Annotated in this window: 55 protein-coding genes and 1 pseudogene (2 of these 56 only partly in view); 38 read left to right on the top strand and 18 right to left on the bottom strand. The window is 65.5% G+C overall.

The genetic code is table 11. From position 1 onward, the window contains the following. A protein-coding gene (gene moaCB, locus CH295_RS24790; RefSeq protein ID WP_094742231.1) for a bifunctional molybdenum cofactor biosynthesis protein MoaC/MoaB crosses the window boundary here: on the bottom strand, window positions 1–520 show its 5' portion. Its footprint begins 491 nt before the window's first position; the window shows 520 of its 1,011 coding nt (coding positions 1–520); it begins with the start codon at window positions 518–520; the stop codon falls past the left edge of the window. Next, a complete protein-coding gene (locus CH295_RS24785; protein WP_094742118.1) occupies window positions 517–1,707 on the bottom strand; it encodes a molybdopterin molybdotransferase MoeA in 1,191 nt (396 codons plus the stop codon). Before CH295_RS24785 ends, moaCB begins: the two co-directional genes overlap by 4 nt. Before the next feature lie 147 nt (window positions 1,708–1,854). On the opposite strand from CH295_RS24785, the gene moaA reads away from it, so the two are divergent. Together moaA and CH295_RS24775 are read left to right on the top strand one after the other, a co-directional pair. Next, window positions 1,855–2,943, top strand: coding sequence for a GTP 3',8-cyclase MoaA (gene moaA / locus CH295_RS24780; RefSeq protein ID WP_502694534.1), 1,089 nt, complete (start codon window positions 1,855–1,857; stop codon window positions 2,941–2,943). After that, on the top strand, window positions 2,936–3,190 hold the full coding sequence (locus CH295_RS24775; protein ID WP_037189809.1) for a MoaD/ThiS family protein: 255 nt from the start codon (window positions 2,936–2,938) through the stop codon (window positions 3,188–3,190). Before moaA ends, CH295_RS24775 begins: the two co-directional genes overlap by 8 nt. A gap of 42 nt (window positions 3,191–3,232) precedes the next feature. Here the strand turns inward: CH295_RS24775 and nadE are convergent, their stop codons facing one another. Further along, window positions 3,233–4,078: an NAD(+) synthase gene (gene nadE, locus CH295_RS24770; protein ID WP_037189807.1), complete on the bottom strand. Its 846-nt coding sequence runs from the start codon at window positions 4,076–4,078 to the stop codon at window positions 3,233–3,235. 55 nt (window positions 4,079–4,133) lie between these two features. On the opposite strand from nadE, the gene CH295_RS24765 reads away from it, so the two are divergent. Beyond that, window positions 4,134–4,922, top strand: coding sequence for a fructosamine kinase family protein (locus tag CH295_RS24765; protein ID WP_094742229.1), 789 nt, complete (start codon window positions 4,134–4,136; stop codon window positions 4,920–4,922). A gap of 35 nt (window positions 4,923–4,957) precedes the next feature. Here the strand turns inward: CH295_RS24765 and CH295_RS24760 are convergent, their stop codons facing one another. Next, a complete protein-coding gene (locus CH295_RS24760) occupies window positions 4,958–5,557 on the bottom strand; it encodes a TetR/AcrR family transcriptional regulator (RefSeq protein WP_037189803.1) in 600 nt (199 codons plus the stop codon). A gap of 104 nt (window positions 5,558–5,661) precedes the next feature. Between CH295_RS24760 and CH295_RS24755 the strand changes: the two genes are divergently transcribed. The 7 genes from CH295_RS24755 (at window position 5,662) to nrdF (ending at window position 12,305) form a co-directional block, all read left to right on the top strand. Then, window positions 5,662–6,228 (top strand): NAD(P)H-dependent oxidoreductase, encoded by a 567-nt coding sequence (locus CH295_RS24755; protein ID WP_037189802.1) that lies wholly within the window; start codon window positions 5,662–5,664, stop codon window positions 6,226–6,228. 43 nt (window positions 6,229–6,271) lie between these two features. Beyond that, a complete protein-coding gene (ykgO, locus tag CH295_RS24750) occupies window positions 6,272–6,394 on the top strand; it encodes a type B 50S ribosomal protein L36 (protein ID WP_037189801.1) in 123 nt (40 codons plus the stop codon). 400 nt (window positions 6,395–6,794) lie between these two features. Continuing rightward, window positions 6,795–7,028, top strand: coding sequence for a redoxin NrdH (locus CH295_RS24745; protein ID WP_032398330.1), 234 nt, complete (start codon window positions 6,795–6,797; stop codon window positions 7,026–7,028). A 24-nt stretch (window positions 7,029–7,052) separates the two neighbouring features. Beyond that, window positions 7,053–7,514: a class Ib ribonucleoside-diphosphate reductase assembly flavoprotein NrdI gene (gene nrdI / locus CH295_RS24740; RefSeq protein ID WP_037189800.1), complete on the top strand. Its 462-nt coding sequence runs from the start codon at window positions 7,053–7,055 to the stop codon at window positions 7,512–7,514. Window positions 7,515–7,550: 36 nt separating this feature from the next. Then, window positions 7,551–9,716, top strand: a complete 2,166-nt coding sequence (nrdE, locus tag CH295_RS24735; protein WP_037189798.1) for a class 1b ribonucleoside-diphosphate reductase subunit alpha — start codon at window positions 7,551–7,553, stop codon at window positions 9,714–9,716. A 67-nt stretch (window positions 9,717–9,783) separates the two neighbouring features. Next, window positions 9,784–11,178 (top strand): DUF2252 domain-containing protein, encoded by a 1,395-nt coding sequence (locus CH295_RS24730; RefSeq protein WP_094742117.1) that lies wholly within the window; start codon window positions 9,784–9,786, stop codon window positions 11,176–11,178. A gap of 161 nt (window positions 11,179–11,339) precedes the next feature. Continuing rightward, window positions 11,340–12,305 carry a class 1b ribonucleoside-diphosphate reductase subunit beta gene (gene nrdF, locus CH295_RS24725; protein WP_008717549.1) on the top strand — a complete coding sequence of 322 codons (966 nt, stop codon included), beginning with the start codon at window positions 11,340–11,342 and terminating at the stop codon, window positions 12,303–12,305. A 25-nt stretch (window positions 12,306–12,330) separates the two neighbouring features. On the opposite strand, the gene CH295_RS24720 is transcribed toward nrdF, so the two are convergent. The 4 genes from CH295_RS24720 to CH295_RS24705 all read right to left on the bottom strand — a co-directional run bounded on the left by CH295_RS24720 (window position 12,331) and on the right by CH295_RS24705 (window position 15,030). Then, entirely contained in the window at window positions 12,331–12,528 is a 198-nt protein-coding gene (locus CH295_RS24720) for a type II toxin-antitoxin system antitoxin (protein WP_094742116.1), read from the bottom strand. A gap of 3 nt (window positions 12,529–12,531) precedes the next feature. Further along, window positions 12,532–13,449: an SPFH domain-containing protein gene (locus CH295_RS24715; protein WP_037189793.1), complete on the bottom strand. Its 918-nt coding sequence runs from the start codon at window positions 13,447–13,449 to the stop codon at window positions 12,532–12,534. 98 nt (window positions 13,450–13,547) lie between these two features. Beyond that, window positions 13,548–14,021 carry an NUDIX hydrolase gene (locus CH295_RS24710; protein ID WP_037189792.1) on the bottom strand — a complete coding sequence of 158 codons (474 nt, stop codon included), beginning with the start codon at window positions 14,019–14,021 and terminating at the stop codon, window positions 13,548–13,550. Between the two features lie 4 nt (window positions 14,022–14,025). Then, the gene (locus CH295_RS24705) at window positions 14,026–15,030 is read right to left on the bottom strand and encodes an iron-siderophore ABC transporter substrate-binding protein (RefSeq protein ID WP_094742228.1); all 1,005 of its coding nucleotides are present in this window, start codon (window positions 15,028–15,030) and stop codon (window positions 14,026–14,028) included. 383 nt (window positions 15,031–15,413) lie between these two features. On the opposite strand from CH295_RS24705, the gene ctaD reads away from it, so the two are divergent. From ctaD to yczE, 4 genes and pseudogenes are all read left to right on the top strand, one after another. Beyond that, the gene (ctaD, locus tag CH295_RS24700; protein WP_037189791.1) at window positions 15,414–17,204 is read left to right on the top strand and encodes an aa3-type cytochrome oxidase subunit I; all 1,791 of its coding nucleotides are present in this window, start codon (window positions 15,414–15,416) and stop codon (window positions 17,202–17,204) included. Between the two features lie 144 nt (window positions 17,205–17,348). Continuing rightward, complete coding sequence (gene serB, locus CH295_RS24695) at window positions 17,349–18,575, top strand: phosphoserine phosphatase SerB (RefSeq protein WP_094634171.1); 1,227 nt, start codon at window positions 17,349–17,351, stop codon at window positions 18,573–18,575. Window positions 18,576–18,616: 41 nt separating this feature from the next. Beyond that, window positions 18,617–19,393 (top strand): peptidyl-tRNA hydrolase, encoded by a 777-nt coding sequence (locus CH295_RS24690; protein ID WP_094742227.1) that lies wholly within the window; start codon window positions 18,617–18,619, stop codon window positions 19,391–19,393. Then, window positions 19,285–20,040: pseudogene (gene yczE, locus CH295_RS28320) on the top strand (membrane protein YczE); the annotation flags it as partial. The gene CH295_RS24690 and the pseudogene yczE, both read left to right, overlap by 109 nt. 11 nt (window positions 20,041–20,051) lie before the next feature. On the opposite strand, the gene glgX reads toward yczE, so the two are convergent. Further along, window positions 20,052–22,217 (bottom strand): glycogen debranching protein GlgX, encoded by a 2,166-nt coding sequence (glgX, locus tag CH295_RS24680; RefSeq protein WP_170946047.1) that lies wholly within the window; start codon window positions 22,215–22,217, stop codon window positions 20,052–20,054. Window positions 22,218–22,248: 31 nt separating this feature from the next. Between glgX and CH295_RS24675 the strand changes: the two genes are divergently transcribed. The 5 genes from CH295_RS24675 to CH295_RS24655 all read left to right on the top strand — a co-directional run bounded on the left by CH295_RS24675 (window position 22,249) and on the right by CH295_RS24655 (window position 27,090). Beyond that, window positions 22,249–23,091, top strand: a complete 843-nt coding sequence (locus CH295_RS24675) for an ABC transporter ATP-binding protein (protein ID WP_037190200.1) — start codon at window positions 22,249–22,251, stop codon at window positions 23,089–23,091. A gap of 48 nt (window positions 23,092–23,139) precedes the next feature. Continuing rightward, window positions 23,140–23,970: an NUDIX hydrolase gene (locus CH295_RS24670; protein WP_094742115.1), complete on the top strand. Its 831-nt coding sequence runs from the start codon at window positions 23,140–23,142 to the stop codon at window positions 23,968–23,970. Window positions 23,971–23,981: 11 nt separating this feature from the next. Next, window positions 23,982–24,761, top strand: coding sequence for an enoyl-CoA hydratase/isomerase family protein (locus CH295_RS24665; RefSeq protein ID WP_037189786.1), 780 nt, complete (start codon window positions 23,982–23,984; stop codon window positions 24,759–24,761). A 105-nt stretch (window positions 24,762–24,866) separates the two neighbouring features. Then, window positions 24,867–25,877 carry a methyltransferase domain-containing protein gene (locus CH295_RS24660; RefSeq protein ID WP_052047587.1) on the top strand — a complete coding sequence of 337 codons (1,011 nt, stop codon included), beginning with the start codon at window positions 24,867–24,869 and terminating at the stop codon, window positions 25,875–25,877. A gap of 40 nt (window positions 25,878–25,917) precedes the next feature. Further along, on the top strand, window positions 25,918–27,090 hold the full coding sequence (locus CH295_RS24655; RefSeq protein WP_094742114.1) for a THUMP-like domain-containing protein: 1,173 nt from the start codon (window positions 25,918–25,920) through the stop codon (window positions 27,088–27,090). Here the strand turns inward: CH295_RS24655 and CH295_RS24650 are convergent. Then, window positions 27,078–28,400: an outer membrane protein assembly factor BamB family protein gene (locus tag CH295_RS24650; protein WP_094742113.1), complete on the bottom strand. Its 1,323-nt coding sequence runs from the start codon at window positions 28,398–28,400 to the stop codon at window positions 27,078–27,080. The genes CH295_RS24655 and CH295_RS24650 overlap by 13 nt on opposite strands. Window positions 28,401–28,549: 149 nt before the next feature. On the opposite strand from CH295_RS24650, the gene CH295_RS24645 reads away from it, so the two are divergent. Then, entirely contained in the window at window positions 28,550–29,311 is a 762-nt protein-coding gene (locus CH295_RS24645) for an acyltransferase (RefSeq protein ID WP_094742112.1), read from the top strand. 11 nt (window positions 29,312–29,322) lie between these two features. On the opposite strand, the gene CH295_RS24640 is transcribed toward CH295_RS24645, so the two are convergent. From CH295_RS24640 to CH295_RS24630, 3 genes are read right to left on the bottom strand one after another with little or no spacing between them, the layout of a single operon-like run. Next, the gene (locus CH295_RS24640) at window positions 29,323–30,570 is read right to left on the bottom strand and encodes a glycosyltransferase family 4 protein (RefSeq protein ID WP_037189777.1); all 1,248 of its coding nucleotides are present in this window, start codon (window positions 30,568–30,570) and stop codon (window positions 29,323–29,325) included. Then, window positions 30,567–32,099: a 1,4-alpha-glucan branching protein domain-containing protein gene (locus tag CH295_RS24635; RefSeq protein ID WP_094742225.1), complete on the bottom strand. Its 1,533-nt coding sequence runs from the start codon at window positions 32,097–32,099 to the stop codon at window positions 30,567–30,569. Before CH295_RS24635 ends, CH295_RS24640 begins: the two co-directional genes overlap by 4 nt. Window positions 32,100–32,122: 23 nt before the next feature. Then, window positions 32,123–32,962, bottom strand: coding sequence for a class I SAM-dependent methyltransferase (locus CH295_RS24630; protein ID WP_094742111.1), 840 nt, complete (start codon window positions 32,960–32,962; stop codon window positions 32,123–32,125). A gap of 155 nt (window positions 32,963–33,117) precedes the next feature. On the opposite strand from CH295_RS24630, the gene CH295_RS24625 reads away from it, so the two are divergent. From CH295_RS24625 to ligA, 10 genes are all read left to right on the top strand, one after another. After that, window positions 33,118–33,918, top strand: coding sequence for an electron transfer flavoprotein subunit beta/FixA family protein (locus CH295_RS24625; protein WP_037189774.1), 801 nt, complete (start codon window positions 33,118–33,120; stop codon window positions 33,916–33,918). A gap of 42 nt (window positions 33,919–33,960) precedes the next feature. Further along, the gene (locus CH295_RS24620) at window positions 33,961–34,917 is read left to right on the top strand and encodes an electron transfer flavoprotein subunit alpha/FixB family protein (RefSeq protein ID WP_037189773.1); all 957 of its coding nucleotides are present in this window, start codon (window positions 33,961–33,963) and stop codon (window positions 34,915–34,917) included. A gap of 147 nt (window positions 34,918–35,064) precedes the next feature. After that, window positions 35,065–35,883, top strand: a complete 819-nt coding sequence (locus tag CH295_RS24615) for a GNAT family N-acetyltransferase (RefSeq protein ID WP_094742110.1) — start codon at window positions 35,065–35,067, stop codon at window positions 35,881–35,883. Then, the gene (locus CH295_RS24610; RefSeq protein WP_252342161.1) at window positions 35,880–36,806 is read left to right on the top strand and encodes a lysophospholipid acyltransferase family protein; all 927 of its coding nucleotides are present in this window, start codon (window positions 35,880–35,882) and stop codon (window positions 36,804–36,806) included. The genes CH295_RS24615 and CH295_RS24610 overlap by 4 nt, the downstream gene beginning before the upstream one ends. An 82-nt stretch (window positions 36,807–36,888) precedes the next feature. Beyond that, window positions 36,889–38,127 (top strand): cysteine desulfurase family protein, encoded by a 1,239-nt coding sequence (locus CH295_RS24605; RefSeq protein ID WP_094634178.1) that lies wholly within the window; start codon window positions 36,889–36,891, stop codon window positions 38,125–38,127. After that, window positions 38,127–39,215: a tRNA 2-thiouridine(34) synthase MnmA gene (gene mnmA, locus CH295_RS24600; protein ID WP_094742109.1), complete on the top strand. Its 1,089-nt coding sequence runs from the start codon at window positions 38,127–38,129 to the stop codon at window positions 39,213–39,215. Before CH295_RS24605 ends, mnmA begins: the two co-directional genes overlap by 1 nt. Further along, a complete protein-coding gene (locus tag CH295_RS24595) occupies window positions 39,212–40,231 on the top strand; it encodes a methionine synthase (RefSeq protein WP_094634179.1) in 1,020 nt (339 codons plus the stop codon). Before mnmA ends, CH295_RS24595 begins: the two co-directional genes overlap by 4 nt. Before the next feature lie 131 nt (window positions 40,232–40,362). Beyond that, entirely contained in the window at window positions 40,363–41,550 is a 1,188-nt protein-coding gene (locus tag CH295_RS24590) for a GGDEF domain-containing protein (RefSeq protein WP_094742108.1), read from the top strand. 65 nt (window positions 41,551–41,615) lie between these two features. Beyond that, window positions 41,616–41,798, top strand: coding sequence for a hypothetical protein (locus CH295_RS24585; RefSeq protein ID WP_032398339.1), 183 nt, complete (start codon window positions 41,616–41,618; stop codon window positions 41,796–41,798). Between the two features lie 55 nt (window positions 41,799–41,853). Continuing rightward, complete coding sequence (gene ligA / locus CH295_RS24580) at window positions 41,854–44,004, top strand: NAD-dependent DNA ligase LigA (protein ID WP_288143200.1); 2,151 nt, start codon at window positions 41,854–41,856, stop codon at window positions 44,002–44,004. A 28-nt stretch (window positions 44,005–44,032) separates the two neighbouring features. Here the strand turns inward: ligA and CH295_RS24575 are convergent, their stop codons facing one another. Further along, window positions 44,033–44,683 (bottom strand): ACT domain-containing protein, encoded by a 651-nt coding sequence (locus CH295_RS24575; protein ID WP_037189761.1) that lies wholly within the window; start codon window positions 44,681–44,683, stop codon window positions 44,033–44,035. A 341-nt stretch (window positions 44,684–45,024) separates the two neighbouring features. On the opposite strand from CH295_RS24575, the gene gatC reads away from it, so the two are divergent. From gatC to CH295_RS24560, 3 genes are read left to right on the top strand one after another with little or no spacing between them, the layout of a single operon-like run. Then, window positions 45,025–45,324: an Asp-tRNA(Asn)/Glu-tRNA(Gln) amidotransferase subunit GatC gene (gene gatC, locus CH295_RS24570; RefSeq protein WP_068045762.1), complete on the top strand. Its 300-nt coding sequence runs from the start codon at window positions 45,025–45,027 to the stop codon at window positions 45,322–45,324. Continuing rightward, complete coding sequence (gene gatA, locus CH295_RS24565) at window positions 45,321–46,793, top strand: Asp-tRNA(Asn)/Glu-tRNA(Gln) amidotransferase subunit GatA (protein ID WP_094742107.1); 1,473 nt, start codon at window positions 45,321–45,323, stop codon at window positions 46,791–46,793. The genes gatC and gatA overlap by 4 nt, the downstream gene beginning before the upstream one ends. 6 nt (window positions 46,794–46,799) lie before the next feature. Next, window positions 46,800–47,882, top strand: coding sequence for an alpha/beta hydrolase (locus CH295_RS24560; protein ID WP_094742106.1), 1,083 nt, complete (start codon window positions 46,800–46,802; stop codon window positions 47,880–47,882). Between the two features lie 28 nt (window positions 47,883–47,910). On the opposite strand, the gene CH295_RS24555 is transcribed toward CH295_RS24560, so the two are convergent. Together CH295_RS24555 and CH295_RS24550 are read right to left on the bottom strand one after the other, a co-directional pair. After that, a complete protein-coding gene (locus CH295_RS24555) occupies window positions 47,911–49,305 on the bottom strand; it encodes an alpha/beta-hydrolase family protein (RefSeq protein WP_094742105.1) in 1,395 nt (464 codons plus the stop codon). Beyond that, a complete protein-coding gene (locus CH295_RS24550) occupies window positions 49,302–49,958 on the bottom strand; it encodes a hypothetical protein (protein WP_252342160.1) in 657 nt (218 codons plus the stop codon). Before CH295_RS24550 ends, CH295_RS24555 begins: the two co-directional genes overlap by 4 nt. 277 nt (window positions 49,959–50,235) lie before the next feature. Between CH295_RS24550 and CH295_RS24545 the strand changes: the two genes are divergently transcribed. From CH295_RS24545 to CH295_RS24535, 3 genes are all read left to right on the top strand, one after another. Further along, window positions 50,236–51,363: a sensor histidine kinase gene (locus CH295_RS24545; RefSeq protein ID WP_094742222.1), complete on the top strand. Its 1,128-nt coding sequence runs from the start codon at window positions 50,236–50,238 to the stop codon at window positions 51,361–51,363. Between the two features lie 10 nt (window positions 51,364–51,373). Continuing rightward, the gene (locus CH295_RS24540; protein WP_037189750.1) at window positions 51,374–52,036 is read left to right on the top strand and encodes a response regulator; all 663 of its coding nucleotides are present in this window, start codon (window positions 51,374–51,376) and stop codon (window positions 52,034–52,036) included. Between the two features lie 101 nt (window positions 52,037–52,137). Next, complete coding sequence (locus CH295_RS24535) at window positions 52,138–53,169, top strand: ATP-dependent 6-phosphofructokinase (protein WP_032397750.1); 1,032 nt, start codon at window positions 52,138–52,140, stop codon at window positions 53,167–53,169. 14 nt (window positions 53,170–53,183) lie between these two features. On the opposite strand, the gene CH295_RS24530 is transcribed toward CH295_RS24535, so the two are convergent. Further along, a complete protein-coding gene (locus CH295_RS24530; RefSeq protein WP_170946068.1) occupies window positions 53,184–53,648 on the bottom strand; it encodes an acyl-CoA thioesterase in 465 nt (154 codons plus the stop codon). A 159-nt stretch (window positions 53,649–53,807) separates the two neighbouring features. On the opposite strand from CH295_RS24530, the gene gatB reads away from it, so the two are divergent. Next, window positions 53,808–55,319, top strand: coding sequence for an Asp-tRNA(Asn)/Glu-tRNA(Gln) amidotransferase subunit GatB (gatB, locus tag CH295_RS24525; RefSeq protein ID WP_037189745.1), 1,512 nt, complete (start codon window positions 53,808–53,810; stop codon window positions 55,317–55,319). A gap of 60 nt (window positions 55,320–55,379) precedes the next feature. Here the strand turns inward: gatB and CH295_RS24520 are convergent, their stop codons facing one another. Next, complete coding sequence (locus CH295_RS24520) at window positions 55,380–56,528, bottom strand: PQQ-dependent sugar dehydrogenase (protein ID WP_094742104.1); 1,149 nt, start codon at window positions 56,526–56,528, stop codon at window positions 55,380–55,382. Between the two features lie 93 nt (window positions 56,529–56,621). Between CH295_RS24520 and CH295_RS24515 the strand changes: the two genes are divergently transcribed. Further along, window positions 56,622–56,819: the start of a DoxX family protein gene (locus CH295_RS24515; protein WP_094742103.1), read on the top strand. Its footprint extends 780 nt past the window's final position; 198 of the gene's 978 nt are visible here — the first part of the coding sequence; its start codon is at window positions 56,622–56,624; its stop codon lies off the right edge, out of view.

Below are 56,819 nucleotides of genomic sequence, written 5' to 3'. Positions count from 1 at the left end.
GCGCAGCCGCAGAATCGGGGGAGTCCGCTGCGTCGTCCCGTTGCCAATGTCCGTGCTTACCGCCGTCTTTGGTGAGCAACCGGACACCGTTCATGGTGGCACCGGGATCGACGGCCTTGACCATGTCGTGCAGCGTCAGGCCGGCTACGGCGACCGCGGTCAGTGCTTCCATCTCCACCCCGGTACGTCCGGTGGTGCGGGCGGTTGCCTCGACCGTGATCGACGAGTCGGTGAATCCGAACGAGATCTTCACCGAGGAGAGGGCGAGCTGGTGGCACAGCGGAATCAGTTCCGACGTCTTCTTCGCCGCCGAGATGCCCGCGATGCGGGCGGTGGCGAGAACGTCGGCCTTGGGCATGTCGTCCGCGCGCACGAGCGCGACGACCTCGGCGGTGGTGACGAACTCACCGGCGGCGACGGCCGTGCGCGAGGTTTCCTTCTTGTGCGCCACATCGACCATGCGGGCGCGGCCCTGATCGTCGAGATGAGACAGTTGGGGTTGCGGTACATCTGTGGTCACAGTGGCCACACCTCCACGTCGGATCCTGCAGCGAGTTCGGTTGTCTCGGAGTCGATGTCGATCAGCACATCGGCCCATGCCAGTGCAGCGACCAGGTGCGAGCCGGGACCGGCGACGAGCTCCACCCGCCCGTCGTCGCGCAATCGGCCACGGAGCAGTTGTCTTCGACCGGGCGGAGACACGATCGGTTCGTGCAGGGCCGCATGGGTCGAGAGTACCGGCGGCAGACCGGCCGCTCGCCGAACGATGTTGCGCGCGAACATGATGTACGAGACGACCGTACTGACGGGATTGCCGGGAAAGCTGAGCACGGGAACACCGTCGAACATCGTGATGCCCTGCGGACCACCCGGCTGCATACGAACCGACCCGAAGTTGCCGCCGAGCGGCCGGAGTACGTCCTTGACCACCTCGAAGTCGCCCATCGATACTCCGCCGGACGTGATGATCAGCTCGACCGATTCTGCTGCGGCGTCGAGGATCTCGCGAAAGCGGCTCGGCTCGTCGGAGCTGCGCGAGACGGAGACCACCTCTGCGCCGCTGGCGCGAAGGTGTGCGGCGAGGGTGATGCCGTTCGAGTCGTAGATCTGACCGGGCGTCAGCGTCGAGCCGGCGTCGACCAGTTCGGCACCGGTGGTCACGACGGCCACGCGTGGACGCGAACGAACGTCGATGTCGCCGAAGCCGACGGCAGCGAGAACGGAGATGTGTCGGGGTTCCAGAACGCGGCCCGACTCGACCAGGACTGTTCCGACGCGTACGTCGCTGCCCTGCTCGCGTACGAATTCACCTGCTGCGCGGCTTCTTTCGATCGTCACGGAACCGGCCGCCGGTACGGAGGTGTCTTCGACGGGGACGATTGCGTCCGCTCCGTCCGGAATGGGGGCACCGGTCATGATCTTGGCGGCGCTGCCCGAGGCGAGGACTGCCGATTCCGTCGGGCCTGCGGCGATGATCGTCGAGACCGGAAGCGTCACCGGGGTCGTGGCCACGGATCGAGAATCCACGGCATAGCCGTCCATCTGCGAGTTGCGGAACAGCGGCAGATCGACCGGCGATCGCACGTCCGCGAACGCGACGCGTCCCAGCGCGTCGTCGAGAGGAATTCGCTGAGCTGTTCTCGTGGTCAACGCCGCGAGCAGAGTCTCGACCGCGGCGGTGTGTTCCTCGACCGATACAGCGGTCACTGTGCGAATCCAGTGATCGCGTGCGTGTGCTCAACCGTCATGGGTGCCAATCCTAAGCACGCCGATCCGTCCACTCGGTGTGGGCTGCGGCATAATGGGTAGACACACGAACGACAGACGTGATTTCCGACGGAGACGAGGTACGAGGTGACGGTGGACAGTGTCACCTCGCTGGGCATTCCCGGGTTCGGCACCACCACGGGTTCGACGGCAGGCAGTGTCGGCTCGGTGTCCGACCGGCCGGACGTGCCGCATCTGATCGATCGATTCGGCCGAGTCGCGCGCGACCTGCGTATCTCCATCACCGAGAAATGCTCCTTGCGGTGCACCTACTGCATGCCGGAGGAGGGGCTTCCGGCCATTCCTGCGTCGAACCTGCTCACGCCGACCGAGATCGCGCGAGTGGTGTCGGTGTCCGTGCGGCTGCTGGGTATTCGGGACGTGCGCTTCACCGGAGGCGAGCCGCTGATGCGCCGCGACCTCGACGAGATCTTGAGGCTGTGCTCCGATGCTGCGGCAGGTGTACCGCTGTCGATGACCACCAACGCAGTGGGTCTGGAGCACCGCGCCGGGGCACTGGCCGATGCCGGTTTGACCCGGGTCAACGTGTCCCTGGATTCGGTCGACCGCGAAGATTTCGCGCGGCTGACCAGACGCGACCGATTGCCGTCGGTACTGGCCGGCATCCGAGCGGCGAAGCGAGCGGGCATCGGTCCGGTGAAGATCAACGCAGTTCTGATGCGCGACACGCTGTCCGGTGCAGTCGATCTACTGCGCTGGTGTCTCGACGAAGGGGTGGCACTGCGCTTCATCGAGCAGATGCCGCTCGATGCCGACCACGAGTGGGCTCGGGCCAACATGATCGACGCCCAGACCTTGCTCGACGAGCTGTCCACCGAGTTCGACCTACGTGAGGTGGGGCGCGCCGATCCGTCGGCACCGGCCGAGGAATGGAGCGTCGACGGTACCGATGCGACCGTCGGCATCATCGCGTCGGTGACGCGCTCGTTCTGCGGTGATTGCGACCGCACCAGGATCACTGCAGAAGGAACGATTCGGTCCTGTCTGTTCAGCGACGACGAGACCGATCTTCGGGCAGCTCTGCGCGGCGGTGCCACCGACGACGAACTGGCAGCGGTGTGGCGCGGGGCGATGTGGAACAAGTGGGCGGGGCACGGCATCGACGCCGACGGCTTCGTACCTCCCACCCGCAGCATGGGAGCCATCGGTGGCTGACACCCGGGTGGAGGTGCGGTACTTCGCTGCAGCGGTCGACGCGTCGCACTGCGAGTCCGAGTACCTCACCGTGCCGGTCGGTGCCACCCTCGCCGATCTGCGAGAGCTGATCCTGTCTCGGCACGGCGCGCCGATGGAGCCGATTCTTCGGGTCTCGGCCTACCTGGTGGGAGATGATCTCACCCGCGATCTCGGGCGCACGATCGGCGGCAGGGTCGACGTACTGCCGCCCTTCGCCGGCGGCTGAGCACACCCGGTTCGCCGCGCCACCGACCTGTGGCTGCCCGATTCAGCTGCTTCTCTTCCACCAATCGTCGAACGGCGTCACGGGCACCGTGCGCTTGTGACGAGTTGCGAGGAACATCTTCTCCAGCTTGTCGGCGACCTCGTCGGTGACGTCCTTGCCCTCCAGGTAGTCGTCGATCTGTTCGTACGTGACACCGAGCGCTTCCTCGTCGGGTAGCGCCGGACGATCGTCCTCGAGATCTGCGGTGGGAACTTTGCGCCAGGTGCTCTCGGGTGCTCCCAGTTCGCGCAGCAGCGCCGCACCTTGACGCTTGCTCAAGCCGGTCAGCGGAGTCAGATCGACGCCGCCGTCACCGAACTTGGTGAAGAAACCGGTGATCGCCTCGGCGGCGTGATCGGTGCCCACCACGACGTAGCCGAGTTCGCCGGCGAGTGCGTACTGGGCCACCATGCGCTGGCGGGCCTTGATGTTGCCGCGGACGAAGTCTCGGATTTCGGCACTTCCCAGCGCGTCCGCGGTCGCGGCCGCTGCGGCGTCGGCAGCGTCCTTGATGTTCACCGTCACCGTGCGGTCGGGATCGATGAATTTCAACGCGATCGATGCGTCGTCCTCGTCGGCCTGCACACCGTAGGGGAGGCGAACGGCGACGAACTCGGCCTCGTGTCCGTCGGCTCGGAGCTCCGTTGCTGCCTGTTGGGCGAGTTTGCCGGTGAGCGTGCTGTCCTGACCGCCACTGATTCCGAGTACGAATCCCGAGGCCGGAGTCGACGCCAGGTAGTCCTTGAGAAAGTCCACTCGTCTGCGGACCTCCGTGATCGGGTCGATGGTCGACTGCACGGCCAGCTCACGCATGATCCCCGAGCGCAATTCCGAGTTGATGTGTCCCATCACGCCATCCTAATGACGAGTGCCGGGATTCGATCTCGCGCCGTGCGTAGTGTCGGTGGTCGTGAGTGGATCCTCCGATACCTTCGTCAAGCGAAACCCCCAGGCCCACCCCGACTTCTACGCCGCCGAGGCCGCCGGGCTTCGGTGGCTCGGCGAGGCGGCGGCCCCGGTCGTCGAAGTGATCGGGCACGACCGGACGTACATCGAACTCGAGCGGCTGGCCGCGGCCCGTCCCACGCTCGCCGCAGCCGAACGATTCGGGCGCGCACTGGCATCGACGCACTCTGCCGGAGCCGGTGGGTTCGGTGCGCCGCCGGTCGGCTCCGACGGCGTCGCTTTCTCGGGTCAGCTGTTCATCGGATCCCGGCCCATGAGCAGTACGGTGCACCGAACCTGGGGTGCCTTCTACGCGGCCGAACGAGTGGTGCCGTTTCTCCGAATCGCGGTCGACGCCGGCACCGTGACACAGGGCGAGGCGGCGATCGTCGAATCGGCGTGCGGACGCATCGCGGACGGCGACTTCGACGACGCGGAGCCGCCGAGCCGTATTCACGGCGACCTCTGGAACGGCAACGTGTTCTGGACCGACGCGGGAGTGGTGCTGATCGACCCGGCAGCGCACGGTGGGCACCGCGAGACCGATCTGGCGATGCTCGCACTGTTCGGTTGCCCCCACCTCGACGTCGTCGTCGACGGCTACGAGGCGGTGCAGCCGTTGCGATCCGGGTGGCGCGAGCGCACGGCTCTGCATCAGCTGCATCCGCTCGCCGTTCACGCGGCCGGGCACGGCCGCGCGTACGGCACCGCGCTGCACGCGGCGGCCGCGGCCGTCGTCGGGCTGTGAGCGACGGATCTGCCGAAGGCGAGTTGCCCCGATGGCTATCGGACTCGAGTTGCCCGGCGTACTAGGTCTTCCCAGCCGTCGGCCAGGCGATCCATCGGCATCCCCAGATCTCGGTACTGGTGGAGTACCAGGGTGGCCTCGAGTGGTGTGAGCAGCCAGTACGCGAGCAATTCGAGATCCCCGTCCACCTCGGCTGCGCGGAGCAGCGACAGGACGTGGGTGAAGTTGACCATGTGCGCCGGGGCGGAATATCGCGCGTCGTCAGCGCTCTCCGCGGCGCGCAGCACTTCCCCCTGGACGTTGACGAACTCCAGTCGAGCTCGGCCGAAAGCGACGAGGCGATCGATCGGGTCGGCTCCCGGGCCGAGCGGCGGGTCGCCGAACATGAACGAGTGCTGCAGCTTCTTCTCGGTGTGGTCGAGCAACGCGCGCATCAGCCCGGCCCGGTTCCCGAAGCGACGGAATACTGTGCCCTTGCCCACTCCGGCCTTGCTGGCCACTGCGTCCATGGTGATGGCGTCGGCTCCGACGGTCGCCACCAGATCCGTTGCGGCGTCGAGGAGCAGCCGACGGTTGCGCGCTGCGTCGCACCGTTCGGATTCCTCGCCCGCTATGGGCAGCATCGGGCCGGTCACAGCCGAAGCCTACCTTGCCGGGAACATAAATGGACCACGGTCCGTTTGGATGGTAGGAATTGACACGACGATCACGTCATCCGAACTTGCGAAGGAATAACCTCATGTCAGACGCTCATGTACTCGTTCTCGTCGGAAGCCTGCGCGCCGAGTCGGTGAACAGGCGAATCGCCGAGACCGCTGTCACCGTGGCACCCGCCGGTGCCGAGGTAGTGGTCTACGACGGACTCGGAGATGTCCCCTTCTACAACGAGGACATCGACGTCGAGGGATCGGTGCCCGAGGGCGCACTCGCGCTGCGGGCCGCTGCCGAAAAGGCCTCGGCGTTGTTGCTGGTCACGCCCGAATACAACGGCACCATTCCGGCCGTGCTGAAGAACGCCATCGACTGGCTCTCCCGTCCGTACGGTGCAGGTGCCATGGTGGGCAAGCCGGTCGTCGTCATCAGCGCGTCGCCCAGCGGCAACGGAGCCAAGTGGGCACACGAGGACACCAGCAAGGCCGTGCGCATAGCAGGCGGAACCGTTCTCGAAGATGTCCAGCTCTCCATCGGCGGCACCATGGACAAGTTCGGTTCGGCGCACCCGCGCGAGAACGCCGAGGTCTCCGGTGAGATCGGCCATGTCGTCGCCGAGTTGGTCAAGGCTGCCGACGAACTCGTGAGTGCGTGACCCTGTCTCGGTTATGAGAATCATTTTCATGTAAGATGGTTTCATGAAGGTGAGAAACTCGTTGAAATCGCTCAAGAACAAGCCCGGTGCACAGGTGGTACGACGCCGTGGCACGGTGTTCGTGATCAACAAGAAGGAACCGCGGTTCAAGGCGCGTCAGCGCTGACGACTGCGTGATCGACGACGAGGGCCCTCGGAGAAGTTCGAGGGCCCTTCGTCGTGCCGGGGGAGCGTCGGCACGCGTCACTGTCCCGGCCGAGTTCCGTTGTGATGGACAACACATAGTCGGTGTGACGTGCGACACGCCGATGCAGCTCGATATTTCCGGCCCGATAAAGCCGTGACCAGCGAATACCAAGCATGTTGTTCGCAACATCTCGTGTTGTAGGCAGATGTCGGACACTAGGTGTAGTGTTTGACCGACCGAGAGGCCACAACTCGAAGAACGTGCACAACGGGCTCGAGCAGGTCGAAGTCGCCCTGAGCGGGAGATGTTCTCGGTGCCACACGCAGAGCACATCGGTCGCGTCGGTGCACCCGATGGCGACAACGGAAAGAGGGACACCATGAGCATCACCGTTTACACCAAGCCCGCCTGCGTTCAGTGCAATGCCACCTACCGCGCCCTCGACAAGGCGGGTATCGAGTACTCGGTCATCGACATCTCGCAGGATCCCGAAGCGCGCGACTACGTCATGGCCCTCGGTTACCTGCAGGCCCCGGTTGTCGTCGCCGGTGACGATCACTGGTCCGGCTTCCGTCCGGACCGTATCAAGACCCTCGCAGCGAACGCTGCTTGAACAGAACGAGAAAGTGAGTGAGCGGTGAGTTCGCAACCGCAGTCCTCCCACTCACTGGTCTACTTCTCCAGCGCGTCCGAGAACACTCATCGCTTCGTCTCGAAGCTGGGCATTCCCGCGACACGAATCCCTCTGCGTGATCCGGACGGCACCTTTCGTGTCGACACTCCCTACGTTCTCGTCGTGCCGACGTACGGGGGAGGGACCACGTACTCCGGGCGCGACACCAACTACGTCCCCAAGCGAGTGATCAAGTTTCTCAACGACGAGCACAATCGCTCGTTGATCCGAGCTGTCATCGCTGCCGGAAACACGAACTTCGGTGACTCGTTCTGCTTTGCGGGAGATGTCATTTCGCAGAAGTGCGCAGTTCCGTATCTGTACCGATTCGAATTGATGGGCACCCCCGAGGACGTAGTGCGGGTCCGCGAGGGGCTGGAGGACTTCTGGGAACGTGAAGTCCGACGCGCCGCCCACACGCACTAGAGCACCACACACCACATACCCAGTAGGAGCATCGCCGTGGCACCGACCATCACCGACGCAGCACCCGTACCCACCACCGTCCGCGGCGACGGCGACATGGATTACCACGCGCTCAACGCGATGCTCAATCTGTACGGTCCCAACGGTGAGATCCAGTTCGAGAAGGATCGCGAGGCTGCCAATCAGTACTTCCTGCAGCACGTCAATCAGAACACCGTGTTCTTCCACGATCTGGACGAGAAGTTGGACTACCTCGTCGAGGAGAACTACTACGAGCCCGAGGTTCTGGATCAGTACTCCCGCGAGTTCGTCAAGTTCCTGATCAACCACGCGTACTCGAAGAAGTTCCGGTTCCCCACGTTCCTCGGGGCGTTCAAGTACTACACCTCGTACACGCTCAAGACGTTCGACGGCAAGCGTTACCTCGAGCGTTTCGAGGACCGGGTGTGCATGGTGGCGCTGACGCTGGCCGCCGGGGACGAGGCTCTGGCCACCGATCTGGTCGACGAAATCATCGCCGGCCGCTTCCAGCCCGCTACACCGACCTTCCTCAACTCCGGCAAGAAGCAGCGCGGCGAGCCCGTGTCCTGCTTCCTGCTGCGTATCGAGGACAACATGGAGTCCATCGGCCGCTCCATCAACTCTGCTCTGCAGCTGTCCAAGCGCGGTGGCGGAGTTGCCTTGCTGTTGAGCAACATTCGCGAGGCCGGTGCGCCCATCAAGCGCATCGAGAACCAGTCCTCGGGTGTCATCCCGATCATGAAGCTGCTCGAGGACTCGTTCTCGTACGCCAACCAGCTCGGTGCACGTCAGGGCGCAGGCGCGGTGTACTTGCACGCGCATCACCCCGACGTCTACAAGTTCCTCGACACCAAGCGTGAGAACGCGGACGAGAAGATCCGCATCAAGACGCTCTCGCTCGGAATCGTCATCCCGGACATCACGTTCGAGCTGGCGAAGAAGAACGAGGACATGTACCTGTTCTCGCCGTACGACGTCGAACGCATCTACGGCGTCCCGTTCGCAGATATCGACGTCTCCGAGAAGTACTACGAGATGGTCGACGACAAGCGGATTCGCAAGACCAAGATCAAGTCGCGTGAGTTCTTCCAGACGCTCGCCGAGTTGCAGTTCGAGTCCGGTTACCCGTACATCATGTACGAGGACACCGTCAATCGTGCGAACCCGGTGAAGGGCAAGATCACGCACTCCAACCTGTGCTCGGAGATTCTCCAGGTCTCGACGCCGTCGACGTTCAACGACGATCTCTCGTACAGCCATGTCGGCAAGGACATCTCGTGCAACCTCGGTTCGCTGAACATCGCGAAGACGATGGACTCGCCCGACTTCGGTAAGACCATCGCCGTGGCCATTCGCGGCCTCACCGCTGTGTCGGATCAGACGCACATCTTCTCCGTGCCGTCGATCGAGCAGGGCAACAACGATTCTCATGCCATCGGCCTGGGTCAGATGAACCTGCACGGTTACCTCGCCCGCGAGCGCATTCACTACGGGTCGACCGAGGGAATCGACTTCACCAACATCTACTTCTACACGGTGTTGTTCCACGCCATTCAGGCCTCGAACCAGCTGGCCAAGGCGCGCGGCCAGTACTTCAAGGGCTTCCCGGATTCCAAGTATGCGTCGGGGGAGTTCTTCGACAAGTACACCGATCAGGTCTGGGAACCCGCTACGCCCAAGGTCGCGAAGCTGTTCGCCGACTCCGATGTCACCATTCCGACGCAGGCCGACTGGTCCGCGCTGAAGGCGTCGGTGCAGGAGTACGGAATCTACAACCAGAACCTGCAGGCAGTGCCGCCGACCGGCTCCATCTCGTACATCAACAACTCCACCTCGTCGATTCACCCGGTGGCGTCGAAGATCGAGATTCGCAAGGAAGGCAAGATCGGCCGCGTCTACTACCCGGCACCGTACCTCGACAACGACAACCTGGATTACTACCAGGACGCGTACGAGATCGGGTACGAGAAGATCATCGACACCTACGCTGCCGCAACGCAACACGTGGATCAGGGCCTGTCGTTGACGCTGTTCTTCAAGGACACCGCCACCACCCGCGACATCAACCGCGCGCAGATCTACGCATGGCGCAAGGGCATCAAGACGCTGTACTACATCCGTCTGCGTCAGTTGGCCCTCGAGGGCACCGAGGTGGAGGGCTGCGTGTCCTGCATGCTGTAGTCGTCGCTGTCGGTCGACCCGTGGCGAATACCGCTGTACCGCGGCGCGCTGCGGAGCATAATCAGGCATGGACACCGAAGCGGGCGGCGAGGTCGAATCCAACACCGATGTGACGATTGCTCGGAAGGACGCGCGTCCTTCCGAGCAATTCTTGCGTGGTCGACACGCCCGCCGGCGCGTACCCCGCAGCCGCTTGGCCTTGTGGGATCCGGCCTCGCGTGGTCACGATGCGCTCGAAACAGTGCTGGCGCAGAACGTCATTCGGGTGCCGGAGCTGCTGCCGATCCGATACGCCCGAATGTCCGCATCGCCGTGGACCTACTTCCGTGGTGCCGCTGCCGTGATGGCAGCCGACCTCGCGTCGACTCCGCACACCGGCGTCGAGGTCCAGTTGTGTGGAGATGCGCACGTGCTGAACTTCGGATTGTGGGCCACTCCCGAACGAAACCTGTACTTCGACCTCCGCGACTTCGACGAAACCCTGCCCGGCCCGTTCGAATGGGACCTCAAACGGCTGGCGACGTCACTGGTGGTCCTCGGGCGAGAGAACGGGGTCGATGCGCAGCGTTCCGATCGGGCGGTCGCAGCAATGACGGCGGCGTATTGCAGAAAGATGAGGGCATACGCGAACACGCCGGAGATCGACATCTGGTACGACCGCATCGACGTCGCAGGTCTGCTCGGTCACTTCTCGTCGGGCATCGCCCGTCACGCAGAGAAACTCATCGAAACGAAAGCCGAGCGTCGGACCAGCCGTGGGGCGTCCCGCAAGTTCACCGAGACGAGGGACGGGCGTCGAAGAATTCGCGAGGACGCACCTTTTCGCACGCACGTGGGTGATTCCCAGATCGAGCTGGTGCAGGCGGTGATCGCCGGTTACAGCGAGTCGGTCGACGACCACATCTGGAGTCTGCTGTCCAGGTTCCGAGTTCTCGACGTCGTTCGACAGGTGGTCGGCGTCGGGAGCGTGGGAATGCGGGTGTATCTGGCACTGCTGGAAGAACGGCGGACGTGCGACCCGTTCTTCCTGCAGATCAAGCAGGCAGGGCCGTCGGTGTTCGAGCAGTTTCTCGAACCGAGCAGGTACGACAATCACGGTGCCCGCGTGGTCAACGGACAGAGAATGCTGCAGAGCGCGACCGACATGTTCGTGGGATGGACGGCTGTGGGGGACATGAACTTCTACGTTCGGCAGTTCCGCGACATGAAGGTCATTCCCGACGGCGAGATCATCGGGCCGTACCTTACCGAATTCGCCACCGCGTGCGGTGAGGTTCTCGCGCGAGCGCACGCCCGTAGTGGTGACGCGGAGGCGATCGCCGACTATCTCGGCCGCGGAGACAATGTCGATCGGGCGATGGTTGCCTTCGCGCACGCCTACGCCGATCAGAACGAGCGTGATCACGCGCAGTTGGTGGCTGCCATCGAGGCCGGAACCGTCCCGTGCTCGGTGGGGTGGTGACCGTTGACTCGTGAGACCACGGTCGTTCCCCGCGGCAACACTCCGGGCACACTTTGTAGTGCCTCCCTGAACTGTCGGACACAACGGGTAGTGTTCGTGTCAGCGACTTTTCACGTAGCTTCGTCCCCACTTCTCGCTCATCGACCTGTAGGTAGGCACTCATGGTAAAGCTCATCGATCGTGTCTCCGCGATCAACTGGAATCGGGTCCAGGACGACAAGGACTCCGAAGTCTGGGAGCGTCTCACCAGTAATTTCTGGCTGCCCGAGAAGGTGCCGGTGTCCAACGACATCCCGTCGTGGGCGACGCTGACCGCTGTCGAGAAGCAGTTGACGATGCGCGTGTTCACCGGACTGACGCTGCTGGACACCATTCAGGGCACAGTCGGCGCTGTCAGCCTCATCCCGGACGCCATCACTCCCCACGAGGAAGCGGTGTACACCAACATCGCGTTCATGGAATCGGTGCACGCCAAGAGCTACAGTTCCATCTTCTCCACCCTCAGCTCCACCCGCGACATCGACGACGCGTTCCGCTGGTCCGAGGAGAACGTCAACCTCCAGCGCAAAGCCGAGATCGTCCTCAACTTCTACCACGGTGACGATCCGCTCAAGCGCAAGGTCGCGTCGACCCTGCTCGAGTCGTTCCTGTTCTACTCCGGCTTCTACCTGCCGATGTACTGGTCCTCACGGGCCAAGCTCACCAACACCGCGGACCTGATCCGTCTGATCATCCGCGACGAGGCCGTGCACGGGTACTACATCGGCTACAAGTACCAGAAGGGTCTCGAGAAGGTCAGCGAGGCGCAGCGTGAGGAGCTCAAGAACTACACGTTCGAGTTGCTGTTCGAGTTGTACGACAACGAGGTCGAGTACACCCAGGACCTCTACGACGAGATCGGCCTGACCGAGGACGTCAAGAAGTTCCTGCGCTACAACGCCAACAAGGCACTGAACAATCTCGGCTACGAGGGCCTGTTCCCCAAGGACGAGACGGACGTCAACCCGGCGATCCTGTCGGCGCTCTCACCCAACGCCGACGAGAACCACGACTTCTTCTCCGGTTCGGGTTCCTCGTACGTCATCGGCAAGGCCGTCAACACCGAAGACGAGGACTGGGACTTCTGAGACCGCTCGCGCCGTTCCGGGACGCTCACGAATTCGGTGGGCGTCCCGGCGGGCGAATGTCCTCGGCGTCCTTGGGCATTCGGCCCTTCTCGCTCAGCGCGCGCCGCAGCAGGAACTCGATCTGAGCGTTGGTGCTCCGCAATTCGTCGGAGGCCCAGCGGGCGAGGGCGTCGTGCACCGCTGGGTCCAACCGCAGCAGTAGCTTCTTACGTTCGACGGCCATGGCTCACTGGTACAGCGATCCGGTGTTGACGACAGGTTGCGTGTCGCGGTCGCTGCACAGCACCACGAGCAGATTCGACACCATCGTGGCCTTGCGCTCCTCGTCGAGCTCGACGACGTGCTTCTCCTCGAGCTTCCCGAGCGCCATCTCGACCATTCCGACGGCACCTTCGACGATCTGCTGACGGGCGGCGATGACCGCCCCGGCCTGCTGACGCCGCAACATTGCCTGGGCGATCTCCGGGGCATAGGCCAGACGGTTGATTCGGGTTTCGATCACCTCGACCCCGGCCGAACGTACACGTGCGTGCACCTCCTCCGACATGGCGGCAGTGATCTCGTCGGCGTTCTCCCGCAACGACATTCGCCCTTCGGCGTCGTACGGGTAGCTACCGGCGATGTGCCGGACGGCAGACTCGGTCTGGACGGCGACGAACTCCTCGTAGTCATCGACCTGGAACGATGCCAGTGCAGTATCGGCAACCTGCCAGACGACGATGGCGGAGATCTCGATCGGATTGCCGTCGGCGTCGTTGACCTTCGATTGCCCGGTCTCGTGGTTGCGGATTCGCGTCGAGATGGCCCGGCGGTACGTCAACGGATTGGTCCAACGAAGTCCCGGCGTCCGCAGGGTGCCGCTGTACGAACTCCCGAGAAGCTGAAGAACGCGAGCCTGATTCGGTTGCACCAGCGTCAAGCCCATGAGTGCCGGCAGTGAGAGAACGAACAGAACGACCCCGGCTGCGACGAGTCCTACGACGGTGAACACGAGCCCGAGCGCGAACGCGGCGATTCCGCCGAGGAACAGCGTGAGGCCGATGCCGAGCATCGACCAGCCGGGCAGATCCCATCCCGGGCGCTCGGCGATGGTGGTGGTCGGGGTACCCGTCGGCTTCTCGGCGACGGTTGCAGGTGCGGACATGAGAACCTCCCTCTCGATGTTGATAGTAAAGTGATATCACATTATGAATCGAGAGGGGGGCGGTTCGGTGGAACGGTGTCCTCGGTGGGGTGGGGGAGTCAGCGCCGGAACCACGCCGACGGCTCGCCGGCGATGGCCTTCTCTATGCGCAATCGCGAAGTGGCCGTGAGGTTTTCCGGGAGGGCGTCCAGTGCGAACCAGGCGACGTCGAGATTCTCGTCATCGGCAACATGAGGCGTGCCTCCGGTGTACCGAGCGAGGAACGTGATGTCGAGATACTGCGCGACGTCGCCGTTGGGGTACGTGATCGGCTCCGTCACGTCGACGCTCGTCAGGCGCACGATCGAGGCGTCGACCCCGGTTTCCTCGCCGATCTCGCGCAGGGCGGCCGGGGCGGGTTCCTCGCCCGGTTCGAGGATTCCGGAGACCACGGCCCAGGTGTTGTTGTCCGCTCGCAGGGTCAGCAGCACGCGCCGGTCGTCGTCGAGAACGACAGCGCTGACACCGGACAGCCACAGCGGCGACGTACCGACGACGCTGCGCAGGGCGCGGACGAATTCGGGAATCGGCATCGCGTCAGGAGACGTAGGCGTTCAGGGAAGCGGACAGATCGTCCAGAACGGCCCGTGCGGCGACGACGCCGCTGCCCGACCACACCGTGTCGTTCACGGCGAACACCCGACCGTCGGTGACCGAACCGAGAGCGTGCCACGCGTCACCGTCCATCACCTCGCGCCCGAACGTCTCGCCGTCGGGGCCCGCGAATCGCACGTAGACGATGTCTCCCTCGACCGGCGAGAGGTTGTCCGACTCGACCGAGAACGTCGCGTCGCGCTGGCTCTGGGGCCGACCGACTCCCACCTCGTCGAGTATCTGGCCCGCGAACGAGTTCGGTCCGTCCACCTCGATGGAGTCCGCAGCGAATCGGACGACGGACGCCTGGGTCTGGGTGGCGTCGATCTCGCGACCGACTCGTTCGGCATCCGCGGAGAACGATGCGAGTGCCTCGAATCCCGCTTGGCCACGACCGAGCGCCGCCGCGGACTGCAGGAAGGTGTCCTTCCAACCCTGCCCGGTTGCGGTGAAGACGGTCGGGGCTATCGCCGTGAGCCTGTTGTAGGTATCGGATCCGAGAGAATCGGCACCCAGGATCAGGTCGGGGTCGAGGGCGGCGATGGCATCGATGTCCGGTGCACCCACCGGGCCGACGGACGGGACGGACGCCAATCCGGTGCCCAGGTACAGCGGTTGATCGCCGTCACCGCGGAAATCGGGGTCGATCGTGGCCGCCCCGACGACACGCTCCCAGATTCCGACCGCGCAGCTCGCGTCCAGTCCTGCGGCATCGAGTACGACGATGCGCTGGGGGTCGGCCGGAATGGCGCTGATGCCCTCGGCATGGCCCACGGGTCGGGTGTCACCCTCGATGCCGGTCGGGTCGAGTGGTGCCAGTGCTGGGCACAGGCCCACGGTGTCCCGGTTGTTTCCGACCACTCCGGCGCCGGCGATGTTCGTGGTCGTGCGGATGATGGTGGACGCGTCGTCCTGCGTCTCGGAGTCGGAGCAGCCGGCCAACGCCATGGTTGCGGCGAGGCATACGGCGGCGACGGCACCGATCCTGCGCGGCGCACACGAACGGGGGACTCGCGGGTGGAGTGGCAACGCGGGACTTCCTTCGACGGGTCGGGTGGTCTCACACAGTATCGGAAGGCCGCCGTCGCAGAACACCCGAACGGACGCCGTCGAGCGTGCGGAATCGGCGACGATCGCGGCGTTCCCCGCTGCGTCGGAAATGCCGACAGCGCAGGCAGATCGCGCGATCCGGGCCTTCTCGATTCGGCCCAATACGACACACGGTAGGACCGGTTCGGCAAGTGCCGGTCCGACGGTCTACGATTCGAGGAGCGCACGACTAGATGACGTCGCCTCGTGGTTCGAGGTCCGACGCGCAATCAGGAGGATCTGTGACTGCCCTAGCGCCTAGGCCCGCTCCCGCGGTGGATGCTGCTCGGCCGTTCCCGCCGAGGACGGGACCGAAGGGGTCGTTTCTGCACAAAGCGGTGACGACCACCGATCCCAAGGTGTTGGGAATCATGTACATCGCGACATCGTTCGCGTTCTTCCTCGTCGGTGGACTCATGGCGCTGCTGATGCGCGCCGAGTTGGCCATTCCGGGAATGCAGTTCCTGTCCAACGAGCAGTACAACCAGCTGTTCACCATGCACGGCACCATCATGCTGCTGCTGTACGCGACGCCGATCGTGTTCGGATTCGCGAACTACATCCTGCCGCTGCAGATCGGCGCTCCCGACGTCGCGTTCCCGCGGTTGAACGCGTTCTCGTACTGGCTGTACCTGTTCGGTGCCTTGATCACCACGGCCGGGTTCATCACTCCCGGCGGCGCAGCAGACTTCGGTTGGACCGCGTACACCCCACTCACCTCGGCTCTGCATTCGCCGGGCGTGGGTGCAGACCTGTGGATCATGGGTCTGGCCATCGCCGGTCTCGGCACCATCCTCGGCGGCGTGAACATGATCACCACCGTGATCTGCTTGCGCGCCCCCGGTATGACGATGTTCCGCATGCCGATCTTCACCTGGAACATCCTGGTGACGTCGATCCTGATTCTGCTGGCTTTCCCGCTGCTGACGGCGGCCCTGCTCGGCCTGGCGGCCGATCGTCACCTGGGTGCGCACCTGTTCGATCCGGCAACCGGTGGCGTGTTGCTGTGGCAGCACCTGTTCTGGTTCTTCGGTCACCCCGAGGTCTACATCATCGCGCTGCCGTTCTTCGGAATCGTCTCCGAGGTGTTCCCCGTCTTCTCGCGTAAGCCGATCTTCGGTTACTCCGGTCTGATCTACGCAACGATCGCGATCGCCGCCCTCTCCATCGCGGTGTGGGCGCACCACATGTACGCCACGGGCGCTGTGTTGCTGCCGTTCTTCTCCTTCATGACGTTCTTGATCGCGGTGCCCACGGGCGTGAAGATCTTCAACTGGGTCGGCACGATGTGGCGAGGCCAGGTGACATTGGAAACGCCGATGCTGTTCTCGCTCGGCTTCCTGATCACCTTCGTCTTCGGCGGCCTGACCGGTGTTCTGCTGGCGTCGCCGCCCATCGACTTCCAGGTCACCGACACGTACTTCGTGGTCGCCCACTTCCACTACGTGGTGTTCGGCACCGTGGTGTTCGCGACGTACGCCGGCATCTACTTCTGGTTCCCGAAGATGACGGGCCGGATGATGGACGAGGCACTGGGCAAGTGGCACTTCTGGCTGACGTTCTTCGGATTCCACGCCACGTTCCTGGTGCAGCACTGGCTCGGAAACGAGGGCATGCCGCGTCGCTACGCCGACTACCTTCCCTCGGACGGATTCACCGAGCTGAACGTCATCTCCACGATCGGTGCCTTCATCCTCGGTGCCTCGACGCTGCCGTTCGTGTGGAACGTGTTCAAGTCCTACCGATACGGCGAGGTCGTCACCGTCGACGATCCGTGGGGCTACGGCAACTCGCTGGAGTGGGCCACCTCCTGCCCGCCGCCGCGACACAACTTCACCGAACTGCCTCGGATCCGTTCCGAGCGTCCGGCGTTCGAGTTGCACTACCCGCACATGGTCGAACGGATGCGCGCGGAAGCGCACGTCGGGCCGGGAGCACACGGTGGTAAGACCACCGCAGTCCTCGAACAGGCCCGCCGGGCTCCGATCGCCACCAGCGATCACGAAGGGTCCGGAGACCCGGACCCCAAGTAGTCCACAGCAGAGCGAGAGCCCCTCCCGGCTACCGGGTGGGGCTCTTCGCTTGCGACAATCTCGTGGCGTGTTCGGGCTCGCTCGTTCACGACAGGTGACACGAAGACCTATCCGGCCGCTGGCCGTGCGCGAAAGGGAGATCCGGTGACTTCGAGCGACACCGCAGTGCTGGTGACGGTGACAGGACCCGACAAGCCGGGCGTCACATCGGTGCTGTTCGCAGCACTGTCACGGCACAACGTCAGCCTCCTCGACGTCGAGCAGGTGGTCATTCGCGGCAGGTTGACTCTGGGCGTTCTCCTGTCCTGCCCCCGCGACCCCGAAGCACTCCAGGAAGAGTTGGAGGACGCGATGGCGACGGTCGGTGTGCACGTCGATGTCGAGATCGACACCGCGCGGGGCGGTGGTCAGATCCTGGCCACCCACGTCGTCGTCGTTCTGGGCCGACCGGTGACCGCTCGTGCCTTCAGCACCATCTCCCGTGAACTCGCCCGACAGGGCGCGAACATCGATGCGATTCGCGGAATCGCCGACTATCCGGTCACGGGCCTCGAACTTCAGGTGACCGCAACCGACACCTCGCCGGATGCCGACCTGCAACTGCGCACCGGCCTCGCGGCCATCGCAGCCGGAATCGGCGTAGACATCGCCGTGCAGCGCGGCGGAATCGCACGGCGATCCAAGCGGCTGATCGTGTTCGACGTCGACTCGACGCTCGTCCAGGGTGAGGTCATCGAAATGTTGGCTGCCCGCGCCGGGCGAGAGGACGAAGTTCGTGCGGTCACCGAAGCTGCCATGCGCGGTGAGATCGACTTCGCGGAGTCGCTCGAACAGCGGGTTGCCGTGTTGGCGGGGCTCGACGAATCCGTCATCGACGAAGTGGGCGAGAGCCTGGAACTGACGGCGGGCGCCAGGACCACCATCCGTACCCTCCGTCGTCTCGGATTCGCCTGCGGCGTCGTATCCGGAGGATTCCGGCAGGTCATCGAGGGACTCGCGCACGAACTCGAACTCGACTACGTCAAGGCGAACACCCTCGAGATCGTCGACGGCAAGCTCACCGGCCGGGTGATCGGAGAAGTGGTCGATCGTGCTGCGAAAGCGACGGCACTGCGCGAGTTCGCGGCACAGTCGGGAGTGCCGATGGAGCAGACCGTCGCCGTCGGCGACGGAGCGAACGACATCGACATGCTGACGGCCGCGGGCCTGGGGGTCGCCTTCAACGCCAAGCCTGCGTTGCGAGAGATCGCCGACACGGCTATCTCGCATCCGTATCTGGACGCGGTTCTGTTCATCCTCGGCGTCACCCGCAACGAGATCGAAGCTGCGGACGCAGTCGACGGGGGAGTCCGCCGCGTCCCGATCCCATGATCGGCGATGACATGAACGGCGACGACATGACCGGCGTTGACATGACCGGCGACGCACCGGATGACGTGGCGGCTGTGACTGCGGCCGAGGAGTTCTCGCCGGACAACACGTTCGTCTCGCGCCACGCCGAGCTCGCTCGTGGGTACGGCGGAGCGGAGGACCCGGCAGATCCGTCCCAGGTTCTGGCCATGCCGTTGGTGCTGCACATCCCCAAAATCGATCCGCCCATGCGTAGCGAGTTGCTCGAGGCAGCTGCCAGAGCCACCGTTGCGCTGTGCCTGGACCCACGAGTGGGCGTGGGCGCTTCGTGGAACGAGGCCTTCACCGAGTGGACGTCGGCTCGCATCCGAAAGGTTGCCCGACGTGCGCGCGGTGCCCAGTGGCGTGCTGCGCAGGAAGTTCCGGGTGTGACGGTCGACGTCGGGGGAGCGTCGGCACGCGCTTTCGTGCCCGGTCGGGTCGGAGATCTGGATCCGCGGATCAAGCGGCTTCAGATCGGTGGGACCGACGTGTCGGCCGAAGACGAACATTCGGTCTCGGCAGGCCCGGTGCTGTGGATCGACGCCTCGCTGTCCATGACGGTGGGCAAGGCAGCCGCGCAGGTGGGTCACGCGTCGATGCTGCTGGCGGGTGCGATGAGCACAGCGCAATGCCGCGAGTGGGCTGCGTCGGGCTTCGAATGTTCGGTTCGGTCTGCGAGCCCGGAACAATGGACGCGTGCGTTGGACGAGGTTCGCGCTGGACGTGCCGTCGCGGTGCGGGATGCAGGCTTCACCGAAGTGGCACCCGGTTCGACGACCGTGATTGCCGTTCCCTAGATCTGGGGTCCACTGTCGCACAAGTGGCTATGCCGAACATATCCAGTAGCCCCGAGACTGGAAGCATGTTCATCTCACCACGTCGTGTTGTCGCCGGTCGCCGGCTACCTTCTCGGTTGGCCGCCCTCTACGTGGGGCTGTGGCTGTACGGGGCGTCGATGTCGTTGATGATCGCCGGCGGACTGGGCGTCAACCCCTGGGATGTCTTTCACCAGGGTCTCGAGAGTCACCTCTCGCTCAGCTTCGGAACCATCACCGCGATCACCGGCGTGGCCGTACTGCTGATGTGGATCCCGCTGCGCCAACGGCCTGGCCTGGGCACCGTGAGCAACGTGGTGGTGATCGCCGTTGCGGTGGACGCGACGTCGGCGGTGTTGCCGCATCTCGACGGGCTTCCGATCAGGACCCTGGCCATGGTGTCCGGCATCGTGGTCAACGCGTTCGCAACCGCGCTGTACATCGGTGCCGGGATGGGTCCGGGGCCGCGAGACGGACTGATGACCGGTCTGGTGGCCAGGACCGGATGGTCGATTCGGCTCACCCGCACCGGAATCGAGTTGACCGTGGTGCTCACCGGTTGGTTGCTCGGTGGGACGCTCGGTGTCGGGACGGTTCTCTATGCACTCGGAGTCGGTCCGCTCGTGCAAGTGTTCATGACTCACCTGCCTGCGCTGCGCAGTACCAGGACCGTCGATCCGGTCACCGATATCGTCGAACCCGCTTCCAGCGCAGTGGTATCCGAGGGCACCCCGTCCACACACGAGGAATCGAGGACCGGAACGAACCGCGACGACGACCAACTCGGGCACGCCAGAGTGATGTCGGCGGGGCCGCCGGAATGGAGGACGAGGAGCGAGCTGGCGTCGTCGACCTGCCCGCCGTCGGAGGCATAGGAGCGCACGTCGGAACCGTCCACCCAGGCCTGAATGGTGCGCACCGAGTCGTCGTTCCATCGGTCCGTGTCGAATTCGACTCCGGCGGAATCGAACCACACCAGATCGGGTCGGCCGGTCGGTGTCGCGCGGCCGGTGAAGAACTCCTGCTGACGCAGGGTCGGAGCGCTTGCGCGGACGCGGAGCAGTCGGCCCACGAAGCGAATCATGTTCTGATCGGCACTGTCCCAGTCGATGGCCCAGGCGTCTGCGGCCGGTGCGTCCTCGGCGATGCAGTACGCGTTGTTGTTGCCTCCCTGGCTGTGTCCCAGTTCGTCGCCGGCGAGCAGCATCGGTGTGCCGGTGGAGAGCGTCAGGGTCGCCAGTAGCGCCCGAACGTGACGTCCCCGAGCCTCGACGACGGATGCATCGTCGCTCGGACCCTCGACGCCGTGGTTGACCGACGAGTTGTTGTCGGTACCGTCCCTGTTCTCTTCGCCGTTGGCCTCGTTGTGCTTTCGTTCGTACGACACCAGATCTCGGGCGGTGAACCCGTCGTGCGCGGTGACGAAGTTGATCGACGCCCACGGCAGGCGCCCGCCGCCCGCGAAGAGGTCTTCCGAACCGGCCAGCCGCGAGGCCAATTCGCGAACCCCGTGCTGGCCCGCCCAGAAGCGTCGCACCGTGTCGCGGTAGCGATCGTTCCATTCCGACCATGCCACTCCGAAGTTGCCGACCTGATAGCCGGCACCGGTGGCGTCCCACGGCTCGGCGATCAATTTGACCCTGGCCAGGATCGGGTCCGTGGCAATGGCGGTCAACAACGGTGCGCGAGAATCGAATCGCCAACCACCGGGCCGGCCGAGAGTGCTGGCGAGGTCGAATCGGAACCCGTCCACACCTATGTCCTCGACCCAGTACCGAAGGCTGTCGCACACCATCCGCACGACCGCGGGTGATGCGGAATCGAGAGTGTTGCCACAGCCGGTCAGATCGACGTCCGATCCGCGTCCGTCCAGCAGGTAGTAGCCGGGTGCATCGAGCCCACGCCAGCTGATCGAGGGGCCGTCGACCGCGGATTCGCACGTGTGGTTGTAGACGACGTCGAGGATCACCTCGATCCCGGCAGCGTGCAGCGCGTCGACCATGGTGCGAAATTCGTCCACCTCGTCACCGGGAACAGCGGCGAAACGCGGGTCGGGTGCGAAGTACGCACCCGTCGAGTACCCCCAGTGGTTTCGCATACCCCGGGCGCGAACCCCGGGTTCGGTGAATGTGGTGTGTACGGGCAACAATTCGATCGACGTGATGCCGATGCGCCCGAGATGCTCGAGCACCGCAGGCTCGGCGAGACCCAGGTATGTCCCGCGAAGATGCTGGGGCACAGCAGGATTGCGGGCCGTGAACGACCCCACGTGCAGCTCGTAGAGTACCGTTCGGTCCCAGGGCACGTCGGGGCGCGCGGGACGGCCGACTCGATCGGCAGCTGCGCGGACGACGCCGAGCGGGAGGTGTCCGAGCGAGTCCCGAGAACTGGGCGCACCGAACGGGTCGTCCTCGTAGGCGAGCAGTGCCGACGGGTCTCCGAATGCGCCCGTCACCTGGCGCGCGGCGGGATCGAGCAGAATCTTCGCGCCGTTGAACCTACGGCCGGAGTGCGGATCCCATTTTCCGTGGGCGCGGAAGCCGTATCGATCACCGGGGCGCACTCCCGGGACGAAGGCATGTCGAACCCCGAAGGTGCGGGTGGTCAGCTCCACCCGACGTTCACCGCCGTCCGGATCGATCAGACATACCTCGACTCCATCGGCCTCGGGTGCATGGACTGCAAATTGAGTGCCAGTCGACAGTGCAGTGGCACCCAGTGGGAACGGAGACCCGGGGGGATTCGAGGCGGACTCGCCGCCGGCGGTCCGGTGGGAGCTACGAGGCAGATCGTCATTGGGCGACACGCGTGCACATCCTGCCGTGAATGCACGGTCGATGTGCGGGAAGATAGGCGTCGTGTCTGAACCGGATCCCGACCTGCTCGTAGATTTCACCGACGTAGTCGTCCGCCGTGGCGGTGCGACCCTGGTGGGACCCGTCACCTGGAAGGTGGAACTGGACGAACGGTGGGTCGTGCTCGGCCCGAACGGCGCCGGGAAGACGTCCCTGCTTCGTATCGCTGCGGCCGAGATCCATCCCACGTCCGGTGTCGCCCACGTTCTCGGCGAAATCATGGGCAAAACCGACGTCTCCGAACTCCGACCGCGGATCGGCCTGTCGTCCTCCTCGCTTGCGCAGCGCATTCCCGCCGACGAACTCGTGTCCGATCTGGTGGTGTCCGCCGGCTACTCGGTACTGGGGCGTTGGCGAGAGAAATACGACGCGGTCGACACCGAGCGCGCAGTCGAGATGCTCGAGAGCCTCGGTGCCGAACATCTCGCCACCCGCACCTACGGCACGCTGTCCGAAGGCGAACGAAAGCGTGTTCTCATCGCCCGCGCCCTGATGACCGACCCCGAACTTCTCTTGCTGGACGAGCCGGCGGCCGGCCTCGACCTCGGTGGACGCGAGGAGCTGGTGGCACGCCTGACCGACCTCGCTGCCGATCCCGACGCCCCCGCGACCGTGCTGATCACCCACCACGTGGAAGAGATCCCGCCGGGCTTCAGTCACGCGTTGTTGCTCAAGGAAGGCGGCGTGGTGGCACAGGGACTCATGGACGACGTCATCACCGCAGAGAACCTGACCGAGGCGTTCAGCCAGTCGATCGCACTCGATCGCGTCGACGGTCGGTTCTTCGCGCGGCGGACCCGCGCTGCAGGAGCGCACCGCCGGTAGAGCGGACCGAGCGATTCCGCTGCGAAGCGCAGCGGTACGTTGCCCTTCATGAGCTCGAACAGTGCTGCCGATCACGCGCAGGCGCGGGACGCCTCGACGGTCATCTTGATTCGTGACGGTCTGTCACGACCCGACATCGAGGTTTTCCTGCTCGAGCGAGTCGGTGGGATGGCATTCGCGGGCGGCATGACGGTGTTTCCCGGTGGCGGCGTCGACCCCTCGGACGCGGCAGCGGACGTCCGCTGGGCAGGGCCGCCGCCGTCGTGGTGGGCCGAGCGCTTCGGAACGGACGAGGGCAAGGCCCAGGCACTTGTGTGTGCTGCGGCGCGCGAAACGTTCGAGGAGTGCGGCGTGCTGTTGGCCGGCTCGACGCCGGATTCGATCGTTGCCGATACCGCTCCGTTCGCGGCGGAGCGGGGTCGGCTCGAGCGCCGCGAAGTGTCGTTCGCCGAGTTTCTCACCGCCCACGACCTCGTTCTGCGATCGGATCTGCTCCGGCCGTGGTCCCACTGGATCACCCCGGTCGGCGAAGCGCGACGGTACGACACCCGGTTCTTCGTTGCGGTGCTGCCCGAGGGGCAGAGTGCGGACGGCGAGACCAGCGAGGCAGCGTCGGTGAGTTGGCGCTCGACCGGTGACGCACTGGCGGACTGGCGGTCGGGAAACACAATTCTCCTTCCGCCGACCTGGAGCCAACTGGACGCACTGTCTCGGTTCGACACCGTCGCGCAGGTCGTCGAGCACGACCGCGAGATCGCCCCGGTGCTTCCGATTCTCACCCGCGACGACGGTACGGTCCGGGTGGTCTTCGAGGGCGACGATGCGTACTACGCCGGAACGCGACATCCCTGGTCGGATCGTCGGTCCGAGGCCCGGTAGCCTTTCGGCCCATGGCTGAGTTCGTGAATCTCGAAGTATCCGACGGTATCGGCACCATTCGCCTGGATCGTCCGCCGATGAATGCGCTCGATCGGCAGATGCAGGAGGAAATCCGAGCGGCGGCCCGCGAGGCCACGGTGAATTCCGAGGTCAAGGCCGTCGTCGTCTATGGCGGCGAGAAGGTCTTCGCCGCCGGTGCCGACATCAAGGAGATGGTGGCATTGTCCGCGGCCGAGATGGCCGAGATCGCCGAAGATCTGCAGTCCGCCCTCGGCTCGCTCAGTACCATTCCCAAGCCCGTCGTTGCGGCGGTGACAGGATACGCACTCGGTGGTGGGCTCGAGGTCGCATTGGGTGCGGACCGCCGGATCGCGGGCGACAACGCGAAGTTCGGTGTTCCCGAGGTGCTGCTCGGTGTCATTCCCGGCGGCGGCGGAACGCAGCGGCTGGCTCGGCTGATCGGCCCGAGCCGTGCCAAGGACATGGTCTTCACCGGCCGCTTCGTCGGTGCCGAGGAAGCGTTGCGTATCGGATTGGTGGACGAGGTGGTGGCACCGGACGAGGTCTACAACGCCGCCCGCGCCTGGGCCATGCAGTTCACCACGGGTGCATCGCGAGCGCTCGCAGCGGCCAAGGCGTCGATCGACCAGGGGCTCGACGTCGATCTCACCACCGGTCTGCGGATCGAGGCGCAGCAGTTCGCGGCCTTGTTCGCGACCGACGATCGCACGATCGGCATGAAGTCCTTCGTGGCCGACGGCCCGGGAAAGGCGACCTTCACCGGACGGTGAAGCAACGGCCCAACGGAGAAGAGTTGTTCCACAGCTACCGGATAGTAGGCTCGCCTGATGACTGCAAGCCCCCACGACGGTGTCGATCGATCGATCTCGAATGCGATGCCTTCGGCCTCGTCCGAGATCGATGACCGCCAGGTCGATCCAGCCCCGAATCCGCATGCCACTGCCGAGCAGGTCGAGGCAGCCCGGACGGACACCAAACTGGCGCAGGTGCTCTATCACGACTGGGAAGCCGAGACCTACGACGACAAGTGGTCGATCTCCTACGACGAGCGATGCATCGACTACGCGCGCGGCAGGTTCGATCAGGCGGTCTCCGGTGACGCGTCGGCGCAGTCCGCACTGCCGTACGGCCGCGCGCTCGAACTGGGCTGCGGTACCGGGTTCTTCCTGCTGAACCTGATGCAGGCCGGCATCGCGGACAAGGGCTCGGTCACCGACCTCTCGCCCGGCATGGTCAAGGTCGCTCTTCGCAACGCCGAGCACCTCGGCCTGGACGTCGACGGCCGCGTCGCCGACGCGGAAACCATTCCCTACGAAGACGACACGTTCGATCTCGTCGTCGGGCACGCCGTCCTCCACCACATCCCGGACGTCGAACAGTCCCTGCGCGAGGTGCTGCGGGTGCTCAAACCGGGCGGCCGCTTCGTGTTCGCGGGCGAACCCACCACGGTGGGCAACTTCTACGCACGCTGGCTCGGACGCATCACCTGGGAAGCGACCACCCGCGCCACCAAGCTCCCGTTCCTGGCGAGCTGGCGCAAGCCACAGGAAGAGCTCGACGAATCCTCGCGAGCAGCGGCGCTGGAGGCCGTGGTCGACCTGCACACGTTCGATCCGACCGATCTCGAGAACATCGCGCTCTCGGCCGGCGCCGAGTCCGTCCAGGCGAACACCGAGGAGTTCGCCGCCGCTCTGCTCGGCTGGCCGGTGCGTACCTTCGAGGCCGCTGTACCCGCGGGCAAGCTGGGGTGGAACTGGGCGAAGTTCGCCTTCGGTGGATGGAAGACACTGAGCTGGGTCGACGAGAACGTGCTGCAGCACGTGGTACCGCGCGGACTGTTCTACAACGTGATGATCACCGGCACCAAGCCCGCTCCTCGCGCTTGATCGGCTCGGACCGCCGCAGACTCTGCGCTCGAGTCCGCTAGTGGGTTACGAATTCACCGGCACCGACCTCGACTTCCTACGAAGCGAGGCCGGTGCCGGAGCGCTTGCTGAGGTCGACGATCTCGAGCTCAGCACTCGAACATCGGTGCGCGACACGGCCTCGGTGCGCACTCGCTTCCCCGGCCACGCGAGTGCACTGATCGAAACCGTGACGGTCCGCCGCAAGGCCCGAGTGAAGTTGTTGGACTCCGACCGATGGTGGGTCACCGACGAGGCGGTACAGCAGGCCACGCCGACGCTCGTCGCGCGCAGGCGGGCCGCTCGACTCGCCGGACGACGGGTGCACGATGTCACGTGTTCGATCGGCAGTGAACTGTCCGTGCTGGTCGGCACCACGGAGTTGGCGGTGGGCAGCGATCTCGACCCGATTCGGCTTCGGATGGCCGCACACAACGTCCCGGACGCCACCGTGCTGCGCGCCGACGCTCTGACACCGACGACGCGCGACACCGTCGTCGTGGCCGATCCCGGCCGCCGAGCAGGTGGGCGGCGACGCCACGACCCGGCGGCGCTGCAACCACCGCTACCGGACCTGTTCGACGCCTATCGGGGCCGAGACCTGGTCGTCAAGTGTGCGCCCGGCCTGGATTTCGACGCGGTCGACTGGGCAGGCGAGATCGAGGTGGTCTCGCTCGACGGGGGAGTGCGAGAAGCGTGCCTCTGGTCGGAAGGGTTGAGCGAGAACGGTGTTCGGCGTCGGGCAGCTGTTCTTCGGTCCGACGGCAGTGTTCTGGAATTCACCGACGCAGAATCCGACGACATTCCGGTTCGGCCCCCTGGCAGCTACCTCGTCGATCCGGACGGCGCGGTGGTCAGGGCCGGTTTGGTTCGGCACTACGGTGCCAGATTCGGTCTGTGGCAACTCGATCCGAGAATCGCGTATCTGACCGGCGACACCGTCCCGGACGGGGTGCGCGGCTTTCGGATTCTGGAGCAGTCCAAGTTCTCGGAGAAAGTGCTTCGGCAACAACTGAATCGGATGGACTGCGGCTCGGTGGAGATTCTCGTCCGCGGGGTCGACGTGGATCCGGCACTACTGCGGCCCAGACTCAAACTGCGCGGATCCGTGGCGTTGTCGGTGGTGATCGCCCGAGTCGAACGGTCTGCGGTGGCGTTCGTCTGCGCTCCGGGCGCTATCGGTCAGCCTGTGTAGGTGAAGATTTCGCCGAGGTAGCTCGCGGTGACGACCTGGCCGTCCGGGCCGAGGGAGGTGCCGACGGTGGTGCCGACGACGTCGGGAACGGACTGCACATCCACCGTCTCACCGGTGGCTGCGTCGAAAGTGAGCAGTGCCAGTCCGTCGTTTTCGCGAACGACGGTGTGCCCGCGTCCGTCTGCGGATTGGGCTGCGCTGCCTGCCTGTTCGATGTCGTCGCGAACCCAGACTCGCTCGGCGGAATCTCCGTTGTCTCGGACGCCGACGAGGGTGCCGTCGCCGCCCGAGGGCACGATCGTGCCGTCCGAGGCGATCGAGGGACTCGCACCGATGCCGAGCCCGGTGCCCTCGGTCCACTTCTGTCGCCCGTCGGCGGTGTCGAACGCGGTCAGCCTGCCGTCGACATCGGCCAGGTAGACCGTCGACCCGTCCTCGGACAGCACAGGACTCGATGCGACTCCGGCGGGCAGCAGGTCCGAGGACCAACGTTCGGCGAGACCGGGAGAGCCGTCTCGGTTGTACTGCAGGGAAACGAGCTGTGGCGCAATCGAACCGGGACGCCACAGTGTCAAGTAGATCGTTCCGGTCGCACTGTCGACCGCGGGCGCTGCGGGCACGGGGCATTCGGATCCACCCGAGCTGCACTGGGCGAGTCCGGTGTCGACCGGCAGGAAATCGGAATTCGGGTCGGTCAGGAAATTCGGCGTCGGAATCAGATCCAGGATCGGTACTCGAAGTTGCCCGTTCTGCGAATCCAGAACGCTGATCTGCCCCATCTGGGTGACCGAGAGCACGCTGCCGTCCCCGAGGAACTGGGCGGACTTGGGCACTCCGTACACCGGTGTGCGCCAACGTAGTTGCCCGTGGTCGTTGTACGAGTTCATGCCGCCGTCGTCGCCGATGTAGACGTTGATCGCCGAATCGACGGTCGGCGTGGCAGTGACGACGGACGGCCCGACGCGATTGCACCAGCGCTTGCGTGCGGAGTCGATCTCGAAGGAGAAGAGGTTGCAGCCGGATTCGGTGGCGGCAGTGACGAACATCTGACCGGTCGACCCGATGGACACCGGAGAGGTCACCGTGCCGCCGGTGGGGCGCGTCCAGTCCAGGGACAGTGGAGTCGACACCGACACTGCGGTGGCACCGCTGTTGTGCGAGTTCCCATGCGCTGCAGGCCACGAATCGGGAGAGAGTGGTTCTATGGCCGACGTATCGGTGCCGCAGCCGCTCACGGTCACCAGCGCGAGCGCTGCTGCGACCGCCGTGACCTTTCTGCCGGTCCTGCCCTTGGCCCTGACGCCGCGCATCGATCGCTCCCCATGACTCGAGTCCGTGCCCGACGTGGTGCCGGGGCGTCTGTGTTCGTTCTGCCGACAAGCAACAGTCGACAGGCAACCCTAGCCCGCGCGAGGGTGGCGGCAGAGAGCGGGCGAACGAGAAACTAGGGTGAACGTCCATGACGAGTATGTGGAACGCGCCGCTGCGGACACGCTGGCGCGGGTCGAGACGACGCGACACCGAACAGGCGCGATTCCTCACGCGTGCGTCCCTCGACTGGGTGCTCGCCAACAAGGCGTACACACCGTGGTACCTGGTGCGCTACTACCGCCTCGCGAAGTTCAAGCTGGCCAATCCGCACGTGATCCTCAAGGGCATGGTGTTTCTCGGCAAGAACGTCGAGATTCATTCCACTCCCGAGCTCTCGCGCCTCGAGATCGGTCGCTGGGTACACATCGGCGACGGCAATGCCATTCGCTGTCACGAGGGTTCGCTGCGGATCGGCGACAAGGTGGTGTTCGGCAAGGACAACGTCGTCAACACCTACCTCGACATCGAGATCGGCGCGTCGACGCTGGTGGCCGACTGGTGCTACATCTGCGATTTCGATCATCGGATGGACGATGTGAACATGCCGATCAAGGATCAGGGGATCGTGAAGGGGCCCGTGAGAATCGGTCCGGACACGTGGATCGCGGCCAAGGTGACCATCCTGCGCGAGACCCGGATCGGCCGGGGCTGCGTGCTGGGAGCCCATGCGGTGGTCAAGGGTGAGATCCCGGACTACAGCATCGCGGTCGGTGCCCCGGCCAAGGTCGTCCGCAATCGCAAGGTCGCCTGGGAGGCAGGTGCTGCCGAACGCGCGAAGTACATTGCTGCGCTGGAGGATATCGCCCGCAAGAAGGCTCTCGGACATGCCGAGGCGGCGCGGGAGAACTGACCCTCCTGTTTTCAGGTACGGCCGGGGAGCGCGCGCTCGACGATGTGCGGGCGAGCCAGCGGATGCCGAACCTTGCGTTTGGCTTCCAGATAGACCTCGGCCGTCGATTCGGCGACGTGCTTCCAGTCGAAATCGACGGTGAGGCGCTCGCGGGCGGCCACGGCACGTTCCTGGGCGGCATCGGCGTTGTCGAGAACACGCCGCACGGCGGCGGCCAGCCCACCGACGTCGCCGGGCTCGAAGGACAGGCCGGTCACGCCATCGACGATGGCTTCACCCAGACCGCCTGCGGTGGACGCGACCAGCGGGGTGCCCGCAGCGGCGGCCTCGAGCGCGATGATGCCGAACGGTTCGTACCGACTGGGCAGGACGATGGCGTCGGCTCCGTGCAGCCAGCCGAGTAGTTCGGTGTGGTCGAGGTTGCCCAGGAACGACACTGCGCGGGCAACTCGGTGCGTGCGCGCCAGACCGGCCAGCCAAGCGAACTGTGTTCCTTCGCCGGCGATGTGCAGGGTGGTACCCGGGTGGCTTCGTCGGATGCGGGGTAGGGCTGCGATGGCATCCTGGATGCCCTTCTCGTACTCGAGTCGGCCGACGTAGAGCAACTTGGCCGGCTCCGATCGAGGCTCTCGTCGCCGAAAGTGCCAGGTGGACCGGTCGATTCCGTTGCGAATCACCTTCACCGCCGACTCGGATACTCCGAACAGGGTGGTGACCTCGTCCTTCATCGAAGCCGAGCAGGTGATCACCGCATCGGAATCGTTGGCGAGCCACCACTCGACGGAGTGCACCTGGCGGTTGACGGGGCCGGAGATCCAACCGCTGTGGCGTCCGGCCTCGGTGGCGTGGATGGTCGAGACGAGAGGCACGTCGTAGAACTCGGCGAGCGCGATCGCCGGATGCGCGACGAGCCAGTCGTGGGCATGAACGACGTCGGGTTGCCAGCCGTCTCCCAGACCCGGCTTTCCCAGCGCGACGCCGGCACGCACCATCGCGTGCCCCATCGCGAGGGTCCACGCGAGCATGTCCTCACCGAAGACGAAGTGAGCCGGGTCCTCGGCGACGGCGACCACGAGCACCCCGTCCTCGATGTGATGGGACGTCGGGTGAGTGGCGGCGTCGGTTCCGGTGGGTCGACGCGACAGAACCACGACCTCGTGCCCGCATCGGACCAGTTCGGTCGCCAGGTGATGGACGTGCCGACCGAGACCGCCGACCACCACGGGTGGGTACTCCCACGACACCATCAGAATCTTCATCGACGCCCCCCTGCACCTTCTCGCTCGCCGCCACCGTGTGCACCGGGCAATCGGCGCGCATCCAGCGCAGGAAACAGTCCGTCCGCGCGGTTCCATTGCCCAGCCAGGTCGTGCGCCCGGCCGGGTGAACCACCTGCGGCCGCGGCAGCGATCTCGCGCAGCGCATGTGCGTGGACGTGCGCCCGTTCCCGGGCATAGCCTGCGGCGGAATCCTTGCTGACCATGAATGCCCAGTCGCTGGCCACGGCCATCAGTGTCTCACGCAGTATCTGATCGTTGACCCGATTGCGTAGTTCCGGTCCACCGGCGCGATGCTGCGCATCTCGGGCGGTATCGACGGCGTCGAGAGCGGTCCGAGACACCTCGGAGTTGAGCGCGACCAGGTCGGCGACGTCGTCGCCCGCCCACACGCGCCAGTCCTTGCCCGATCCCCACGACGAATCCTGCAGTTCGAGTGGCGCTCCGACGTAACCTTGCTCGCGCGCATCGCCGAGCGTGCCGACGGTGATGCCAGCGGCGGGAAGCGCGCGCATGAGCTTGCCGAGCCACTGTGGGCCCTCGTGCCACCAGTGTCCGAACAGCTCGGTGTCGAATGCAGCGACGACCAGGGCGTCGCGACCGATCCGCTCGGATTCGGAGATCAGGCGCCTGCGAACCACATCGACGAAGTCGGCGACGTGACGGTCCACCGTGGCCGCAGCCCGCTCGGGATCGTAGGGAGCCTTGTCGTTCGACGCGACCGAGCGGCCGGTGACCCGGGCCGGCTTGAGACCGGTGGCGTGATCGTAGGTGTGGAAATCCCGATAGGAACCGTGGCCGGGATAGCCGGACTTCGGTGACCAGACGCGGTAGCTGACCGGAAGATCGCGTCCGAACGCAACGACATCGGAGTCCCACACCGGCCTGCCGAGGGAGGTGTCTCCGCGCATCGCGGGCCCGTCGACCATGAAGTGCGAGACCCCGGCCGCGGCGTATTCGGTTTCCATGCCGGGGGTGAATCCGCATTCGGGTGCCCAGATGCCTCGGGGCGTGGTGCCCCACCGAGCACGGGCGTCGAGCAGGCCTTCCCGAAGCGAGAATGCGCGTAGTCGGGGATCGAGCAGCGGCTGGAACGGGTGCGCCAACGGGCCGCCCAGCAGTTCGACGGTTCCGGTGTCGACCAGCGGTCGAAGGACCGCGGACCCGCCGTGCCGCCACCGGGACTCGAATCGATCGAGCGCAGCGGCAGAACCTCGGTGTTCACGAACGGACAGGTCGCGGTCGGTCGCCTCGTGGGCTCTGAGCTGCCAGTTTCCGAGCCAGTGGTGCATTCCGGACAGGCAGTGTGGATCGTCGAGTTGAGCAGCGAGCACCGGGGTGATCCCCAGCGACAGTACGTCGGTGTAGCCGTCGTCGGCCAGCTGCTCCAGTGCCGCGGTGAGCGGCAGGTAGCAGTCGGCCCAGGACTGATACAGCCATTCCTCGCCTACCGGCCAGCGTCCGTGATTGGCCAACCACGGGAGGTGGGAGTGCAGAACGAGGGAGAACATGCCCGGCACGGTTGCACCGGATGTCACCCGATCACCGTGCTCGAGCTCTTGCGGGCGACGGCGACCAGGTCGAGGCTGTCGTCGATACGGTCGGCGCTGATGTCGAAATCGTCGATCGAGATTGCCGCGACGTCCTCGGTGAGTTCGGCAGGCCAGGGTTCACCGGCCAGGGCTCGTTCGATCTGAGCGTCGATGAACGAACCGCCGTGCTTGGCGTCGAGAGCGGCCAGGGTGTGTCCGTGCCGCACTCCGGTGAGTTCGTCGACCTCGAGCCGAGCGTCCACCAGAAGCTCGGTGAGTTCGGCCGCGTCGAGTTCGCGGGTGTGGAAGGGGTTGAGCGGTGTGTCGCGGCCGGGCGAGAACGTGATGCGGTTCGGCGTGCTGATCAACAGAATCCCCCCGGGTGCGAGCACCCGGTGCACTTCGGCGAGGAACGCACCTTGATCCCACAGGTGCTCGATCACCTGGAAATTGACGACGACATCGATCGAGGAATCGGCGACGGGAAGGCGGTCGAGGTTGCCACGCAGCATCGTCACCCTCGGGTAGCGGGCATGCACGTGTGCGGCGGCCGACGCGTCGTAGTCGAGGCCGAGAACGTGGGTCGCGACATCGGCAATCATGTTGGCTCCGTAGCCTTCTCCCGATCCCGCTTCGAGCACCGTTCGATCGCGACAGCGCTCGACGAGTGCGCGGTAGACCACCTCGTGGCGGCGGAACCAGTAGTTCTCCTCGGCGATACCCGGCACCGTTCTCTCGCCGGTGAGGGGGAGTGGTTCCGGTACCGGTGCCTGAGCCGAAGAATCGTTCACCGACGGAAGGTTAGTGGAGGCGTGGGAGAGGTAAGCCAACGTGGTCTCCATAACAGTCGGGGTGCAGATGTATGGTCGGACAGGCAGGGAGGTATGTTACCCACGGGTAACTACGGTGAGGTAACCTCGTCCCAGACCGTAGAACTGCACGAACCGTTAGAACACTCACGATCAGCAGAACATGACCAGGAGGTCGACGCAGACCCATGACGAACATCGTTGTTTTGATCAAGCAGGTTCCAGACACGTGGTCCGAGCGCAAGCTCACCGACGGTGACTACACCCTCGATCGCGAGGCTGCCGACGCCGTCCTCGACGAGATCAACGAGCGGGCCGTCGAAGAAGCACTGCTCATCAAGGAAGCCCAGGGCGGTGAGGTCAAGGTTCTGTCCGCAGGCCCCGATCGCGCCACCGATGCCATCCGCAAGGCCTTGTCGATGGGTGCAGACAGTGCAGTGCACCTCAACGACCCGACCCTGCACGGCTCCGACGCGATCCAGACCGGATACGCGCTGGCCGCAGCGCTCGGCAACGTCGCGTTCGAGAACGACGAGCCGGCCGATCTCATCATCGCAGGCAACGAGGCCACCGACGGTCGCACCGGTGCCGTTCCCGCGATCATCGCCGAATACCTGCAGATCCCGGCCCTGACGCAGCTGCGCAAGCTCACCGTCGTCGACGGCAAGGTCACCGGCGAGCGGGAAACCGACGAAGGCATCTTCGGCCTCGAAGCCGCATTGCCCGCCATCGTGAGCGTCACCGAGAAGATCAACGAACCGCGCTTCCCGTCGTTCAAGGGCATCATGGCCGCCAAGAAGAAGACGGTGCAGACCATCACGCTCGCCGACATCGGTGTCGAGGACGGCATCGTCGGCGTCGACAACGCCGGAACGACAGTCACGTCGTCCACCCCCAAGCCTCCCAAGACTGCAGGCGAGCGGCTCACCGACGAGGGCGACGGCGGCGACAAGATCGCCACCTACCTCGTCGGCCAGAAGATCATCTGATCCCGCCCCACCGAGCAATCGAAGACAAACGAGGAGCAAGTCATGGCAGAAGTACTCGTGCTCGTGGAGCACGTCGAGGGAACACTGAAGAAGGTCAGCACCGAGCTGATCACCGCCGCTCGCGCGCTGGGTGAGCCGTCCGCGGTCGTCACCGGCCCGGTCGGCACCACCGACAAGGTCGCCGACGCGCTGACCGAAGCCGGTGCCGAGAAGATCTACGCCGCAGAATCCGACGCAGTCGACGGATTCCTCGTCACCCCGAAGGTCGACGTGCTGTCGGCACTCGCGGAGTCGGTCTCGCCTGCAGCGATCATCACCGCAGCCACGATCGAGGGCAAGGAAGTTGCGGGACGACTCGCAGCACGCCTCGGCTCGGGCTACCACAACGACGTCGTCGCCCTGAACGGCGACGGCAGTGCCGTCTACTCCATCTTCGGTGGTGCGTTCACCGTCGAGGCGAAGGCCAACGGCGACGTTCCGGTCATCTCGCTGCGTCCCGGCGCAGTCGAGGCCGAGCCCAAGGCCGGAGCGGGCACCCGCGAAACCGTCGAGGTCCCCGCGCAGGAAGAGGGGGCCGTCAAGGTCACCTCGCGTGACCCGATCGTCGGTGGCGACCGTCCGGAGCTCACCGAGGCGTCGGTCGTCGTCTCCGGTGGACGCGGTGTCGGCAGTGCCGACAAGTTCTCCGTCGTCGAGGATCTGGCCGACTCGCTCGGTGCCGCAGTCGGTGCCTCGCGCGCCGCTGTCGACTCCGGCTACTACCCCGGCCAGTTCCAGGTGGGTCAGACGGGCAAGACCGTCTCCCCGCAGCTGTACGTCGCACTGGGTATCTCCGGAGCCATCCAGCACCGTGCAGGCATGCAGACCTCGAAGACGATCGTCGCGGTAAACAAGGACGAGGAAGCGCCCATCTTCGAGATCGCCGACTACGGCATCGTCGGTGACCTCTTCAACGTCGCACCGCAGCTGACCGAAGCAGTCAAGAAGCACAAGGGATAGCTCTTCCGAGCGCTGTTCCGACAGGCCCCCACCGCCCGCGCGGTGGGGGCCTGTCGTGTCGAGCAGCGCAACCTTGTTCACACAAACTCTTCCGACACGTTTCCCCGACGATGCCCGGTGGCCTTCCCCGCTCGTTAGACACACCTCATGACCACTTCCGTCATGAGCTCGACTGCATCGATCCTCCCGGCCACCGACCGCTACTCGCTCGTGTTGTCCACCGACCCGGAGCACCGACTCGCGGCGCAGCGTCTGCGCTACGAGGTGTTCGCTTCCGAGCCGGGGTTTTCCATTCCCACCGACACCGACGGCCTCGACGCCGATCGGTTCGACGAATTCTGTGATCACCTGCTCGTTCGTGACCAGTGGACCGACACGTTCGTCGGCTGCTACCGCATGTTGCCGCCGCAGGCCGCCGTGTCTGCAGGCGGGTACTACACGGCTACCGAATTCGATATCTCCGCACTCGATCCCGTCGGCATGAATATTGTCGAAATGGGAAGGGCTGCAGTTCATCCCGACCATCGATCCGGGTCCGTGCTCGGGTTGATGTGGGCCGGAATCCTGCACTACCTCGATGTGACGGGATACGAGTGGGTGATGGGATGCGTGTCGGTGCCCATGCAGTCGGCACCAGGGGACCCCATCGGGGCCAACGTTCGCAGTGTTCGAGACCGCCTGTTGGGCAAGCACGCTACGCCGCTCGACCGTCGGGTCCGGCCGTATTCTCCGGTCGTCGTCGACGGGGTGGACCTGATCGACATCGAACCCGCGAAGCGAACCTCGATGCCGCCGTTGATGAACGGTTACCTTCGACTCGGTGCCTCGATCTGCGGTGAGCCGGCGCACGATCCCGAATTCGGTGTCGCCGATTTCGTCGCTCTGCTCGGCCTGCACGAGACCAACACTCGCTATCTCGACCGCTTGCGTTCGGCGGCAACGACGTTCGAGTCGGGTGTCCGGTGACACGACCGATCGTGCGCGCGCACGCGTGGATGCCGTCGTCGCCGTGCAGTGACGGCTGTCTGCCGAAGAACCCACCGACGGTGGGACGAGTGGTCCTCGCGCTCCGAATCGTACTGGCGGTGGCGGCGTTCGGGCTGCTGCCGGTGTTGGTCGTCCTCGGGGTTCCTTTCCCGCGGGTTCGCCGTTCGCTGACGCGGATCGGCGCTCGCACTCTGCTGTTCGCCATCGGGATCGACCTGACGGTGCTCGACGCTCGCTCCGAGCGCGAACGCTCCCGAACCGCCGCAGGCGCACTGCATGTCGCCGGTCACATCTCCTGGACCGACGTCGTCGTGCTCACCGCGGTACAGCCGTCGACCTTCGTCGCACGTGCCGACCTGATCGACTGGCCGGTGCTCGGTCGCCTCGCGCGGGCCATGAAGGTGCTTCCGATCGATCGAGCTCGACTGCACCAGCTCCCCGGCGTCGTCGATCAGGTGGCCGATCGTGTCCGCGCCGGCGGATCGGTCGTCGTCTTCCCCGAGGCCACCACCTGGTGTGGTCGCGCACACGGCTCGCTACGGCCGGCGCTGCTTCAGGCCGCGATCGATTCGGAGACCTGGGTACAGCCCATTCGGCTGCGCTACCTGGACCGGACCGGCGAGCAGACCACCGCCACGTGCTTCGTGGGAGACGAAACGATCGGTGCATCCATCGGCCGGATCTTCCGGTTGCGAGGATTGCGTGCCGAGGTCGAGTTCACTGCCCCGGAGGCACCCGGTGGCGATCGACGCGACCTCGCCCGACGGTGCGAGGCCGCGATTCGACGCGACGGAGTGGAGCTTGCGGAACGACCGAGGAAGGACGTCTACGACCCCACCGTGCACGAGGTGATGGCCGAGGCCGATCACAGCCCGATGCCGCCGACGGTTGCGGCGGCCTGACCGAACATCGATCACCGTGACCGCGGACCCACCTCGCGCAGGTAGGTCCGCGGTCACGGCAGCGGGTATCGTTTAGCCTGTTATGCCTTCTGTGCGCAGTACGACTGCTCCCGTCCCGCCGCGGCCACCGGTGTACCTCGATCACGCAGCGACGACCCCGATGCTGCCGAGCGCGATCGAGGCGATGACCTCTGTGTTCGCCACGGTGGGCAACGCGTCCTCGCTGCACACCTCCGGTCGGTCCGCTCGGCGTCGGGTGGAGGAATCTCGCGAGTCGATCGCCGCCGACCTGGGTGCGCGCCCGTCCGAGGTGATCTTCACCTCCGGTGGCACCGAGAGTGACAACCTCGCCGTCAAGGGCATCTTCGCCGCACGTCGAGACTCCGATGCCGCACTGACCAGGATCATCGCCAGCTCGGTGGAGCATCACGCGGTGCTCGACGCGGTGGAGTGGCTCGTCGCACACGACGGTGCGAGTGTCACCTGGCTCCCGGTCGACGCGGAGGGGCGGGTCACTCCGGACGCGCTGCGCGCCGAGCTGGCCCTGCATGCCGACGAAACCGCACTCGTCACCGTGATGTGGGCCAACAACGAGATCGGCACCGTCATGCCGATCGCCGAGCTCGCTGCCGTGGCCGCCGAGTACGGGGTCCCGATGCACAGCGATGCGGTCCAGGCCGTGCCGCATCTGCCCGTCGGGTTCGCCGAGAGCGGCCTGTCCGCGCTCAGTATCGCCGCACACAAATTCGGTGGACCCCAGGGCGTCGGAGCGCTGCTGCTCGGCCGCCAGGTCCCGTGTGTTCCGCTCTTCCACGGCGGGGGGCACGAGCGAGACGTTCGATCGGGCACCCCGGACACTGCGGGCGTCGTCGCGATGGCAGCTGCACTGCGGTCGACCGTCGAGAACTCGGTGCGGCACCGCGCAGAACTGAGAGCGCTCCGCGATCGGTTGATCGACGGAATCAGAGACGCCGTTCCCGACGCGATCCTCAACGGGCCGGAAGGCGACGACCGGCTGGCCGGGAACGTGCACTTCACCTTTCCCGGGTGCGAGGGTGATTCCTTGTTGATGCTGCTCGATGCGGCAGGCATAGAATGCTCGACGGGCTCGGCGTGTACCGCAGGCGTGGCCAGCGCCAGTCATGTCTTGATTGCGCTCGGGTGCGATCCGGCCGTCGCCCGTGGATCACTGCGGTTCTCGCTGGGAACCGGCTCGTCCGAATCGGACGTCACCACTGTGCTTGCGGCTCTGCCGCAGGTCGTCGAACGCGCTCGTGCCGCCGGATTGGCCGGCGTCGGAGCTCGAGGAGGAAATCGCTGATGCGTGTTCTGGCTGCTATAAGCGGGGGAGTCGACTCGGCTGTTGCCGCGGCCCGTGCCGTGGACGATGGCCACGACGTCGTCGGCGTGCACCTGGCTCTGTCGACCGCTCCGGGCGCACTGCGCACCGGTTCGCGTGGTTGCTGCTCCAAGGAAGACGCGGGTGACGCTCGCCGAGCTGCCGACGTACTCGGGATCCCCTTCTACGTATGGGATTTTGCCGATCGCTTCAAAGAGGACGTCATCGACGATTTCGTCGCCTCCTATGCCGCCGGTGAGACCCCGAACCCGTGCCTGCGCTGCAACGAGAAGATCAAGTTCTCCGCTCTGGCGGACCGCGCTCTCGCGCTGGGCTTCGATGCCGTCGCGACCGGGCATTACGCGCAGCTGCACGACGGAGTGCTGCGCCGCGCCGTGGATGCGGACAAGGACCAGTCGTACGTGTTGGCCGTACTGAACCAGGCGCAGCTCTCGCGTGCGATGTTCCCCATCGGAGACACCCCGAAGTCGGAGATTCGTGAGGAGGCTGCCGAGCGTGGCTTGGCCGTCGCCGACAAGCCCGACAGTCACGACATCTGCTTCATCCCTTCGGGCGACACTCGCGCATTCCTCGGTGCCCGTATCGGCGTGCGCCCGGGCAAGGTCGTCGACTCCGAGACCGGAGTCGAACTGGCGGATCACGAGGGCGTGCACGGCTTCACCATCGGCCAGCGCAAGGGTCTCGGCGTGGAAGGACCGGCCGCGGACGGCCGTCCCCGCTACGTGACGTCGATCGAACCCGACAGTGGCACGGTCATGGTCGGCTCTGCGCAGAAGCTCGACGTCTGGGCGATCAGCGGAGACCGCGCGGTATGGACCGAAGGTACCGCCCCGACCGGCCCCATCGAGTGCGTCGTCCAGGTTCGCGCACACGGCGGACTAACCGAGGCCGTCGCCGAGGCAGCGGGCGACGGTATGGAGATCCAACTGCGGGCTCCACTGACCGGTGTGGCCAAGGGGCAGGCAGCGGTGCTGTACCGCAAGGACATTCACGGAGACATCGTCATCGGTAGCTCGACCATTTCGGGCACTCGATCCGAGCGCGAGTGACACCGAGCGATTTCGCTGGACTGTCGACCGGCATCGGTTCGTGGCCGGGCACCGACATCCGTGAGGCCGCGGCAGTCGTCGTCGGGGAGTTCACCGAGCTACCGCACATCGTCGAACTTCCGGCCCGCGGCCTGGGTGCCGACATGATCGGTCGCACCGGAGCCATCATGGTCGACGTCGAACTGGACGTGCGCACCTCCGGCTATCGGGTCGTTCCACGTCCGATGCTCGCCGGTCGCCGGGCGACCGATTTCCTGGCCGAGGACCTCGACGTACTCGAGGAACTGTGGGAGGTGTCGGGGCTTCGCGGCAGCGGCCGCACCATCAAGGTCCAGGCCGCCGGTCCGTTCACGATGGCAGCGCAGGTCGAACTTCGGCACGGGCATCGGGCCCTGACCGATCGCGGGGCGCTGCGGCATTTCGCCGAATCCCTCGGCGAAGGACTGCGCCTGCACTGCGCGGAGTTGACGCGTCGGCTCGGAGTCGAGGTCCTCGTTCAGCTCGACGAACCCAGTCTCGCAGCCGTTCTGGCCGGTAGCCTGACGGGCATCACCGGGCTCGATTCGGTGCGGGCGGTCCCGGAACCGGATGTTCTCGACCTGCTGGATTCGCTGATCGAGACGATCGACCTTCCCGTTGCGGTGCATTGCTGCGCCGGCGACGTTCCGTTCGACCTGCTTCGTCGTTCGCGTGCCGTCGCGGTCGCCGTCGACGCGACTGCGCTGCGCCGCAGCGACTTCGACGGAATCGGTGAGCTGCTGCAATCCGGCAAGACGCTGATGCTCGGGTTGATTCCGTCCGAAGCCCCCGTGCGACCACCCCATTGGCGTGAACTGGCCGAGCCGGGTGTCACGTTGATCGACCGACTCGGTTTCGACAGATCGGTTCTCGCCTCCCGTATCTCTGTGACGCCTGCATGTGGATTGGCCGGCAGCACACCGGAGTGGGCCCGTCGCGCAACAGGACTCGCCCGCGACGTGGCTGCCGCGTTCGGAGACTCACCCGATTCTTTGTGAGATCCCACAGCCGGTCGGAGTGAAAGACCGGGGTCTTCTGCCGATCGAGCCCACTCCCGTCAGGACGCCGAACAGGTGTGACACTATTCACATGGCCGTTGGGGGTCTGTTGAATACGTGGGAGTTCGGAAATGGCATCAGGTGGTCGGGACTTCGATGAGGTTGCCTCCCTCCGGCGTTCCGGCAGGCACCGCCGAGGTCTCCTCGCGAAACTGGCCGCGGCCACCTCCGACTGGTACCGGGCCCCGCACGATTTCGAGTGGATCCTCAATCACCGGTCGACCCGTCCGCTGACCGGGATCATTCGTGCCGTGTTCGGCACCGCCACCACGATCTATGCCCTCACCTCGATTCTGATGCTGTTCAGCGACCTCGGTCCTCAGGGCAGCGTGGCGATCGGATGGGTTTTCTTCGTTCTCGTCACTCAGGTGTTCGTCGCCGCACGGTGCGTCCTCGGACCGCTGCCGGGGAAGAAATTCTTCGTCGTGTTTCTGGCCTTCGGGGACATTCTCACGACCTCGGTGTTGATTCTGTACGCACCTGTCGCGTCGCTGATCGGAACCGTGCTGTTCGCAGTCACCGGAGCGTTCTGCACCTACTTCCTCAGTCCGCGACTGCTGGTGGCGCACCTCGTGTGGACCGCGACGTTCATCATCGGGTTCGGCGTTGAGACCTTCCTGTCGGTGATGGACGGCGAGGTGGACTCCATCGACGGACCCGCTGTCGCGACCGCGACGGTGGTTCTCCTTCTGGCGACAGTGGGAGTACCCGTATTCGCTCAAGTGGCGTGGACGACGCTGTCCAACGACGCCAAGCGGTCGGTTCTCGATCCACTGACCGGGGTGTACAACCGGCGGGGCATCGACAGCGAACTGCTGGACCTGTGGCACCAGGCCAGCAAGCGGGGTATGTCCATGGCCTTCCTGGTTGTCGACATCGACAAGTTCAAGTCGGTCAACGACCGATTCGGGCACAGCCGCGGCGACGAAGTGATCGTGCGGGTCGCCGATCGGCTGCGCCGCTTGGTCCGGCATCAGGGCGGAGTGCTCGCCCGAACCGGTGGCGAGGAGTTCCTCGTCGCCATGGTCGGTGATGCGCGGGGGATGGTCGATCTCGGCTTCGATGTCGTTCGAGTGCTCTGGGACCGCCGTGACGACATCCCCGTCACCGTCAGTGTGGGAATGGCGTTGTTGCGCGAAGACTCGGCTCTGTGGGACGTGGGCAAGTCGGTGGTCGGCAGAGCAGCCCGCACGGCGGACGCGGCGATGTACCGGTCCAAGCAGTCCGGTGGAAACAGCTTGGTCATCGACGAGATCTGAGGCCTCGAACCGACGTCGTTCGATGCGCCGGTGTGCTCGGGTGCGACCTCTGCGATGATCGTGCGATGTATCGGCTATCGGATGCCCAGCGACGTGGACTACCCGCCGGAGTGCTGTTGTCGGTGATGGCCTCCGTGCTCGGCGGCATCTACGCCGACTCCTTCGTGACCGGCTTCGCATTGACCGCCGGTATCTGTGCGGTGGCGATCGTCGCCGCGACGCTGTTGCTGGGTCTGATGGGACGGTAGTCGCTGCGCTGCAGCCGGTGCCACTCTGTCGGTGGGGTCGGATAATCTTCGACACGTGCCCGAATCGACCGAACCGCCCGTAGGAAACGACGAGACCGCAGGGACCGTCGATGTCGAACTCGACGCCGCGTCGTCGGCCGATCGCGAGCGATGGCAGATGCTGGCCGAGGAAGTGCGCGGTCATCAGTTCCGCTACTACGTTCGCGATGCGCCGCTCGTGTCCGACGGCGAGTTCGATGCGCTGCTGCGTGAGCTGAACGATCTGGAAGAGGCGCACCCGGATCTGCGCACGGCGGATTCACCGACGCAACTCGTCGGGGGTGGCTTCGCGACGGAATTCACCGCCGTCGACCATCTGGAACGAATGTTGAGCTTGGACAACGTGTTCGATCACGACGAGCTTCGTGCCTGGGCCAAACGGGTCGAGACCGAGGCAGGGCCGGATCTGGAGTATCTGTGCGAGGTCAAGATCGACGGCGTTGCACTGAATCTGGTGTACGAGAACGGCACGCTCGTGCGCGGCGCCACCCGAGGCGACGGACGTACCGGTGAGGACGTGACGCTCAACGCACGCACGATCGAGGACATCCCGGACACCCTGACGGGTAGCGAGCAGTACCCCGTGCCGGAGTTGTTGGAAGTGCGCGGCGAGGTCTTCTTCCGGCTGGAGGACTTCCAGGCGCTCAACGCCTCACTCGTGGCAGAGGGCAAGCCCCCGTTCGCGAATCCACGGAACTCGGCGGCCGGGTCGCTGCGACAGAAGAATCCGGCGGTCACCTCCAAGCGTCGTCTGGGAATGATCTGCCACGGCTTCGGCCGCATGGTGGGGTTCACACCCGAGTCGCAGTGGCACGCCTACGAGGCACTCCGCGCCTGGGGTCTGCCCATTTCCACCCACACGACCCGCGTGCGAGGCGTCGACGCCGTCATCGAGAAAGTCGTCTACTGGGACCAGCACCGACACGACGTCGAACACGAAATCGACGGCCTGGTCGTCAAGATCGACGACATGTCGCTGCATCGTCGACTCGGGACGACGTCTCGCGCGCCGCGGTGGGCCATCGCGTACAAGTACCCACCCGAGGAAGTCACCACGACGCTGCTCGACATCCGCGTCAGCGTGGGCCGGACGGGCCGAGTGACGCCGTTCGCGTACATGACGCCGGTACTCGTGGCCGGCTCCACGGTGTCGCTCGCGACGCTGCACAACGGCTCGGAGGTCAAGCGCAAGGGCGTTCTGATCGGCGACACCGTGACCATTCGCAAAGCGGGAGAGGTCATTCCGGAGGTTCTCGGCCCCGTCGTCGACGCCAGGACCGGTGACGAGACCGAGTTCGTCATGCCCACCGAGTGCCCGGAGTGCTCGACGCCCCTGGCCCCGGCCAAGGAGGGCGACGCCGACCTGCGGTGCCCCAACTCGCAGTTCTGCCCGGCGCAACGTCGCGAGCGAGTGTTCTTCGTCGCCGAGCGGCAGCGATTCGACATCGAGGGTCTGGGCTACGAGGCCGCATCCGACCTCCTGGCCACCGGTGCGATCGACGACGAAGGCGATCTGTTCTCGCTCACCGAAGACGACCTGATGAAGACGGCGATCTTTCGCACCAAGTCCGGGGCGTTGTCTGCCACCGGTCGTAAGTTGCTCGACAACCTGGCCACCGCACGGAACCAGCCGCTGTGGCGGGTGCTCGTCAGTCTGTCGATTCGACACGTGGGGCCGTCCGCAGCCCGCGCACTGGCGGGGGAGTTCGGCAGCCTCGAGCGGATCCGGGCAGCGTCCGTCGAGGAACTCTCGGCGGTCGACGGGGTGGGCGGCACCATCGCGGCCGCGGTCTCCGAGTGGTTCGAGGTCGACTGGCACCGCGCCATCGTCGACAAGTGGCGGGCCGCGGGCGTGCGAATGGAAGACGAGCGCGATGCGTCGATCGACCGCAATCTCGAGGGGCTGTCGATCGTGGTCACCGGGTCGCTGACGTCCTACTCACGCGACGAGGCCAAGGAAGCGATTCTGCTGCGAGGTGGCAAGGCCGCAGGTTCGGTGTCCAAGAAGACAGCGTTCGTGGTCGTCGGCGAAGCTCCTGGGTCCAAGCACGACAAGGCAATCGAGCTCGGCGTGCCGGTGCTCGACGAAGCGGGATTCACCCTGCTGTTGACCGAGGGACCCGACGCGGTGGCTCCGACCGACGCAGAACCCGGTTCGGCGGACTGATCGGGCCGGTCGTGTCAGTTCGGTCGCGTCAGTTCAGTACCGTCGCGACGATGCCGGCGAGATAGCCGAGCCGGGCAACCTCCGAGGGCCTGAACTCCGGGCCTCCAGGCCTGCCCAGCATCAGCACGGTGCCGGTGTTGCCGAGAGGCGCGGCGGCGATCTTGGTGTCCATGTCGCGCCATACCTGGGGCACCCACTCGGCGTCGGAATCCAGAGCGGCGGGGGCGTGCAGCGGGAACCACGGTAGCTCCGCGGCGTGAGTCTCGGGAGCCCCCGAGCTGCCCACCAGACGGAACGGGCCGTGCGCGTTGGTGGCGACGACAGTGCTCCACCCCACTCGAAGGACGCGGGGAGCTCCGTCGACGAGCACCTGAAGTCGATCGTCGGACGCCGCTGCGACGCGATCGATCAATTCCAGTTCGCGGTGCGTGTCGAGGACGCCGGTGTACGGGCGGATGGAATCGACCCGGACATCTGTGAGGTTCTCGGCCGCAGTGATCAGCGTGTCCGGAAGCGAACCCGGAGCAACGTCGACCACCAGATCGTCGACTGCGTAGCCGTCGCCGCGTTCGATGACGTCGAGGGAGAGGATGTCCGCCCCGACCGAACCGAGCGCGACGGCCAACGATCCGAGGCTGCCCGGCCGGTCCGGCAGTTGGACGCGGAGCAGGTAGGACATGTCACGCTCCCTTTCGACTTCTGATGTACTTCGGCCACCCCAGCGTCATCGGTCGTTGCCGGCAGGTGGTATTTCGCTCTGGGGTCGTTCCGCAGGCTCCACTCCTGGGAACAAGATGCACCCCGGCTCGAGCAATCCTTGCATCTTCGACCTGTCCGGTACGTCGCGCAACGCGGGCCGTGACAATTCCGACACTCCACGCGGCCACGAGGAGTGAGTGAAGCCTGCGTAATGCTGCGCACTAGGCTGGACGGCGTTCGCGAACCAGCGCGGTTCGCTCTGTACGAATACGGGGCCGCTTCTGCAGGCTCCGCTCCTACTGTCTGAAAGGGGTCTACGCGGTGCCAGACATCTCCCGCGACGAGGTCGCTCACCTCGCCCGGCTGTCGCGCTTGGCTCTCAGCGACGCCGAACTCGACGAGTTCGCCGGCCAGTTGGATTCGATTCTTCATCACGTCAAGGCAGTGGCGGAGGTGGCGACGGACGACGTTCCGCCGACGGCCAACCCCAGTGACATCGTGAATGTGACGCGTCCCGACGTGATCGTTCCCGGCCTGACGCCGGAGCAATCGCTGTCCGGTGCACCGAACGCCGAGGAGGGCCGTTTCGCGGTGCCGCAGATTCTGGGAGAGAGCGAATGACCGACCTGACGAAGCTCGACGCGTCCGAGCTCGCCACCCGTATCCACGCGCGTGAGATCAGCGCCGTCGAGGTGACTCGGGCGCATCTCGACCGAATCTCCGAGGTCGATGGCGACCTGCACGCTTTTCTGCATGTCGCAGGAGCCGAGGCGCTCGCAGCGGCGACCGACGTCGATGCGGGATTGACTGCGGGACATGCACCGGCATCGGCTCTGGCCGGCGTGCCGTTGGCCCTCAAGGACGTGTTCACCACGACCGACATGCCGACGACGGCCGGATCCAAGATTCTGGACGGGTGGATGTCGCCGTACGACGCGACGCTGACCACCAAGCTGCGCGCAGCAGGCATTCCGGTGCTGGGCAAGACCAACATGGACGAGTTCGCGATGGGCTCGTCCACCGAGAACTCGGCTTACGGACCGACCAAGAACCCCTGGGACACCACCCGCATCCCCGGCGGCTCGGGCGGCGGCAGCGCTGCGGCGCTCGCGTCGTACCAGGCCCCGCTGGCCATCGGCACCGACACCGGCGGATCGATCCGTCAGCCGGCGGCACTGACCGGCACAGTGGGAACCAAGCCGACCTACGGCAGCGTCTCGCGCTACGGACTGATCGCCTGTGCCTCGTCACTCGATCAGGGCGGCCCGTGTGGCCGGACCGTGCTCGACACCGCGTTGCTGCACGAGGTCATCGCCGGATACGACGCGCGGGACTCCACGTCGGTGGAGACGGCAGTTCGACCGGTGGTCGCAGCGGCACGTGAGGGTGCTCGCGGTGACCTGACGGGCGTGCGCGTCGGTGTCGTCAAGGAACTGCACTCGGACAAGTACCAGCCGGGTGTCATCTCGTCCTTCGATACCGCAGTGGCGACACTCACCGAACTCGGTGCCGAGGTGGTCGAGGTGTCGTGCCCCAACTTCGTGCACGCATTGGCCGCCTACTACCTGATTCTTCCGTCGGAGGTGTCGTCCAACCTGGCTCGGTTCGACGGCATGCGGTACGGATTGCGGGCGGGCGACGACGGCAAGCACAGCGCCGAGCAGGTCATGGCCACCACGCGCGCGCAGGGGTTCGGACCGGAAGTCAAGCGTCGCATCATGATCGGGACGTACGCCCTGTCCGCGGGATACTATGACGCCTATTACGGCTCGGCCCTCAAGGTGCGCACGTTGATCGCCCGTGACTTCGATGCCGCATACGAGAAGGTCGACGTGCTGGTGTCGCCGACGACCCCGACGACGGCATTCCCGTTGGGGGACAAGGTGGACGATCCGATGGCGATGTACCTCAACGACCTCTGCACGCTGCCGACGAACCTCGCGGGTCATTGCGCGATGTCGGTACCGTCGGGTCTCGCCTCCGAGGACGGACTTCCCGTGGGTCTGCAGATCATGGCTCCGGCGTTCGCGGACGAGCGGCTCTACCGCGTAGGTGCCGCATACGAGGCCGCTCGCGGCGATCTGAGGTAGTTCGAGGTGCTGCATCGGTGGGCTGCCGATCTGGCTCATCTGCCCCTGCTGTCCGGTGCAGTGCCCGCGGTCGCGTTGACTGCGACCGCTGTCGTGGCGGCGGTTCTGGTCCTTGCTGTCGTCCTGAGGGTCCGGCGGGGCCGAGCCCTGGGAACGGTGTTCGGCGCGCTGAGCGCTCTCGGTCTCGGTGCCTCGCTTCTGGTGGCGGCGACAGTGCTCACCAATCTGACCGTCACTCGATACCCGACGGCGGCCGTGGCACTGGGCCACCGACCGGCCGTGCAGGCCGAGGGCACCGGCAGGTTGGTCGACGTGGACGTGCCGGGCACGGTGTCGCACTTCGCCGCGCGGTCCGCGACCGTCTACGTTCCGGCGTCGTACGATGCCGGCGCGAGCGACCTACCGGTGCTGGTGCTGCTCACCGGTCAACCCGGTCATGTCGTCGACTGGATCGAGGGTGGTCGTCTGGCCCAGACGATGGACGACTTCGCAGCACGTCACGGCGGCGCGGCCCCGATCGTCGTGGTGGCCGACGGCCTGGGGGACACCGAGGCGAATCCGATGTGCATGGATTCGGATCTCGGAAATGCCGCGACGTACTTGTCGGTCGATGTGCCGCAGTGGATTCGGTCGAATTTTCGGGTGTCCTCGGATCCGAGGGCCTGGGCGGTCGGCGGCTATTCCTATGGGGGAACGTGCGCGCTGCAGCTGGCGGTGACGGCACCGTCGGTGTACCCCACCTTTCTCGATATCTCCGGTGAGGACGAGCAACGTCGGGGCACGAGAAGTGAATCCGTTGCAGCGGCATACGGCACGGACACCCCGGCGAACGAGGCGCGTTTCGAGCGCACGACTCCGCTGAACATACTCTCGCGCACCAGCTTTCCCGATTCGGCCGGTGCCTTCGTCGTGGGAGCCGACGACGAAGAGTTCCGGCCGCAGACCGAGCGAGCGTACAGGGCAGCAGAGGCTGCGGGCCTCGACGTGCACTACAGCGAGCTGCCCGGTGGACACTCGATGCAGGTCTGGGCTCCGGCGCTGGAACAGGAGATGGACTGGCTCGGCGGGCGCGTGGGTCTGCTCGACTGACGCACGGTGTCGTCTCGGAGTACCACCATCAACGACACCGGTGCATCGTGGTGCCCTGGTCGGTTCCGTACCGATGGCCGTGACCGGCACCGACATCGAGCGCAGCGGCGAGATCGACGGACGTCTGGACGAAGCCGACGATCGGGAGCCACATCGGCATCGGTGCGTCGGGTCGGGTATTGGACGTGTTCGGTGGTGACCACAGCAGGTCGGCCGACCATCGAACCACCGGGTCCGAAGAATTCGCCAGTACCGTTGCGCCCTCGGTGTTCACGGCTCCGGCGGGCGGTCCCGCCCAGACGGCACCGCAGACACCCGGATTGCTCCGCCCGATAGAGAGATATGCGTCGCTGCCCGCCACCGCGCCCAAACTCTGGCCGTACACGATGACGTCGGGCGGTGTAGGTTCCGATGCCGCGCGCTCCGCGACCGCGCGAACCACCGCGTCCGCGGAACTGCGCGCGTCGTCCTCGGCGAACAGGAATGTCGCCCAACTGGGCGCGTTCGAGTACTGCACCGCCACGGTGGCGACATCACCGCCGAATCTGCTTTCGGCACCGGTGACAGCGTTCTCGTCCACCCACCCCGATCCGGTCGGTATCGCGACGATCACGACGCTGCGCTGAAATGCACCGGCTCGATCCATGTCGGCGACGGCCGACGCGACTCGCTGATCGAGTGTCGGGGCCGAATCGAGCCCTACGTAGACCCGCACGGTGCTGGGATCGAGACCGCCGGAGACGAACTTCCTGCCCTCTCTGCCGAGCGTGCGCCACGGGACGAGCGAGGACGGAGCTCCTGATCTCGCGTTCGAACTCGGAGCGAGCATCGTCTCGTCTACAACGGAGTTCGAGGCCGAGAACGAGTTTCGGATGACAGACCCGACCGTGGGCGCGGCAACGGAATACGACAGAAGGCCTGCGACGGCAATCAGGATCATCGTTCGACCCCCGCCGAGTGCGCAGCCGAACCCGGTGGCCGCACGGCCGAGTCCGCAGAGAACCACTGCAACGCAGATTGCCCCTGCCGCGACCTCCGCTGCGTACCGCCAGTTCACCGTCCCGACATCCATGGCGACCCGTAATCGATTCTGCCACATGACGTTCGCGGTCATCGAACCGATCGACATCAGTGTGCCTGCACTCGCCGACCAGGCTTGCAGACGTGGTCGAGCGGGTGTGGGTGAGCCGAACGCGCGACGGGCCGACCATGCGACCGCGAGCGCACTCGCCATCAGCACGCCGGTGAGCAAGGCCTGGGTGACGGCCGGACGGGGGAGCAAGGAGGGAGCCGACGACACCATCACCGCAACGGTGAGTGCCACCGAGGTGCCGATTCGGGGGAGTAGGACACTCGTCGCAGGCGGGGTGGACGGGGTAGCCGTATCGGCAATTCCGGTGACTCCGACGACCGGCGCGATCATGCGGGTTCGATCGGCCGGGACACCGGTTCGGTGGACAGCCGGCGTCGGCGCGCATATCGGTCGGTTGCGATGACCGACAGCGCAATCAGAGCGATGCCCGCGCCGACCGCCGCGAACGGCAGCGCGGGCTCGGACACAGGTGCGCCGAAGGACTGTCGCCAGGAATTGACGTCGACGGCCGTGGCAGCCACCGATGCGGCAGCATTGCAGATCTGGCGAGGCCCGTCGTCGGTCCGGTCCGTGCAGGCGGCGTGCATGCGCTCTTCCAGCTGGGCATCGATCGATCTGCGCCACTGCGGGTCCACTGTTGTCCCTGTCGCAGCGGCGTACCGGATCAGGTCGTAGCCCAGATCGTGGGCCTTGCATGCGGAATCGAACTCGGACGGCAGCGGGACCGGTGACGAGCAGTCACCGCGAGGGTTCTCCGCCATGCCGTCCTGCACCCGCGGGCGGTACCCCATCACGGACCCGAAGTCGTCGGGGATGGTCAGGGCGGCGGCGTCCGCGGACTCGGTGACCAGTGCGTGTACCGAGACCGCGACAAGTGAAGTCGTGTCGGCGGCCGGTGGTGTCGATGCTGCGCCGGTTGTCGCCATCACCGCCACCATCGCTGCGACCGCGCCCATCACGGCGCGAGAAGTGTTCCTGTTCATGGCTTTCGACGCTAGGGAGCCGGGGACTCATCGAACATCGCGCCGAAGTCTCGTTCTGCTGTGCCTGCCTCGGACGTTCGGAGGGTCCTACCGATACCTGGATACTGCACGGAACTGATACCCAGGTATGACGACCTCGTCGGCCCGCACTCCCTAGGCTCGGTGCGTGCGCAAGAACAGATCAGCAAAAGGCGAGCTCACAGCGGTGCGGCGTCGAGTGCCGACTCGAATCGGTGGATTCCGCTCGATCGACGTGCTGATCGTGGCGGTCACGGCAATGCTGTATTCGATTGCGTGGCCGACTTTGCCGGTCACACACGAGGTCTCGGGTCCGCTACTGCCCATCGTCGGCGCACTGGCCGCGTTTCCGTTCGCGTTGATCCGCGTCAATCCCGCACTGGGATGGGCCGTCTCGGCGCTGTTCGCTCTGGTGATCCCGGTAGCGTTCGACCGCGTTCCCGGCTACGACTACCCGTGGCAGGTAGTGCACGTACTCGTCCTTCTGGCGTTGTTGTTCGCCGTCGCTCTGCGCTCGCCGGTGTCGGTACTGCTCGTGGCCTGGTTGGCCAGCATGCTGGTGTTCTTCGCCTACATGCCGGGCTCGGACGGCGTCGGCTGGGCGGTGGGTCTGACTGCGGTCGTGGTGTTCGGACTGTTGATCCGCTGGCTCGTTCTCTCCCGTAGGCAGCTCGCGCAGCAAGAGGAAGTCAGTGAGCTCGAGCGCACCCGACGCACCGTACTCGAGGAGAAAGCCAAGATCGCCCGCGATCTGCACGACGTCGTTGCGCACCACATGTCGATGGTCGTGGTGCAGGCGCAGAGTGCGCCGTACCGACTCGATGACGTGTCCGTCTCTGCAGCAGTGGAATTCGAGTCGATCGCGGCCACCGCACGGGAGGCGCTCAACGAGATCCGGGGAATGCTGGGTGTGCTGCGCAGCGACGGACAGCAGTGGCAGGACGCGCCGGCACCGAACGCACTCGATCTCGAACGTACCTTGCACGCGAGCCGCAAGGCCGGTATGGACGTGCGGTGGACTGTCACTGGGCAGGTCGAATCGGTAGCCGACACAACAGGTTTGGCGCTGTACCGAATTCTGCAGGAGTCGCTGTCCAATGCCGCTCGGCACGCCCCCGAGGCAGCGGTGACCGTCGACATCACCGTGGGGCCGAGCACCGTCGTCATGACCGTGGTCAATGCGCCTCCACCGAGCGCCGGTGTCGAACGCACCACTCGACCCGATACCGGTGGGCACGGGATATCGGGTATGCGCGATCGTGCACGCGCGGCGCACGGCTGGCTTCATGCCACCCCTCTGCCCGACGGCGGATTCGAGGTCGCGGTACACGTTCCGAACGGCATGCCGATCTCGGCGGCATCGGTTTTCCGGAACGAACTCGCCTAGGCTGTTGCGCGTGGCTACAACGGTGTTCATCGCCGACGACCAAGCAATGGTGCGGCAGGGGTTCGGTGCACTTCTCGGTGCTCAAGCCGATATCTCGGTGGTCGGAGACGCCGACAACGGCAGGACCGCGGTCAGCGAGGTCGCCCGGCTGTTGCCCGACGTGGTGCTGATGGACGTCCGGATGCCCGAGATGAACGGTCTCGATGCTGCTCGGGCGATTCTCTCTGCGTCACTTCCGTCGCCGGTGCGCATTCTGATGCTGACGACGTTCGACATCGACGATTACGTCTACGAGGCTCTGGCTCTCGGAGCGAGTGGTTTTCTCCTCAAGGATGCGCCGGCCGAGGAGTTGATCAGAGGTGTTCGGGTCGTCGCCGCAGGCGACGCGTTGCTGGCACCGTCGGTGACGAGACGGCTCATCGCCGACGTCACCTCCCGTCGGGGAGCGCGGCGCCACACGTCTCCGCGTCTGAGTGATCTGACTCCGCGGGAACGCGAGGTTCTCGAACTGATCGCGACCGGTATGTCCAACTCGGAGATAGCAGGTTCACTGTTCCTGGCCGAGCAGACCGTGAAAACGCATGTCGGCAAGGTTCTCGCGAAGCTCGGACTGCGCGACCGCGCCCAGGCGGTCGTACTGGCCTACGAGACCGGCGTCGTCACACCGAAGTGAGCACCGAACGGTACCGACGCGCGCAGCATCCCACGCCCGATTAGGCTGACGTCCGTCACCGGGTCCGCTTCACGGACCTGCGAGCAGAGAGGCGAAAATCGATGCGCATCGGAGTTCTGACCGGAGGCGGCGATTGCCCAGGGCTCAATGCGGTGATTCGCGCAGTCGTACGCACCGCGGACGCGCGGTACGGCTCCACGGTCGTCGGTTTCCAGGACGGATGGCGCGGGCTTCTCGAAGACCGTCGGGTGCAACTGCGCAACGACGACCGCAACGACCGGTTGCTCACCAAGGGCGGCACGATGCTCGGCACCGCGCGCACCAATCCGGATGTGTTGCGCGCCGGACTCGATCGGGTCAAGCAGACTCTCGAGGACAACGGCATCGACGTGTTGATCCCGATCGGTGGTGAAGGGACCCTCACCGCTGCTGCGTGGCTGTCGGAGGAGGGTGTGCCCGTTGTCGGTGTGCCCAAGACGATCGACAACGACATCGACTGCACCGACGTCACATTCGGCTTCGACACGGCGCTGACGATCGCCACCGATGCGATCGACCGCCTGCACAGCACCGCAGAATCCCATCAGCGCGTGATGCTGGTCGAGGTGATGGGTCGGCACGCGGGGTGGATCGCTCTGCACGCAGGCCTGGCGTCCGGTTCGCACATGACACTGATCCCCGAGCAGCCGTTCGACGTCGAAGAAGTGTGCACGTTGGTGCGCAAGCGTTTTCAGCGTGGAGACTCGCACTTCATCTGTGTCGTCGCCGAGGGTGCCAAGCCGATGGAGGGCTCGATGAAGCTTCTCGACGGCGGTATCGACGAGTTCGGCCACGTTCGTTTCACCGGGGTTGCCCACCAGCTCGGCGTGGAGATCGAGCGTCGCATCAACAAGGAAGTACGCACCACGGTGCTCGGCCACGTCCAGCGCGGTGGGACGCCGACCCCGTACGACCGCGTTCTCGCAACACGATTCGGCGTCAACGCCACCGATGCGGCCCATTCGGGAGACTTCGGCAAGATGGTCTCGTTGCGCGGCACCGAGATCGGCCTGGTGTCTCTGGCCGAGGCCACCAAGCAACTCAAGCGGGTACCGCAGACCCGATACGACGACGCAGCCGCGTTCTTCGGCTGACTCCCGGTGAGCCGTCAGATACGACCGGCTGCCTCCTGGATTTCGGCCTCACGTTCCTCGGTCTCGCGGCGCAGTTCGCGCCGTCGCCGCGCTGCCTCGAAACGCTGAGCACCGACTTCGGTGGTCGGCGTCAACTGGGGCAGGGTCTTCGGCTTGCCGTCGTCGCCGATCGCGACCATGGTGAAGTAACAGCTGTTGGTGTGGCGTAATTCACCGCACTGGATGTTCTCGGTTTCCACTCGGATGCCGACCTCCATGGAGGTGCGGCCGGTGTAATTGACCGACGCCGAGAACGTGACCAGTTCTCCGACGTGGATGGGTTCGCGAAACACGACGCGATCGACCGACAGAGTGACGACATAGGCCCCGGCGTAGCGACTGGCGCAGGCGTACGCCACCTGGTCCAGGAACTTCAGAATCGTGCCGCCGTGGACATTGCCGGAGAAGTTGGCCATGTCGGGTGTCATCAGCACTGTCATGGCCAGTGTCTGTTTCTCTGGGGGAGTCACCCGTGCACGGTAACGAGTGCACGTGGTTACTCGCGCGTCGTACGGGAGTGGAGCCTGCAGGAACGACCCAGGTAGCGCGAGTGGAGCCTGCAGGAACGACCCAGGTAGTCGGTGCATAAACTACTGACCATGACTGCTGCAACCGTCGATTTGATCGATTACGACGATGTGCTCGCCAAGTTCGACCCCGTGTTGGGCATGGAGGTCCATGTGGAGTTGGGCACGGCGACCAAGATGTTCTGCGGCTGCCCCACCGAGTTCGGTGCCGAGCCGAACACTCAGGTGTGCCCGGTGTGCCTGAGCCTTCCCGGTGCGCTTCCGGTGGTGAACGCTGCTGCGGTGGAGTCGGCGATTCGGATCGGGCTGGCGCTCAACTGCTCGATCACCCCGTGGGGACGGTTCGCTCGCAAGAACTACTTCTATCCGGATCAGCCGAAGAACTATCAGATCTCGCAGTACGACGAGCCCATCGCGACCGAGGGCTACCTCGATGTGCTGCTCGATGACGGCAGTACGTTTCGAGTCGAGATCGAGCGCGCGCACATGGAGGAGGACACCGGTAAGTCGACGCACGTCGGCGGGGCGACCGGCCGTATCGAGGGGGCGTCGCATTCGCTTCTCGATTACAACCGTGCCGGTGTGCCGCTGGTGGAGATCGTGACCAAGACCATCACGGGAACCGGTGCGCGTGCACCCGAGGTCGCCCGGGCGTACGTCACCGCGCTGCGTGACCTGTTGAAGTCGCTGAACGTGTCCGATGTGCGGATGGATCAGGGCTCGTTGCGCTGCGATGCCAACGTGTCCCTGATGGAGAAGACGGCAACCGAATTCGGCACGCGCACCGAGACGAAGAACGTCAACTCGCTCAAGAGCGTCGAGGTTGCCGTTCGGTACGAGATGCGGCGTCAGGCAGCGGTTCTCGAATCGGGCGGAGAGGTGACTCAGGAGACTCGGCACTTCCAGGAGTCGGACGGCACCACCACCGCCGGCCGCAAGAAGGAGACCGCCGAGGATTACCGCTACTTCCCCGAGCCCGATCTTGCGCCGGTCGCTCCCGACGCGGCGTGGATCGAGGAGCTTCGGACCACGTTGCCCGAGCTGCCGTGGTTGCGCCGCGGTCGGATTCAGAAGGACTGGGGTGTCTCCGACGAGGAGATGCGCGATCTGGTGAACTCCGGTGCGCTCGAGCTCGTCGCCGCGACGGTCGAGGCGGGTGCGTCGGCGCAGGCGGCGCGGTCGTGGTGGGTGTCGTACCTGGCGCAGCAGGCCAACATCGCCGGAGTCGAACTGACCGATCTGTCGATCACCCCCGCTCAGGTCGCCGAGGTGGCGGCGTTGGTCGCGGACGGCAAGCTCAACAACAACGGTGCCCGTCAGGTCGTGGACGGTGTGCTGGCGGGCGAGGGTGAGCCTGCAGAGGTCATGGCTGCGCGCAATCTCGTACTGGAGAAGGACGACACCAAGTTGCAGGCCGCCGTGGACGAGGCGCTCGCAGCGAATCCCGGTGTGGTCGAGAAGATCCGCAGCGGCAAGGTGCAGGCCGCCGGGGCCATCGTCGGCGCGGTGATGAAGGCGACACGCGGCCAAGCCGATGCCGCTCGCGTCAAGGAACTCGTACTCGAGGCCTGCGGCCAGCCCTGATCACGACGGAGAACGACCGAGGCCGAGCGCGATACGCGCTCGGCCTCGGTCGTTTCTCGTTCAGTCGAAGCCGCCTCCGCCGCCGCCGGGGAACGGCACTTTGACGACGCGGTCGTCGGTGGGTCCGGGCTCCGCACCGTTCTTGTTGACGGTGCCCACCAGAATCTGTCCATCGGCCGAGCTCGTCGCGCCGTTCAACTGGCCGTACTCGTCCTGGATCAGCAGTGTCGGTTCGGCCGAGACAGCTCCGGTGTTCGCGTCCGTGGTCAGCGCTGCAACAGCTTTGGCCGTTGTGAGTGCAACCGCCACTCCACCTTCTCCCGCTGCGCATCCGGCAACACCCGGACGGTCCGGCCACGTCCACACAGGGTTGAACACTGCGCCCAGCGAGTCGATGCGCTGCAGGCGATCCTCGATCGCGGTGCGGTCGGTCACGAAGATGTTTCCGGTGCCGTCGGTGCAGACGTCGCCGGCCGTACCGATGCCGCTCAGTGCGATCTGCGGCCGCGGGGGGTTCGTCGACGGAGACAGTGAGGTCACGCGTAACAACTTGCCGGACAGGGAGTTCGGGCTCGCAGCAGCAGCTGGATCACCGTTGTCGCCGGTGAGGACGAGTAGTTCGTTCGGCGTGTAGAAGTCGATCGCCCCGCGATTGCCCGACGCGCCGCGGGGAATTCCGGTCAGGATGTCCTTGGGCACATCGCCCTGAGCGAGTCGGACCACCCTGGTGTCCGCGGACGTGGTGATGAGGGCGTAGAGCAACCCGTCCTCGTCGTACGTGGGAGACAGCGCGATGTCGAGAAGGCCGCCGTCACCGGTGCCGTCGACATCGATTCGAGCCACCTCGACCGGCGTCCGGCCGGCAGAGACCTCCATGATGCGACCCGTGCGGCGTTCGGCAACCAGCGCCGACGGTCCGTCGGGGAGCGCAACGAGTCCGCCCGTGGTGTCCAGGCATGTCGCGATCACCGAGGGATCGGGGTCGACACACGGGCCGGTCGGCGGGGGCGGCGCGTTGGGATCGGACGTCTGCGGCGTCTCACTGGGGGTCGTCGGCTCCAGCTCGGCCGCGCCCACCTCCGGCGCAGGAGTGAACGGCGACGTATTCGAGTCGTCGAATCGGGCGCACCCGGCGAGCAGGGCAGCGGTCATCGTCAGGGCGACGACGGCAGCGGTTGCAGTTCGTGGCGACGCTCCGACCGGCTTCATGCTTCGAACGGTACGGAACGTCGAGGGAGACTCGCCACGCGGCCGTGAGCGTCAACGTCGGTGAGGAGCGCACTTCGGCTCTAGTGTGGAGAGGTGACCGATACACCGCGCGACCCCAACCGGCCGGATACGTCGTACGAACCGGCCGAAAGTCCGTACGACAATCCCACGGAGAAGATTCCACCCTCCTCGCGCTCCACCTCCGAGACGTCGGCGTCCGACCGCGTCGATACCTCGGGTACGCCGACCACCGCGTTCGGTGCCCAGCGCTCGGACCGACTGCCGCGAACC

It is taken from the genome of Rhodococcus sp. 14-2483-1-2 (genome assembly GCF_002259405.1).
Lineage (GTDB): Bacteria > Actinomycetota > Actinomycetes > Mycobacteriales > Mycobacteriaceae > Rhodococcoides.
The sequence above is the reverse complement of the archived record's forward strand: the minus strand, read 5'-3'. Positions and strand labels throughout refer to the sequence as shown.

Bases quoted from the DNA above. Each gene is read 5' to 3' on its own strand.
- nadE (WP_037189807.1), bottom strand. From the start codon at position 4,078: ATGGGACACATCAACTCGGAATTGCGCTCGGGGATCATGCGTGAGCTG.
- CH295_RS24755 (WP_037189802.1), top strand. From the start codon at position 5,662: ATGTCAGACGCTCATGTACTCGTTCTCGTCGGAAGCCTGCGCGCCGAG.
- ykgO (WP_037189801.1), top strand. From the start codon at position 6,272: ATGAAGGTGAGAAACTCGTTGAAATCGCTCAAGAACAAGCCCGGTGCA.
- CH295_RS24745 (WP_032398330.1), top strand. From the start codon at position 6,795: ATGAGCATCACCGTTTACACCAAGCCCGCCTGCGTTCAGTGCAATGCC.
- CH295_RS24730 (WP_094742117.1), top strand. From the start codon at position 9,784: ATGGACACCGAAGCGGGCGGCGAGGTCGAATCCAACACCGATGTGACG.
- nrdF (WP_008717549.1), top strand. From the start codon at position 11,340: ATGGTAAAGCTCATCGATCGTGTCTCCGCGATCAACTGGAATCGGGTC.
- CH295_RS24720 (WP_094742116.1), bottom strand. From the start codon at position 12,528: ATGGCCGTCGAACGTAAGAAGCTACTGCTGCGGTTGGACCCAGCGGTG.
- CH295_RS24715 (WP_037189793.1), bottom strand. From the start codon at position 13,449: ATGTCCGCACCTGCAACCGTCGCCGAGAAGCCGACGGGTACCCCGACC.
- CH295_RS24710 (WP_037189792.1), bottom strand. From the start codon at position 14,021: ATGCCGATTCCCGAATTCGTCCGCGCCCTGCGCAGCGTCGTCGGTACG.
- CH295_RS24705 (WP_094742228.1), bottom strand. From the start codon at position 15,030: ATGGCGTTGGCCGGCTGCTCCGACTCCGAGACGCAGGACGACGCGTCC.
- CH295_RS24690 (WP_094742227.1), top strand. From the start codon at position 18,617: ATGACCGGCGACGCACCGGATGACGTGGCGGCTGTGACTGCGGCCGAG.
- CH295_RS24675 (WP_037190200.1), top strand. From the start codon at position 22,249: ATGTGCGGGAAGATAGGCGTCGTGTCTGAACCGGATCCCGACCTGCTC.
- CH295_RS24670 (WP_094742115.1), top strand. From the start codon at position 23,140: ATGAGCTCGAACAGTGCTGCCGATCACGCGCAGGCGCGGGACGCCTCG.
- CH295_RS24665 (WP_037189786.1), top strand. From the start codon at position 23,982: ATGGCTGAGTTCGTGAATCTCGAAGTATCCGACGGTATCGGCACCATT.
- CH295_RS24660 (WP_052047587.1), top strand. From the start codon at position 24,867: ATGCCTTCGGCCTCGTCCGAGATCGATGACCGCCAGGTCGATCCAGCC.
- CH295_RS24650 (WP_094742113.1), bottom strand. From the start codon at position 28,400: ATGCGCGGCGTCAGGGCCAAGGGCAGGACCGGCAGAAAGGTCACGGCG.
- CH295_RS24645 (WP_094742112.1), top strand. From the start codon at position 28,550: ATGACGAGTATGTGGAACGCGCCGCTGCGGACACGCTGGCGCGGGTCG.
- CH295_RS24640 (WP_037189777.1), bottom strand. From the start codon at position 30,570: ATGAAGATTCTGATGGTGTCGTGGGAGTACCCACCCGTGGTGGTCGGC.
- CH295_RS24635 (WP_094742225.1), bottom strand. From the start codon at position 32,099: ATGTTCTCCCTCGTTCTGCACTCCCACCTCCCGTGGTTGGCCAATCAC.
- CH295_RS24630 (WP_094742111.1), bottom strand. From the start codon at position 32,962: ATGGAGACCACGTTGGCTTACCTCTCCCACGCCTCCACTAACCTTCCG.
- CH295_RS24625 (WP_037189774.1), top strand. From the start codon at position 33,118: ATGACGAACATCGTTGTTTTGATCAAGCAGGTTCCAGACACGTGGTCC.
- CH295_RS24620 (WP_037189773.1), top strand. From the start codon at position 33,961: ATGGCAGAAGTACTCGTGCTCGTGGAGCACGTCGAGGGAACACTGAAG.
- CH295_RS24615 (WP_094742110.1), top strand. From the start codon at position 35,065: ATGACCACTTCCGTCATGAGCTCGACTGCATCGATCCTCCCGGCCACC.
- CH295_RS24605 (WP_094634178.1), top strand. From the start codon at position 36,889: ATGCCTTCTGTGCGCAGTACGACTGCTCCCGTCCCGCCGCGGCCACCG.
- mnmA (WP_094742109.1), top strand. From the start codon at position 38,127: ATGCGTGTTCTGGCTGCTATAAGCGGGGGAGTCGACTCGGCTGTTGCC.
- CH295_RS24590 (WP_094742108.1), top strand. From the start codon at position 40,363: ATGGCATCAGGTGGTCGGGACTTCGATGAGGTTGCCTCCCTCCGGCGT.
- CH295_RS24585 (WP_032398339.1), top strand. From the start codon at position 41,616: ATGTATCGGCTATCGGATGCCCAGCGACGTGGACTACCCGCCGGAGTG.
- CH295_RS24575 (WP_037189761.1), bottom strand. From the start codon at position 44,683: ATGTCCTACCTGCTCCGCGTCCAACTGCCGGACCGGCCGGGCAGCCTC.
- gatA (WP_094742107.1), top strand. From the start codon at position 45,321: ATGACCGACCTGACGAAGCTCGACGCGTCCGAGCTCGCCACCCGTATC.
- CH295_RS24555 (WP_094742105.1), bottom strand. From the start codon at position 49,305: ATGATCGCGCCGGTCGTCGGAGTCACCGGAATTGCCGATACGGCTACC.
- CH295_RS24550 (WP_252342160.1), bottom strand. From the start codon at position 49,958: ATGAACAGGAACACTTCTCGCGCCGTGATGGGCGCGGTCGCAGCGATG.
- CH295_RS24545 (WP_094742222.1), top strand. From the start codon at position 50,236: ATGCTGTATTCGATTGCGTGGCCGACTTTGCCGGTCACACACGAGGTC.
- CH295_RS24535 (WP_032397750.1), top strand. From the start codon at position 52,138: ATGCGCATCGGAGTTCTGACCGGAGGCGGCGATTGCCCAGGGCTCAAT.
- CH295_RS24530 (WP_170946068.1), bottom strand. From the start codon at position 53,648: ATGACAGTGCTGATGACACCCGACATGGCCAACTTCTCCGGCAATGTC.
- gatB (WP_037189745.1), top strand. From the start codon at position 53,808: ATGACTGCTGCAACCGTCGATTTGATCGATTACGACGATGTGCTCGCC.
- CH295_RS24520 (WP_094742104.1), bottom strand. From the start codon at position 56,528: ATGAAGCCGGTCGGAGCGTCGCCACGAACTGCAACCGCTGCCGTCGTC.